Here is a 56,592-nt window from a genome sequence, read left to right as displayed (position 1 = left end):
AAGAGGCGCTGATTCAGCGCATATATTCGTTGCGTTGGCGATTTGCAGACGCGAAAAGAATACTATGCACGACATCGCTTTAGTTGTTTCCGAGACTACTTGGCTACGCCACTTCAAGCTTCAAGCATCCAGCGCAACGTCTCTTCCAACGGCGGGACTTCCCAATCACCAATCAGACCAAGCAGTTTGTCCGCACTCCCTCTTAGCGAGCGAACCTCGTTACCGCGGACAAATGCTGGATTGACCTGAACATCCAGGCTGTGGCTGGAAATGCGCCCCATCATGTGCAGGACTTCTCGCAGCGAATGCATGCGACCAGAGCACACATTGACTGTGGCCCCAGCAGGGCATATCTGCAACAACCGGCGATAGGCCTGTGCAACAGCGCGCACATCTGAAAAGTCTCGCCAAACATCCAGATTTCCCAATTGAATGGTATCCGCGCGCCTGCGGAAATGCGCCGCCATTTTAGGCAGCAGAAAGTCCTCAGACTGCCCCACACCGGTGTAATTGAAGGGCCTGGCAATCACAATGGGCAACTGGTCCATCCACAGCCGCGCCATGAATTCCATGGCAAGTTTGCTCACTGCATAGTCGTTTGCCGGATTGAGGGGCGCGGCCTCAGTCAACACACCTTCTATAGAGTTGCCATACACATTGGCGCTGCTGGCTAACAGCACACACTGTGGCTTGCGCCGAGCGTCTGCAAGCACCGCCAGCAAGTTGCGCGTGCCTAACAGATTCACACGATAAAACGCATCTGCATCTCCATGGCCCACAAACGCTATCGCCGCCAAATGAACCACCACATCGGGCTGCACGTCTTCCACCACCAGCTGCAATGCAGATGCGTCCAGTAAATTTGCACAACGATAGCGAGGGTCGGCCGCATCGGGTTGCGTTCCGACACCCCAGACGTCCCATCCATGCGCCTGCAACTCTGCAGCCACATAGCGGCCAGTAAATCCCTTCATGCCGGTGATCAGCGCTCTCGGTTGGGTCATGGCATCCAAGCCCTTGCCTTCAGAACGAGAAACCAGCCTGATTACGCCTCAAGTCAGCCTCTACCATCATCTGGCACAACTGCTCCAGCGTTGTCTGCGGCTCCCACCCCAGTTTGGCTCTCGCCTTGGCAGGATCGCCGATGAGCAACTCCACCTCTGCCGGACGATAGAACTTTGGATTTACGCGCATGACCGTTCTGCCTGTCCCAGCATCGACAGCCATTTCGTGATCAGCCGAGCCGATGAAGTCCACTTCAATACCGGCCCCCTTGAATGCCATGCGCACGAAATCACGCACAGTTTCCGTGCGGTTGGTAGCCAATACGAATGTATCGGGTTCATTCGCCTGCAGCATGCGCCACATACCCTCTACATACTCTTTGGCAAAACCCCAATCCCGCTTGGCGTCCAGATTGCCCAACTCCAGAACATCGAGTTTCCCTAGCTTGATTCTGGCCACGCCGTCGGTAATCTTTCGAGTTACAAACTCACGACCGCGCAATGGGCTCTCATGATTAAACAAGATACCGCTACTGCCAAATATGCTATAGCTCTCCCTGTAATTTACAGTCATCCAATGCGCATAAAGCTTTGCAACACCATATGGACTGCGCGGATAAAAGGGTGTGCTTTCCACTTGAGGCACGGCCTGGACTTTACCAAACATTTCAGACGTACTTGCTTGGTAAAAGCGTATATCCGGATTAACCAAACGAATAGCTTCCAATAAATTGAGAGCACCGAGGCCGGTAATTTGAGCCGTGGCAGTTGGCTGTTCAAACGACACCCCCACAAAACTCTGAGCAGCCAGATTGTAAATTTCGTCGGGCTGAACCTTTTGCAGCAATGAAATACTCGAACCCAAATCTGTAAGATCGTATTCAAGCAAGTGAAGATGAGGGTTACTTTCAATCCCCAATTCTTCGATTCGCCAAAAATTGACCGAGCTCGTGCGTCGATAAGTACCATAAACGGCATATCCTTTTAGCAACAAAAGCTCCGCCAGATATGCACCATCCTGCCCCGTAATCCCAGTAACAATTGCTTTTTTCATGATCGAAATTAATTAATCATTCCAATATAAATGAATAAAATCCTTTTGGACTGGCCTCCGACAGGAATTCAAACATGTCACGCCCAGAATAGAGCTCTTTTCCATTCAAATCGGCGGCTTGGAGCCGGTTTACCCACACATCAGTCCCAATGCCATGCCCCTGGAGATGCCCAAGATGGAGCTCCAAATGCGAATACCGAGCATGCTTCAAAATTCTGGCATAACAGGGGCATGCCAGTAGGTCGAGCTCATATCCCTCTATATCCGTCTTAATGAAGTCAAATTTCAAATCATCCATTCGATCAATACGATAGCCGCGCAAAGGCATATTCATAAAATCCACTAGCATCTTGGAATTTTCATCCCCTTCTGATGCGTTGGAGGCCAGAACCGCAAACGGAATAATATCAACCTTACCGATGACGCCATTTATGAAGCAATTAAATGTCCCAATAGCGACATTTAGAATGGATGGCTCATAAGAAATGACCTCAGTCGTATCAGATTGCAGCGCATAGTAGCATGCCCATATCATCTGATGTCCGCCCAGGTCCAAATAGCGCTTGGAGTTTGCAAATAGCCCACGTTTTGACTCCAAAAGGAAATCAAAAGCATGCTCTGCGCCATCCCTCCCATACCACTCCAAAGACTGCTCATTAATTATCGCAACAGATAGCCCGTCACCCCCATCAAATCTGAAGTCCCTTACATACGGTTTCTTCAAAAACCGGTGACTGGAGTTCAAATTTTTCCCAAGCACACGCTCTAGACTATTTTTCAAATCGCCAACCGCGCCCAACCAGTTGCCATTTCTTGCAGCAAGCAGGGCAGAATCAGAAAATTTGAAACACCCATCCTCTACATATATGTCGTGAGCACGAAATGCCGCGTTCATTTTTTTGACATAGATCTCATAATCACCATCAAAAGACATCTCAACTCCTTCGAATTATATTAATCAGCGTGCTACTTTTTCCACAAAACCGACAACAAGATCAGAGAAATACCTGCCCAACTGCTCAAAATCATTACACAGCCTCCACCGCTGAGACTGTTCCCTTATTTTGGCTATTTCCTCTACATCTTGCCCGACGGCATGGATGATTTTACCGATGCCCAGCGCCAAATCCTCTGAATTTGTTCCTGGCAATTCATACACAAAATTACGAACATCTTCAAAAATACTTAAAGGAGTAACCGCCACCAAAACTCCAGAGGCCAACCCCATTCTTACGGCAGCACTTGACGATTCAGAAGTATTTTGATAAGGAAAGACGACGAGATCAGCTGAGGACAAAAGACTTAAAGAATCCTCATTCTCCAAGTAATCAGTAATCATTCGAATTCTTGAAGACAGACCTCGGTCGCTGATAATTTTTTTGCACCGATTAATCAGCGCTTCCGACGCTGAATCGGAATATATGGCATTGACCATATCCAGCCTTATTTCAACACCCTGCCGGGACAACATGTCCACCGCAATAATAAGTTGCTCCAAGCCTTTGTGAGGCAACGCGAAACCATAAGAAGCGACTTTAAATATACCTCCCTCGGTTTTTCTCTCAGATGCTGATGCCTTAATCACGCCCTGTGGGAAAAATACCAAGTTTTTATGAATGCCCAATCGATTGAGATTCACCACATCATTAAGAGAATGTATCAAGACAGCATCACACACACCAAGAGCTGGGGCAAGTTCAGAGAGCCGACGATTGATCACTTCAGGCGGAGGATCCACTGTGGAATGGAGCGTCACTGTCACCACCCGGCCTTTGGTTTTTTGGCGAACTATAAAATCCGAAAGAACAGAAAAATCGTGAAAACCAAAGTTCAATTGTATGGATAATACGTCAACATCAGCACGGTCTACGGAGGCGTTGAGCATCGAGAGATTGCCGCCGCCATTTCTCCAACAGCGAATGATATTTTCCCCATCATTATCTATCAGGGCTTGTTCGAACGGAGCAAAAATGACAGATGGTTGATTGATAGCACCTACCAAGTTCTTAGAATACGACGCTATTCCACACTTCGTATTCCAAGTAGTAACCCATCCGATTTTCACCTCCCGCTTTAGCTTACCCAAAGCAAGAAGTGCGGAGATTTCATTATCCGCTACAGCCGAAGAGGACCTGAGCAAAAAATTATCGGGAACGTTCTTGATATCAGGGCATTCCGCCACTCTAGAAAGAAATTTTCGATAAATAATGCCGCCGCCCAGAGCAGACTCTTTGTCATCAATAAGACGCTCAGTGGTCTCCATGAATTCTATTGCTCTTTTTGCAGACATCTCCCAGGAAAAATTTTTCGAGTGCGCGAGAGAATGCTTTTTCAAAGACTCATAAAAAGACTGATCAAGCAATGCTTTCTCCAACTTAGCCGAAATCGCACTCGTGTCTTGTGGATCAAACATCGCATCGGATCGACCCAAAACCTCAGGAATACTTGTCGTGTTAGAGCCGATCGCGGGCACGCCACAAGACATCGCCTCTAGAACAGGCAATCCAAAGCCTTCCCTGAAAGATGGAAAAACAAATAAGGAAGAAAGATTATATAAATCAATCAAATCCTCATCAGCAATATGGCCCAAAAAAAGAACGGCATCATCCCTTAGACCCGAATCCTTGCCGATTTTTTTAAGGCGACGATAAATCTCATCCCAGCCTTTTCCGACAATAACCAGCTGATAGTTGTTCACAATATCAGGCGATGTCAGTGCAAAAGCTCTTATTAATCCCTCCTGATTTTTACGAGAATCAAAGCTCGCAACATAAATGAGAAATTTTTGCCGGATACTAAATCTATCTCGCAGATCCTGCTCTCGCTCTATCGATATTAGGCGTGGCTTGAATTTTGAGTCTACGGCAGACGAGATATTTACAATGCGGTCTGATGCGAATTCACCGACATCATGCCCCTCGATTTTTGAATAGTTAGAAATAGCCAGAAGAATTCCGGCATTGCGCATGTGATCGATTTTTTTGAAAAAATGCTTTTCGAGCACATGATTTGTAAGGTACTTCTCCCGCTCCACCAACGGAATCAAGTCATATAGTGTCACCGCAGTCCTGGATGCGGGAAAAAGCAGGCCAACCGAAGTAACGACATCATCGCCCAAACCTTCTATCAAACTGGTCACATGCACGATGTCAGGAGAAAGGTCTGCGATAAATTTTTCTCGAATAAGCTCCGCCATCCTTGTCAAACCAATTTGACCAGTTGCAGCGGTCTTATTTTCTGCAACATCTGAAGGAATATCGATCGCTAATATTTTATGCTGAGGAATCAAGTCAATGAATTCAGCCCGCACCTCATTCTCTGAGGGCAATGATTTATTCAGAAGGACATAAAAATCGTGGCAATGGCCTACTCGCATCATTGCTTTCGCCAAAGCCATGGAATAGCGGCCGATTCCACCAAATCTGCTACCAGACTGGCAGCTCTGAAGATCAATCAGAATTTTCATTAATAAATGTAAATGCTAGGAAATAAGCAGCTCTAAGCAAATCAGGACAATGCCTATTGTCAATTGAAATATTACTCAGTGACTACTCTTGCAGGCGCCTCGAAGATCTGTGTATATCTTATGACCTCTGGGCGTAAGATCTTCTCTGCTCAGCTCTTTTGATTGGCTAAATCCAGCCATCATAAAACTATGGATTCTTCCCGGCCGGGAGTGAATGTCCAGCAATTGCGCGTGCAATGCCGGATATTTTTGCAACAGCCATTGATTTATTCTGGCACTGGCTTTTGGCTTTTGCAAAACGAAGGAGATCAAATACGATAATGGCCGCCGACACGCATTGATTGCACCATGTATTGCCCGATTGAGACCATGACGGATCAGAGGGAAGAAATGAAGTGCCAGATCTGCAAGGAGACGCAATGGCAAAGTAATGCGCCATGACATGCTCTGACGCAATCTCGAGATCTCATGCTCTGCATTCACCGCCCTGCGTTCCAGAGCCACCAGCCTCGCTTCCATTTTTTCAACATTTTTGGCAAACGCCCGGTCTGCCTCGCTGGCCTCGCTTTTCAATATTGATGCCTTCGCCTTCAAAGCTTCAACCATTCCCTCAGACTGCAAGAGTTTTTGCTCGATTTCAAATTGAGCACGCAATTTAAAGCCATCGAATATATTGGGTGGAAATTTAAATGCCGGAATTAAATAGGCGTGCTCTTTCGCAACGTAGAATCTATTCAATCCATCCGTGTAAACAAAAAAATACTCCGAGGTCAGCAGCAGTTTTTCCCAACCCTCATATACCTCAATTTGAGAGTTTGGAATGGTGGCTTCGACAAGAACAATCCAGGGGCGATTCTTGGTCCAATCATTCCCCTCCAGCACCGCTTGCTCAAAACCCTCTACATCAATTTTCAAAAAATGAACTTCCTCTCCCCGTGGAAAATAACTATTCCAAATTGCATTAAGGGTCGTGACAGAAACCTGCTGACGAATATAAGGCCGCCCCGCAACCACCCCCTCCTCAGCAATTGAATCCACAAGAGTGGAGAGCCCGGAGCCTTCGAAAATAGTAATTGGAAGCGTCCCCGGTGCACGACCAAGCGCCATTCCGACATTATTATCGCGAGGACGCTTATTTTGTAGAAGCTTTAGAAAATCCGGGTTTGGCTCAATATTAATGCCATGCCAGCCCTTTTCATAGAATGCTCTGGTGACTGAATCCTGATCAGGCCAAGCCGCACCGACGTCGATATAGCGCCCCCGCTCTATGTTTGCGAGTGCGCGCATCAACATCACATCTTCAAAGTTCTGGGCATAAGAAATCATTGTATTTTCAGCTACCACTGGTAGGTGCCGTTTTTATCCAGATAGCGATTCAAATTGGACCTGATAAAACTTATCTGATCTTGGCTAAGCAACTCAGATGCATCTTTGGATCTCAACGATGAAACATGGCGTCGGTGATAAAAGTTGACTTTATTATAAAAACTAAAACCTATATCGACACTATCGCCCACATTCATATTACTAGTTTTTTTTAATACCGCCTTCTTTTTATTGTTCAGCCAGATTTTTTGAATCTCAAATGCACCCCATTTCCCGAAAAGATATTTGCTGATTTTTCTTATCACAAGCCAAGGATATCGATCAATATCCTCATATTTTATGTTCAACATATTTTTGTGCATTTTTTGGTGCCATGAAAGCCATTGCTCATAAGTAGCAACGGACTCTTCCAGAGAAAAACCAAAAACATTCATCCATGACGCAATAGCGTCTTCTGGCTTGCGCACAGTGCAAACACATGGAACACCTCTTTTATTTAGAAGTGCATTTATCAGCTCATCAGGCGAATGGCTTTTGACGATTGCATTGATTGGCCCGTCAGATTCAGAAAGAACGTCGTTTATCGAGTTTGAAGAGGATGTAGAAACACCGCCTCTTGCATCAAGAAGCTCTCGGACAACGTTGTAGGAAAATGTCGACCCACTTCTCTGCATCCCCGCCACGATGACTATCACTTTTTTTCCACCTCAACATTGCCAAATAGGTTCGCAAAGCCATAAGAGCTATAAGCGTGTGCACTTATTACACGGAATATCAAAACGTCGACTCTGCGATGCAACATCTCTTCCTTGTCGCGCCCTTCTCTCGTCACTCCCACATTAAGGTAATAAGTCCCAGGAACCAAATTTCCTTGTAGCCCGAACCGAATACGAGCAGATTCAGCAGATTGGAAAGATCTTTTCGGATTTCCAATATTGGCATTTGCATTGGTAGCATAAACGCATACTCCATCCACAGACTTCACCATCATTCCGAAATTCACGCGATCAGCCGGCTCTTTAAAATCAACCTCATAGCTAACAAATATGGGATGTCCTTCAGGGATAATATTCGTTACAGCCCCATCGCTATCTGAAATATTAACATTGACTATTTCTGCCCCCCTGCTTCCGTATTGAACCTCTACACTGCTAGAGGCCAAGGATGAGTCATACAGCGGGACTATCTCTTTTTTTTGCTCTCTCGTATCTTTTGCAGCCCCAAAAAGCAATCGCTCATATGCATCGCAAACGGTTCTAGCTTTTCCAATTTCAGATATTATCCCGTTATTAACAAGAATAGCCCGATCACATATTTTTTTTACCGTCTCTGTATCATGGCTAACAAAAAGCAGGGTAGTCCCCGCCTCCTTATACTCCTCGATGCGTCTAAAACACTTTCTTTGAAAAGCAGCGTCCCCGACCGAAAGGGCCTCATCGACAATCAGTATGTCCGGCCGAGTTGCGGTAGAAACTGCGAAAGCCAGCCTGACCTGCATTCCACTTGAATACGTCCTCAGAGGCTGATCAATATAATCACCAATATCAGCGAATGCCTCTATTTTCGGCATCAAGGCATGGATTTCATCAACGCTATACCCCAGCAACTGCCCGGTCATATACGCATTTTGACGCCCCGTGAAATCAGCGTGAAATCCCATCCCTAATTCAAGCAAGGCGGCTACTCTCCCTTTGACATGAACGCCGCCAGTAGTCGGCTGTGTAGTTCCCGTAATTATTTTCAGCAAGGTGCTCTTACCTGCACCATTGACCCCCACAATTCCCACTGCCTCCCCTGGCTCAATAGTGAAATTGATGTCTCGCAGCACCCATGTTTTTTTATGTTGATCGCGACCAGTTATCCATTCAAGCATCCTCGCCCATTTATTGGGGTAGCGTTTATATGCCTTACTAACATTCGAAACAACAATAGTTCCCATCAGAGTTCGTCCACCAGTTCACCGACGCGCGACAAAAAGAACCAAGCGCCCAAAATCAAAAAGAACATCGTCAGAAAAACGAGCGGAGCCAAGCTAGCAAAATCTGGAACACGCTGATTCAAAAATAGAGTCTGATAGGCCACCATCAAAGGCTGCATCGGGTTGTACTGCAGCACCGCCCGCGCAGCGGCTGGCAAGGAGTCGAATACATACACAATAGGCGTGAGCCAGAACCAGAACTGCACCACGATGCCCGTGAGCTGACCCACGTCTCTGAAGAACACATTGAGCGTGCCCAAAAATATGCCCAGTCCCAGGGTAAAGAGCACCTGCAAGGCCAATAACGGCACCATCGCCCACAAGGCCCAACCCGGCCAGTGGCCAATCAGTGCCAGAAAGGCGAGATACAGCCCAAACACAATGCCAAAGTTGACCAGCGCAGACACCGCCACAATGGCCGGAAGGCAAATGCGTGGAAAGCTGGATTTTTTGATCAGGTTTCCGTGCTCCAGGAATACGCCATTCAGTCGTCCGAGCATTTCTGCAAACAGGCTCCAGGTAAGGACCCCGGCGCACAGATAGATGCTGAATGCAAACGGTGTTTGCTCATGGCCTGCAAGACCAGGTCGCATGAGCTGACCGAACACGACGGTATAAATGACGATCATGGTCAGCGGGTTGGCAACTGACCAGAATGCGCCGAGCAAGGATTCGCGGTACTTGCCGTGGAACTCGCGCATGACGCTGCTCCACACGAAGCCACGGTAGCCCCACAGGGCTTTCAGCATGGGTAGGCCGGGCATAGCAAGGTCAACCTTCTTTGGCACTGCTGCCTTGCGGTGCCGGCACCGCCCGGCCGTAAGTGTCCTCAAACCGCACTATGTCGTCCTCATCCAGGTAGCTGCCAGATTGCACTTCAATGATTTCAAGAGGCACTTTGCCAGGGTTTGTCAACCGGTGCACATGCCCCAGGGGGATGAAGGTGGACTCGTTTTCGCCCAGCAAAAAAACCTTGTCCCCGTTGGTGACCTGGGCGGTGCCCTTGACCACGATCCAATGTTCGGCGCGGTGATGATGCATCTGCAGGCTCAATTGGGCGCCGGGTTTGACCACGATGCGTTTGACCTGAAAGCGTTCGCCGCCATCGATGCTGTCGTACCAGCCCCAGGGCCGGTGAACTTTGCGGTGGGTTGAAGCCAGGCTGCGCTTTTGGGCTTTGAGTTCAGCCACGATTTTTTTAACGTCTTGCGTACGGCTTTTTTCCACCACTAATATGGCGTCAGGAGTTTCCACCACCACCACGTTGTCCATCCCCACGGTGGCTACCAAGCAAGACTCGGAAAACAATAGGCTATTGCGAGTGTCGATGGCCAGCGTCTGGCCGGCATGCGCATTGCCGTCAGCGTCATGTGGCAAAACATCCCAGAGAGCGTCCCATGCCCCCAGATCAGACCATCCCGCATCCAGTGGTACCACGCGGGCGGCTATGCCCAGCGCATCGTTGCCGGGCAGGTGCTCCATCACGGCATAGTCGATGGAATTTGACGGACAAGCAGCAAAAGCTTCGTTGTCTGGGCGTACGAAGTCCATGTCGCGGACACTTCTTTCGATGGAAGCTTGGCAAGCCTGGAGCATTTGAGGCTGCAGGACTTCCATGGCGCGCAACCATTGGTCGGCGCGCACCATGAACAAACCGCTATTCCATAGATAGCTACCGCTGGCAACATAGTCCTGCGCCAGGGCCAAGTCGGGTTTTTCAGCAAAGCTCTGAATGGCAAATGCGTTACCGCCTTCGATGGCCTCACCTTTTTGTATGTAGCCATACCCGGTTTCTGGACGGCTGGCCACGATGCCAAAAGTCACCATGTCACCCCCCTGGGCGAGCTGCCAAGCGATTTCAACGGCTTGGTGGAGCCGCGCTACGTCGGACATGACATGGTCCGCGGGCATGGCCAGCAAGATGGCATGCGGATCTGCCACCAAGGCCGCAAGAGTCAATGCGGGTGCGGTGTTGCGGCCTACGGGTTCCAGCACCAGGGTGGCATCGTCGAAGCCAGCTTCCTGCAGTTGCTGCGCCGCCAGGAACCGATGCTCGCTATTGCACACCACTATGGGCGCAGCCCTGGGGATGTGGGGCACTACACCGTCCAGGCGCCTGGCCGTGTCTTGCAGCATGGAAATTCCGTTTCCCCGAACGGAGAGAAATTGCTTGGGATAGGTTTCGCGCGACAGCGGCCACAGACGGGTGCCTGAGCCGCCACACAAGATGACTGGCAGCAGTGGATGGATCATGGATGGGGGATATCAGACGAAGAGGCCTTGTCGCGTGAGCGGCGTATTTCGGCCTCCAGAATAGCCAGCCGTTGATTGAGACGGCGCATATCGCGTTCGATACGGGTGTTGACCATATCAACATGCAAGGCCTTCAACAGAAGAACAATGCAAACAAAAAGTAACAATAGCGCCGGGGGGTAGCTGATGCGGAGAAGCAGTGCCAAGCCGTCGATCAAGCCGGGCCACATCCCCAAAAGTGCTGCGGCGCCGGCCACGACCACCCAGAAAAGGCCATGCATGAGGTACAGATGATCGCGGCGAACCAGATAGAGGATCAGCGCAGCTAAGCCTATTCCCATCAATGCCGTAGTTGCTTGCAAGGATGCCATCAGGTGGTCTCCCCCTCTTAAGTTAATTAGGTTAGGAGCATCCCGTTGCGGGGGTCAAAACAGCCACAGTAGCTGTCGGGCGACCACATCGCAGGCTTCAGGCGCCCAGAAGATCAAACAAATGCACAGGGCCTTGCTTATGCGGGGCATTGTAGGTGCGGAACGCCATCGCGCCTTCGTCTCGAGCGTTACGTAAATCATTGATTTGTTTGAGCCCTTGGCAGCACACGACAGAAAGGTTTAGATACCTGTGCCACTCTGGATTGGTCCGCGAGGATTCCATGCCACTGGACTTTAGATTGTGTCCGGTTCCCTTCTGGTTTCCCGTAGACAATGTTTGGTTCGGGTTCAATCGCATTCGCTTGTTTCGCCTCCCAGACTGCCATCGCCCCATGTTGCGAGAGGACCAATTGAATCCCCTTTGTGCCTGGGCCATATTTGTACAGAGAAATTTCAGTCTACGAGGTGCCAGGGCGCTGCCCATGGCTGGAACGATCAACATCTAGGTTGCAGCGATCCCGACACAGGCGCAGCCCTGGGAAATATCGGCCAAGGCAGTTCAGTTCAGCGTTCGAGTTGAGCAGAGGTGTAGACATCGCCACATCGGACGATCTGTGTCCTATAGTAGATGACCGTCCCGAACCGATCGCCGTTTCAAGCAGCGCAGCTCTTGTACCAAGCGAAGAGCCCATCGCGCTCGGGGTAAAGCTCAGTTTGTCGGACCTCAAATACCTTTGCGCCAGCACGGTGCGCAGGCTCCAACGATCTCTCGATCATCGACGTGCTGACGCCACACGCATGGTTCTATGCGAGATTCGGCACCCAGCTTTGCCGCGTCCAGTAACTGACAGACTGACTGCATGGGGTAGAGGCGATGCTGAGCGTTGAGGTGAGCGGACGCTACGGACGGTCCGATTGAATGCCCATGTCATCCCTCAGTGCGGATATGTAGTAAGCGCCATCACAGCGAGGGCCAACATGAAGCGCCCAGGTTTTAGTAGGAGGCCATTCCTCGCGACAGGGCGCGTGGCGGCTCCCGGGCTCTCAAGGCGCCTTTGCTGAACGGTCACAACGACCTCTCACCTTCTGCCGCTTAAGCTTGTTCGAGAAGCGCGCGCGGAACGGCGCGTGCCCACGGACGGTCCAGCGTAACTCCAGGCGCATCCTCCAGTTGGAAGGTGCTCACGGCTTCGGTGAGTTGCTGGGCCTGCAGCTCCAGGCTCTTGGCGGCGGCGGCGCTTTGCTCCACCAGAGCCGCGTTCTGCTGCGTGGCGTGGTCCATCTGGTTGACGGCCTGGCCGATCTGGGAAATGCCCGTGCTCTGCTCGGAGCTGGCGGAGCTGATCTCGCCCACGATGTCCGTCACCCGCTTGATCGCGCCCACAACCTCGACCATGGTCTGCCCGGCTTGATCCACCAGGCCCGTGCCCACGGACACCTTCTCCACGCTTTCGTTGATCAGCGCCTTGATCTCCTTGGCGGCGCTGGCGCTGCGCTGCGCGAGATTGCGCACCTCGGTGGCCACCACAGCAAAGCCTCGGCCCTGCTCGCCGGCGCGGGCTGCCTCTACCGCGGCGTTCAGCGCCAGGATATTGGTCTGGAAGGCAATGCCATCGATCACACCGATGATGTCCGAGATCTTGCGCGAGCTGTCGTTGATGTCCCGCATCGTGGTGACGACCTTGGAGACCACCTCGCCGCCCCGTGTGGCCACGGCGGATGCGCTGATGGCCAGCTGATCGGCCATCTTGGCGTTCTCGGCGTTGTTGCGGATCGTGGAGGTGAACTCTTCCATGGTGGCGGCGGTCTGCTGCAAAGCGCTGGCCTGCTCTTCGGTGCGCAGGCTCAGGTCTGCGTTGCCCATGGCGATCTCGCTCGTGCCGGTGGAGATGGAGTCGGTGGCGCCCCGTACCTTGCTCACGATGCTGGCCAGGTTCTGCTGCATGGCACTCAGCGATGCCAGCACGCTGCCGCCGGGGGCTGCGCTCGCCCCCGCAATGCTGGACAGGTTGCCGCCCGCCACCTTGCTGGCGGCACTGCTCAGTGCATCGGGCTCGGCACCCAGGGCCCTCAGCACTCCGCGGGTGATGGCCACCCCGCATGCCACCGCCATCATGGTGGCCAGCAATGCCAGGCCGATCAAGAGCCGGCGCTGGAATTCGAAATCGGCCTCGGAGGAATCCACCAGCTGTTTGGAGCGCTCATCGGTTGTCTTTTGGTACTCGTCGGTCTTGGCAATCAGGGCGGCGAGAAGCGGCCGGCACTCGTCATTGATTTTCGCAATGGCTTCGTCCTTTTTGTCGGCCATCGCCAAATCGACGATGGACAGGGCCACCGGCCCATATGACTGCTCGATCTTTGCGAGTTCGGCCACCAGCGCCCTGACGTTGACTGGAATGCCTGGGCCTTCTACCGCCTGTTTGAGCAGGGCCAGGCGTTTTTGGACCTCTTCGTGGGCTTTGACGACAGCCGCCTTTTCCGCGTCGCGTTCTGCAGGCTTGGTCGCCAGCACCATGTTCCGGGCGGCCACGGCGCGCGCGTCGACGGCGCTCCGTATTCCTTGGGCCAGATGTGCCCGTGCGTCGATACCGGTCACGAAGTCATGAAATTGCGTCTTGGCGCTGCTCATGTCCTTGATGGCGAACGCGGACAGGACCACGATAAGCACCACCATCAAGCCAAACGACAGTGCCAACCTCGCCCGCATCGTCATGTTCTGAAAACCCATCGCAGTCCCCCAATGTTCATCTGCGTTATGGTCAGTAGATTTGTAATATTTTGTCAATAGACAACAGCTATTGTGATGAAGGATATGGATTCAGTGTTCATTGCTGCGCTGCCACGTGACCCATGTGCGGAGAAATAGATCACACCGGGACACGGCATTCCCCCCGGGGATCACCGCTTCGGCCCGCCCCACTGCTCGCAAGGGCTTGATCGTTCTTGGCACCACCAACATCATTCCATCGACTGTTCGGCAGCTGCAAGGCCTGGCCTCACCGCTGCAGACCAGGCCGTTGCTCAGACCCCTTTCAGGCCTCTTCGCGCAGCGACGCCCTGAGGATCTTTCCCACCGGCGACTTGGGCAATTGCTCGCGGAAAACGATCTGGCGTGGCAGCTTGTAGGCCGTGAGCTGGGTGCGGCAGTGGCGCTCCACGTCCTCTGCGTTGAGCGCCGGGTTGCGCGCGACCACGAAGGCGCGCACGGCCTCGCCGGTGCCGGCATCCGGCACACCGATGACGGCGGCCTCGGCGATGTCGGTGTGGGCCGCGAGCACGTCTTCCACCTCGTTCGGGTAAACGTTGAAGCCGGACACCAGAATCATGTCCTTCTTGCGGTCCACGATGCGGATGAAACCGCCCTCCTCCAACTGCGCAATGTCGCCCGTGTGCAGCCAGCCGTCCCGGATCGCGCTGGCACTATCTTCCTGCGCATGCAGGTAGCCGGCCACCACCTGCGGGCCCTGCACCAGCAACTCGCCGCGCTCGCCCTGAGGCAGATCGCGCCCCTGGTCATCGACGATGCGCACCCGGCAGCCCGGCATGGGCACGCCCACGGTGCCCAGGCGCGGCGTAGCCGAGGGCGGGTTGCACGAGACGATGCACGATGTCTCGGTCATGCCGTAGCCCTCCAGGATGGGGCAGACCACCGCCTGCCAGGCCTGCGCGGTCGACGTGCGCAGGGCCGTGCCACCCGAGAAGGCGTAGCGCAGCTTCGGTGGCCTGGCCTGGAACCAGGGCTCGGCCAGCAGGCCGGCGAACAGCGTGTCCACGCCGGCAGTCCACTGCACGTCGAACTGCTCGAAGGTCTTTTGCAGGTTGGACATGGGGCGCGGGTTGGGCACCAGCACGTTGCGTGCACCGACCTCGAAGAACACCAGGAAGTTCACCATGAAGGCGAACACGTGGTACATGGGCAGCACGGTGAGCATCGTCTCGCCCTGCTTCGGCCCGTCGTAGGCGTCGAGAAAATCGCGCGTGATGCGCAAGGTGGCCAGGATGTTGCTGTGCGTGATCACTGCGCCCTTGCTGCGCCCGGTGGTACCGCCCGTGTACTGGTACACCGCCACGGGGTGGCTGCGATGTTCGACGGGCTCCAGCGCCTGCCCGCGCACCAGCGCGTCGGCCATGCGCGGCAGCGGCGCCGCGGTGGAGTCCGCAGGACCGGCCATCTTGGCGCGGATGGCTGATGCCACCGGTTCCTCAAAGAAGTCCCACAGGCTGGCGGTGATCACGGGCACGCCCAGCGCCTCGGCCACAGGCTGTGCCACCGGCAGGAACAGGTCACACACCAGCAGCAGCTTGGCACCGCTGTCTTCGAGCTGCAGGCGCAGCTCGCGCCCGGTGTACAGCGGGTTCACGTTGGTCACGATGAGCCCGGCCTTCCACGCGCCGAACATCGCAATCGGGTAATGCAGGCAGTTGGGCATCTGCAGCGCGAGCACCTCTCCCGCCTGCAACCCCTGCTCGCGCACCAGCCAGACGGCAAAGGCGTCCGACAGCGCATCGATCTCCTTGAAGCTGCGCACCACATTCGCGCCCGTGGGCAGCACGAAGGTGAAGGCGGGCTGGTCCCCATGGTCGGTGGCGGCCTGCGTGGCCAGGTGCGCGGCATTGGCGGGCAGTGCCGCCAGGTCCAACTGGTAGTTGCGCAGGGCCTCGGGGTAGGACCCTTCCCAGGGCGAGGACGCTGGCGGTGCGGCGGTGGCGGTCATGGGCTTGTCTCCTGTCTCTTTTTTTATGAACGCATCAGGCCTTGGCTTTAAAAGCCGGCAGCTTGTCACCCAACCGCGCGCCCATCTCCGATCCCAGCGCCTGCAGGCCGCTCAGGGGGCGCACCATGACTTCGAACTCCGTGATCTGGCCCTGCTCGTTGAAGCGCACCAGGTCGATCCCCTTGAGCTGCTTGTCGCCCACGCGTGCGCTGAACTCCAGCACGATGTTCAGGCCGTCGTCGGTGGCCAGCTGGCGGTGGTAGGTGAAGTCCTCGAACACCTGGATCACGGTGGACAGGGCCAGCATCAGCGCCGGGGCCGAGGTGTAGGCCGTGTTCGCCATGGGCGAGCGGAATACCGCGTCGGGGTGCACGATGGAGAGCAGGTTCGACAGGTCGCGGCTGGCCACCATGTGGTGCCAGGTGTCGAGCGAGCGGGCGACGGCGGGGTGGATGTTCTTCAAGGCTTCGGTCATGGGATGTCTCCTGGGATGGTTTTCAAAGTAGTCAGATCGAGGCTGCGAGCGTCGTGCCCTGGAGGATGGCGCGCTTGGCATCGAGCTCGGCGGCCACGTCGGCACCGCCGATGAGATGCGCGCTCTGGCCCGCGGCCACGAGCGCGTCGTACAGTTCGCGCAGCGGCTCCTGACCGGCGCAGACGACGATGTGGTCGACATCGAGCAGGCGCGGCTGGCCGTCGATGGTGATGTGCAGGCCGGCGTCGTCCACGCGCTGGTAGGCCACGCCCGAGCTCATGCCCACGTTGCGCGCCTTGAGCGAGGTGCGGTGGATCCAGCCCGTGGTCTTGCCCAGCTGGTCGCCCACCTTGCTGGCCTTGCGCTGCAGCAGATGCACGTGGCGCGCGGGCGCCTCCACCTGCGCGGCGCGCAGGCCGCCAGCCTGGGCATAGCCGGTGTCGATGCCCCATTCGTCGTTGAACTTGGCGGGCGCCAGGGCCCCGCTCTCGCCTTCGTTCGTGAGGTACTCGCCCACGTCGAAGCCGATGCCGCCCGCGCCGATCACCGCCACGCGCTGGCCCACGGGCCGCTTGTCGCGCAACACGTCCAGGTAGCTCAGCACCTTGGGGTGGGTGATGCCGTCGATGTCGGGCGTGCGCGGGCAGATGCCCGTGGCCACCACCACCTCGTCATAGCCCTGGCCCGCCAAGTCGCTCGCCTCCACGCGGGCGTTCAGGCGCACCTCCACGCCGTGCAGTTCGATCTGGCGGCGGTAGTAGCGCAGGGTCTCGTAAAACTCTTCCTTGCCTGGCACCTGCTTGGCGATGTTGAGCTGGCCGCCGATCTCGCTGCCCGCATCGAACAGCACCACCGCATGGCCCCGCTGCGCGGCCGTGACGGCAAAGCTCAGGCCGGCAGGGCCGGCGCCGACCACAGCGATGCGCTTCTTGGCGGCGGTGGGCGCGATGACCAGTTCCGTCTCGTGGCAGGCGCGCGGGTTCACCAGGCAGCTCGTGATCTTGCCGCCGAAGGTGTGGTCCAGGCAGGCCTGGTTGCAGGCGATGCAGGTGTTGATCTCGTCGGCCCGGCCCTGGCGTGCCTTGCGCACGAAGTCGGCATCGGCCAGCAACGGCCGCGCCATCGAGACCATGTCGGCGCAGCCCTCGGCCAGCAGGCGCTCGGCCACCTCGGGCGTGTTGATGCGGTTGGAGGTGATGAGCGGTATGCGCACCTGCCCCATCACCTGCTTCGTCACCCAGGCATAGGCCGCGCGCGGCACCTTGGTGGCGATGGTGGGGATGCGCGCCTCGTGCCAGCCGATGCCGGTGTTGAGGATGGTGGCGCCCGCCGCCTCGATGGCCTGGGCGAGCTGTATCACCTCGGCCAGCGTGGAGCCGCCCTCCACCAGGTCGAGCATGGACAGGCGGTAGATGATGATGAAATTCGGCCCCACCCGCTCGCGCGTGCGCCGCACGATCTCCACCGGAAAGCGCATGCGATTGGCATAGCTGCCGCCCCATGCGTCGTCGCGGTGGTTGCTGCGCGCTGCGATGAACTCGTTGATCAGGTAGCCCTCGGAGCCCATGACCTCCACCCCGTCGTAGCCCGCGTGCTGGGCCAGAGCGGCGCAGCGCGCGAAGTCTTCGATGGTCTGCTCCACCTCTTCCGCCGTGAGCGCGTGCGGCACGTGGGGGTTGATGGGTGCGCGCAGCGCGCTCGGGGCCACCAGGTCGCGGTGGTAGGCATAGCGGCCGAAGTGCAGGATCTGCATGGCGATCTTGCCGCCCTCGGCGTGCACGGCCTGCGTCACCTTGCGGTGCTGCCCGGCCTCGTGTTCGTTGACCAGCATGGCCCCGCCCTGCATGGGCCGGCCGCGCTCGTTGGGCGCAATGCCGCCGGTCACGATAAGCCCCACCTCGCCACGCGCCCGCTCGGCATAGAAGGCCGCCATGCGCTCGAAGCCGTTAGCCACCTCCTCCAGCCCCACGTGCATGGAGCCCATGAGCACGCGGTTCCTGAGCGTGGTGAAGCCCAGGTCCAGCGGGGCATGCAGGTGGGGATAGGGACTGCCGCTACCAGCAGCCTGTGGAGCCGGGGCAGGTTTCGGGACGGCGTTCATCGGGGGTCTCCTTGTTTATGCAACCAGTTGCACAAATATAGCCAGCATCACGCATTTATGCAACTGGTTGCGTAAACAATGGAGAGCAGTCCCGATTCAGGCAAGATGGCGAACTACGCAGCTTTCTCCGGCGCCCTCTTCCGATGTCCCTGCCCCACGCCCTTCTCACCGCCCTGGTCGAGCACCCCTGCTCGGGCTCGGAACTCGCCGAGCGCTTCGACAAGTCCATCGGCTACTTCTGGCACGCCACGCACCAGCAGATCTACCGCGAGCTGGCGCGGCTCGAAGAAGCACTGTGGATCGAGGCCCTGCCGGCCGAGACGGGCCGCGGCCGCAAGCGCCAGTTCCGCCTGCTGCCCGCGGGCCGCAAGGAACTGCGCCGCTGGATCGCCGAGCAACAGGACCCCACGCCCCTGCGCGACGAACTCATGGTGCGCCTGCGCGCCGAGGCCGCCGTCGGCCCCACCGGTCTGGAAAAGGAAATCGCCCGCCTGCAGGCCATGCACGAGGACAAGCTGGCCGTCTACCAGCGCATCGAACAGCGCGACTTCATGGGCAAGGAAGCGAGCCGAGAGCGCCGCCTGCAGCACCTGGTGCTCAAGGCCGGCATCCTGCAGGAAGAGCTGTCGCTGGCGATCGCGAGAGAGGCGCTGGAGATACTTGGCACACCGCGCCCGCCTCCGACGCCCTCTGCCCGGTGACCACATGTCACTCGCAGCGCGACCAGCCTCCGGCGTACCTCAGTGCCAGCGCCAGCTAGTCACACCAAGCAGCACCACGCCATCGGAGCATTCAAGATGCCGAGTCCTCATGTCTCCGCCCAAGACCCATTTCAGCGCGCAGTGGACGGCCTAAATGATCTTCATGGCGCTGGCGGGGAGGGATCGGCACCATGGAAGGCCCCATTCTCGGCGCGCTGCTTTCCTTGCGGTAGAGACGACGTGGGGCGGACAGGGCGTGCTGTATCTCATCGGCCCTGGTGCCATTGCCATGCTATTCGCGCTGTTTTTGCCCAGGGGCGCTTGAGGGGCAGTGCAGCAGCGCTGGAACGTGCAACCGCTGTCCGCGGGCTATCGGATGCGTACGCGCGCCACACATGTTCCAGAAAGAGAGGAGCAATATTCAAAATCAATAGCAAACAACGCTTATGGGACAAGCGGTAGATGCGATTTTCAATCAAAAAATTTGATGGTACGCGGGTCTTTGCACCCGTCGAAATACTTTTGCAGCATGGCGTGAAACACGCTGCCCGGCGCAGAAACTTCGCCAAACAGCGTCATGCTGGAGCGCAGCTTGAGATCGTCCGGCGTGCCAAACACATCCAGCGCCGAGCACGTCCCCAGGTCCAGCAGGATCTGGCAGCACTCGCGCAGCCGGCCGGCAAGCACTGGATGCGCCAGGTAGGCCTGCGCCTCGGCCAGCGACTGGATGGCATAGCGCTGGGCCACGTCGCTATGCCCCAGTCCCTTGATCTGCGGGAACACAAACCACATCCAGTGCGTGCGCTTCTTGCCCGCCCGCAGCTCGGCGATCACGCGGGGCCAGACGGGATCCTGGGCTTGCAGGAAACGGTCGAGGACAGGGGAAAGGGGCATGTTCGGGCAGTGGATGCTCGTCTGGCGGAAGTGAATGGTGACCATGAATTCACCGGAAGACAACAGTTGAATGGTGACGGAAAGCCAGGGCTGGCTGCAGGTGATGTGCCCGAAACACCTGGATCAGATCACCATGCCAGAATGACCCGATGAGCACATCGACATCCGCCTCCTTTCTGTCTAGCGCAGACGGCATCCCGGTCATCACCTACACCTGGGCCGAGACCCCCGGCAAACCCGTGGGCGCCGTGCAGATATCTCACGGACTAGCCGAGCACGGCGAGCGCTACAACCGCTTTGCGAAGGCCTTGAACGCTGCCGGCTTCATCGTCCATGCCGTGGATCATCGCGGGCACGGGCGCACCGCTGGTGGCAGGTTGGGGGACTTTGGCGCCGCAGGTTTCAGCGGGCTCATTGCCGATGTGGCCCAGTACGGCGCACTGCTGCGCACGCAGCACGCCGGCCTGCCGCTGTTTCTGTTTGGGCATTCGATGGGTTCGTTTGCGGCGCAGGCGGCGATCCTGGATCACGCATCGACCTGGTCAGGTGTGTTGCTCTCAGGTTCAACCGCGCTGGATGCGCTCGCCGCAGCTATGGCCAATGCTCCCGCAGACGCGCCTGCCGGATTGGAGGCATTCAACGCAGGTTTTGAGCACCGTACGGGATACGAATGGCTTTCGCGGGACGGTGCGGAGGTCGATGCCTATGTAGCGGATCCGTGGTGTGGGTGGGATGTGCCGGACGATGTGATCCCGTCGCTGTTCGCTCCGGCTTCCCGACTGGCGGATCCAGCGCTGCTAGCAGGTATCCGCAGTGACCTGTCAATCTTCATTGCCTCTGGCGACGCAGATCCGCTCGCGGGGGGCGGTGCGCTGATTCAGCTGCTGGGTCAGCGCTACCGCGATGCAGGCATCACCGACGTGACAGTCAAGCTGTACACGGCTGCCCGCCACGAAATCCTCAATGAGACGAATCGTGATGAGGTGACTGCCGACATCGTGGCCTGGCTGCGTGCCCATGTGGGGTAGCCTGATGCGGTGTCGCCGCATTGCACGACTGGAGGCCTGACCTCGGAGGGCCTCGAGCCTGAGTCCTGCTATTTGAACGACCGATACTCCACATTCATGGACTGAACCAGTTCGGCGGCAGTCGGCAGGGACGTCACACCCGACACCGAATGCCCCGCACTCCACAGATCCGACCACCGTTGGATGACGGGTCCTTCAGATCCGCCTCCGAATTTCTTGCGGGCCTCCTGCACGGATACCGTCTCGTCCAGCCCATCGGGGTCGAGTCCGACACGAACGATGGACGGTTTCAAGAAGTTCGCGGGCAACCCCGTAAAGGCACGCGTCGCAAGCACATCGTCCATGGAGCTTTCCAGAAGCATCTGCTTGTAGTCTCCCCCAGCCAGGCTTTCCTTGGTGGCGATGAATCGCGTTCCCACGCACCCCAGGTCGCAACCCAGGACCGTCGCTGCGCGCAACGCCACACCGTCGGACAGGCCACCTGACAGCACGATGGGGCCATCGAACAGCTGGCGCACGGCGCGCACGAAAGCGAACGGGTTGGCCCAGCCGGTGTGCCCGCCCGCGCCGGACGAGAGCAGCACCAGGCCATCGACGCCCGCCTCCAGAGCACGCTCTGCGTGGTGCAGCGAGGCCACATCGGCAAACACGAGGCAGCCGCCGTCGTGCAAGATGGGAATCACCGACGCGGGCGACCCGACGCTGGTGATCACCAGCTCTGCGCCGTGGCGCACGATCAAGTCCGCTTCGGCCTTGAGGCGTGCGGGGTCGCGGCGCATGATGAGATTGGGGCAATAGGGCGCCCGGCTGGGCTGTTCTTCGGCCTCGCGCTGAAGCCGCTGAAGCCAGGTCTCGAACTCGTCCAGAGACGTGCAGTTGGCCGTGGGAAATGCGCCGATGACGCCAGCGGCGCAGGCAGCGGAGACCAGTTCGATTCCCGAGACACGCAGCATGGGGGCCGCAATGACGGGCACCACCAGCCGCTCCATGAAAGGCAGTCGGTTCATTCTTGCTCCATTGAATCCAGTGAATGCACTGTGCGCAGGGCCGTGATGGCCTGCACCGCTTCGTCCACCAGGCCGTTCACGATGGCCTGCAGCGGCTCGATACGCTTGGCGAATGCGATGGCTGGCCCCAGGGAGGCCATGCCATGACGCCAGTCGCCCTCGGCGTAGCAGCGGTCGCGCGCGACCGTTCCGCTGATGAGGTCGCCGAACGCGGCGTGTTCGGTGGCGCCTGCCCGTTCGATGGCCTGAACCTGGCGCGCAGTGTCGTTGAGCAGCACGCGCCAGGTGGTGCCCAGCGATTGCAGCAGCCGCACCGTGGAGTGCTCGTCGCAGGTCAGCAGATGCTCTTTGTAGCGAGGGTGCGCCTGGATTTCCTCGCACACCAGGAAGCGGCTGCCGACGAGTACGCCGTCAAGCCCCTGGGCCAGCACCGCAGCCAATTGCCTGCCGCGGCCGATGCCGCCGCCCAGCACCACCGGCACGCTGAACTGGCCGTATGCCAGCGCCCCCATGAGCATCGTGGGCAGCTCATTCATGCCCGGATGCCCGCCTTCCTCCATGCCGACCAGGGCAATGGCATCGGCGCCAGCGCGCTCCGCCGAAAGAGCGTGGCGGATGTTCGAGGCTTTGTGAACGACGATGGCATCTGCCTTGTGAAGAGCGGTGATGAGGTCCGCCGGTGCATGTCCGGCTGTCTCGAAGATCCTCACGCCGTGCGTCAGGGCTGCATCCATCCAGCGCGGAATCATGGTGTTGGCTTCGGGCCGGTGCGAGAGCGTGAGGTTGACGCCAAACCGTTTGCCATGGGTCAGTTCCGAGCACAGCGCAAGGGCTTCGCGGAAATCCGCTTCGTTGGCGTACGACCGGGGCGTGATGAAGCCCATGCAGCCCGCATTCACCAGCGCGGCAACGTACCGTGCGTCGGACAGCCACATGAGGCCGCCGCCCAGGATGGGATGGTCGATCCCCAGCAGCCGGGTGATCCTCGTGTGCAAGACGCTGCCCATGGCCTACCAGCCTGAACTGCCGAGCTGCGGTGCGCCTGCAAGGTCTGCACCGCCCATTCCCTCGAGTGGAACGGGGAACCTGACCAAGGGCAAGTCTTCGCCGGGAGCGAATTTGCCGCGTGAGGCAAAGTGCGGCTGGGCGGCCAACTCTGCGGGCGGCACCACTGGCGCGGCGGGCACATCGTGCCGGCACAGCAGTTCAAAGGCCTCGTGCGAATCCAGGTGCTGCATGGCCTGCTCGATGCGCAGGTTGATCGCATCCGCCACAGATTTTCTCGCCTTGTGGGTGGCGTACTTCGCGCCGTCGAAGGGAGCCAGGTCCAGCACCGCACACAGGCGCTTCCAGAAATGATCCTCCAGCGCAGCAATCGACACGTAGCGGCCATCCTTGCACCGGAAGGCGCCGTAAGCCGCCTTCACCAGCGTTGCCTCGCGCTGCGCTTGCAGCGTGCCTGCGCCTGCGGAGCGGTAGGCGCCCAGCCGCGGGTTCATCCAGTGCAAGGCGCAATCGGCCAGCGCCACGTCCAGATGCTGTCCCCGGCCGGTGGCCTGGCGCTGAAACAGCGCGGCGAGTGTGGCGGACAGCGCGTACATGGTTCCGCACAGATCGGCCACGGGCAGGCCGAAGCTCTGCGCGGGTGCGCCGTCCGGCGCACCCGAGACGGCCAGCACCCCCGCGGCAGCCAGGTAGTTGATGTCATGCCCCGGCAGGTCGGCCCAGGGACCGGTCTGGCCGTAGCCGCTGAGAGACACATAGATGAGTTGCGGATGCGCCTGGCAGAGCGAAGCGGCATCCAAGCCCAGGCGTGCCATCACGCCAGGGCGGTAGGATTCGACCACGACATCGGCCGACGCGATCAGCTCGCGGACCTTGTCGCGCTGGGCTTCGTCCTTGAGGTCCACCAACAGGCTCTGCTTGCCCCGGTTCACGGCCTCGAAAGCGCCCTGGCCCAGGTGACGGGCGTTGTCGCCATGCGGCGGGCGCTCGATCTTGATGATGCGTGCGCCCATCTCCGCCAGGTTCTGCGTCAGAAACGGCCCCGGCAGCAGCTCGCTGAAATCCACCACCGTGATGCCCTGCAACGGCGGCCGGGCGGCGGTGGCCGTCATGCGGACGCTCCTTCGGCGGTTCTTTCGATGATCACGGCGTCCAGCGGCAAAACGCCTTCTCCGCGTGCGCCAATCCACACCGGGTTGAGGTCCATTTCCTCGATGCGGCCAGCGTTGTGCATCACGAAGTCCGAGATGCGCAGCAGCAGCGTCTGCAGCGCCTCCAGGTCCGCCGCTGGGCGGCCGCGCGCACCTTCCAGCAGGGGAAAGCACCGCATCTCACGCACCATCGCCGCGGCCTCGCTGGCGCTGAGCGGCAACATGCGGCGTGTCACATCGCGCAGGATCTCCACGTAAATGCCCCCCAGGCCGAAGGTCATCACGTGGCCGAACACCGGGTCGCGCGTAACGCCGACCATCAGCTCCAGCCCGCCGCGGGGCGCCATCTTCTCGATCAGCAGGCCGTCGATGTGCGCGTCGGGCCGGTGGTGCTTCGCGGCGTCCATGATGTCCGCCCAGGCCTGGCGCAGTTCGTCGGCATTTTGCAGCCCCACCTTGACGCCGCCGATGTCCGACTTGTGGACGATCTGCTCGCTGGCGATCTTGGCCACGACGGGGTAGCCCATGGCGTTGGCGGTCACCAACGCTTCTTCCATAGTGGACGCGAGCATGTTGGGCAGCAGGCCGATCCCCGCAGCCTGCAGCTGGTCTTTGGCCTGCGCTTCAGACAGGCTGAGGGTGGCGGCGGCTGGCGGCAGAACGACCACAGGCTGCATGGGCGGCTGGGTGCCACGCGAGCGCTTCCAGCGGCCATATTCAACCCAGCGCTGAATGGCCTTGATGGCTTTGCCCACCGAACGCGGCGGCGCGAAACCGCCTTCGACCAGCATGCGATACCCCTCCCCCATGCGGTCACTCATCCAGATGGGAATGATGGGTGTTGCGCAGCCTTTCTGCGCCGCGATGATGGTGCGCGCCAGCTGGATCGTGGTGTCGCCATAGTCCAGTGCAATCGGAACGATCACGCAGCCGAGGTTCGGGTCCACGGCCACCGCGCTCAGCGATTTTTCGATCAGCGCCGCATCGCTCAGCACGGCGGCGGTGGTGTCCACCGGGTTGTCCAGGGCCGCGAAGTCGGGCAGCAGCGAGGCCAGCACCTCCCGCGTGTGCGGGGTGAACTGAGCGAGGGTCAGGCCTGCGGTGCCCACAGCATCCGCCGTCAACGCCGCCGTCCCGCCCGAAGAGGTGTAGATGGCCACCCCTTCGCTTGGGGGCGGCTCCGCGCGTGCGAACAGCCAGGCTGCATCGACAAGCTCGTCGATGTCATCGACCTCGATCACACCGCACTGCCTGAACACCGCGCTGTTCACCTCGGCCGACCCCGTGAGGGACGCTGTGTGCGATTGCGCCGCCTTTTGCCCGTACTCAGACTTGCCGACCTTGAGCGCAATGACTGGCTTGCCATTGGCGGCTGCGCGGTTCACGGCAGCCACGAACTTCGCGCCATCCTTGATGCCTTCCAGCAGGGTCACGATCACCTTGATGTCGGGTGCATCGGCCATGTAATGGATGAAGTCGGCCACCTGCAAGTCCACCTCGTTGCCGGTGGAGGCCCACAGGCCAATGCCAATGCCGCGGTCCATGGCCTGCATCACGTTGCGCCCCAGGCCGCCACCTTGCGTGGCCAGGCCAATGGGACCCTTGACGAGGTCGTGCGGGAAGGATGGCGAGAAAGTCAGTCCCAGGCGGTGGTTGACGTTGGTGAGGCCCGGGCAGTTCGGCCCGTACAGGCGCATGCCGCCCGCGTCGGCGATTTCCTTGAGGCGCACCTGAGCGCGTTCGCCTTCTTCGCCTGCCTCGCCAAAGCCCGATGTCAACACGATGGCAAAAAGGACGCCCCGGTTGGCACATTCCTCCGCCACGGCCAGCACGCCGGATGCGGGCACCACGATCACAGCAACGTCGGGCGTGGCTGGCAGTGACGCAACGCTGGGCCAGCAACGGTGCCCGCGGATCTCCGCCTTGGTCGGGTTGACGAGGTAGATGTCTCCGTCGAACTCGGAATGGTCCAGCAGATTGGTCAGCGTGCGCTCGCCGATGCTTTGCGGGCGGTCCGAGGCGCCCACGAGGGCAATCGAGCGAGGGCGGATCAGTCGTGAAAGGTCTGTCAATCTTGTCTCCTGGTCGTTATTGGGGTGGCGTGGAGGCTCAGGCAATCGCCGAGATGCCCAGGATTTCCCGACCTGCGATCAAGGTCTGCACTTCGGTGGTGCCTTCGGGAATCGTTCCGCCGCGCGTGTCGCGAAAGATGCGCTCAATGGGGTAGTCGGTGGCGTAACCCAGCCCGCCATGCACTTGCAGTGCCATGCTGGCCACTTCATGCGCAGCCTCGGTGGCGTAGAGCTTGGCAATGGAGCAGGCGGTGCGCGCATCGGCATTGGCATCCAGCGCGGCAGCGGCACGCAGGCTCAGTGCGCGTGCGGCTTCCACCCGGATCGTCATGTCCACGATGAGCTTTTGCACCAGCTGGAAGCTGCCGATGGGCTTGCCGAACTGTGTACGGGTGCGGGCATAGTCGATCGAGAGGTCGAGGGCCGCTTGCGCGGCGCCGACCGCACCCATGGCAATGTTGACACGGGCGCCGTCCAGGCCGATGAGCATCTTCTTGAGCGCCTTGCCTTCCTCGCCCAGCAGGTTCTCGCGGGGCACCTTGACATTGTCGAATGCCAGTTCCGCCGTGCCGGTGCTGCGCAGCACCATCGTGTCGACGTTGCGCACTTCATACGGAGACACCTCGCGCTCCACAAGGAAGGTGGAGAGCTGCCCCTGGCAGTCGGGGCTGAACGTACGCGCGACCACGATGCCGAAGTCGCCAAATGCCCCGTTCGTGATCCACAGTTTTCGGCCGTTGAGGACGTAGTGGTCCCCCTGCAGGTCTGCACGGGTCTGGACCTGGGCGATGTTGGAGCCCGTGCCTGGCTCGCTGATGGCATTGAACACGCGGCGGTCAGATGCCAGCAAGGGCTTCAGGAAGCGTTCGCGCTGCTCCTCGTTCGCCTCTGCGGCCAGCTTGTTGATGGCCGCATTGGTGATGTTCACCATCGTACGCAACGACAGCCACGTGTAGCCCGCCTCTTCCATGAGCATCGCCCAGGTCATCTGGTCCATGTCCATGCCGCCCAGGGCCTCGGGCAGCCTGCCGCCGATGTATCCGAACTGCGACAGCTCCTTGAGAAGCTCGAAGGGAAAGGTCTTGTCCCTGTCGTGCTGGGCGACGCGGGGAGCGACTTCGCTTTTCATGAAGCGGCGCACGCTGTCGCGCAGCATTTCTTGTTCGGAATTCATCGTTGCATACATGGCTATGTCTCCTGGGTTGAATGCATGGATCCGCCGCTAGGCGGCGGTGGTGTCTTTGGCGCCCGCGCCGCGCCGGCCGGATGCCGTGGCGCGCAGCGTGGGAGCCGCGTTCTGGGGGTGGAACACAAGTGCCTGCACCTCTTGCAAGGCTTGCAGGCAGGCGTCCTTGGTACGGCGAAGGCGTTCGGTGGGGCCGGCGATCGACAGCGCGAGGGGTTCATCGCCCAGGTAGCCAGCGACGGCGATGGCGGCCAGGCCGTCGAAGCCTTCGTTTTCCACCCAGATCCAGCCTTGCTGGCGTGCTTGTTCGATCTGTGCCTCCAGTGCTGCGAGGTCCGTGATGGACCCGGGGGCGATCTGCTTGAGCGGCTTGAGCCGCAGCTGGCGTGCGGCTTCTTCGGGTGTACCCAGCGACAGCGCCGCCTTGCCCAGCGCGGACACGTGCAACGCAATCTTGTTGCCCACGTTTTCCACATAGCGCAGCGGATGAGTTCCCTCGGCAAACGCCAGCACCTTGACCACGCCCGCCTCCACGCGGCCGCACATCCCTGTCTCTCCCGTCTTGTCACGCAGCAACTCGCACGCCTCGGACGCCACGGCGTAGAGCGAATCACCCGCAGCGATGCCTTTGGCAATCGTGAGCAGACGGGCCGTTGGATAGAAGCGTCGGGTTCGCGCCGTCCGCATCAGGTAGCCCAACTCATGCAGCGTGTGCAGCAGATCGGAGCAGCTGCTCTCGGGAAGGTCCATCAGGCGCGCAAGGTCTGAATTGGAGAGTTCGCGGCGCTCCCGGGCAAAGACCTCCAGCAGGGCCATGGTGCGAGAAGCGGCGGGGACAATGGTTGGCATAAGTTCTCCGGTATTTCGTAGATGTCAACGAATCATAACTTTGAGGTGAGCGCGATTGCAGCAGACCATTCCTTATGAGATTCAAATTTTCTTTTGAATGCAGCTCACAAGATTGCTTGCATTTCTACGAAATATTGAAGTATTCTACGACCAGCCGCAATGAAGTGGCAACAAAAATGGAGACAAGCATGCGTAGAACCTTCCGAGAACTGATTGTTTTTGTCATTGCCTCGTTGGCCTTTGGCGTCCTGCATGCAGCAGGAGATGCGTGGCCGAGCAAGCCCATCACCTTCGTGGTGCCGTTCCCACCCGGGGGCATCACGGACAACACGTCGCGGCTTTTGGCCAAGCTGCTCAGCGCACAGCTGGGACAGTCGGTGGTGGTGGACAACCGTCCCGGTGCCGGTGGCTCCATCGGTGTGGAGTCGGCTTCGCGCCAGCCGCCAGACGGCTACACCATCATTTACGGCACGCAGGGAACGCATGGCGCCAATCTGGCGCTGTACAAGAACGTGCGCTACGACCCCGTGACGGACTTCGTGCCCGTGCATGCCATGTCCGAAACACCGCTCATGCTGGTGATCAACCCCTCACGCCCGTTCAAGACGGTGCCCGAGCTGATTGCCTATGCCAAGGCCAATCCCGGCAAGCTCAACTACGGCTCCGCCGGTCCAGGCACGGGCACCCACCTGACGGCCGAGTTGTTCCAGACCGCCGCGGGCATCAAGATGACCCATGTGCCGTACCGCGGCAGCGCGCCGGCACTGAGCGACCTGATGGCCGGGAGCATCGACCTGATGTTCGACTACCCGGCGGTGGTGTTGCCCCAGGTGCAGGCGAACAAGCTCAAGGCGCTGGCGGTCACCTCCAAAAAGCGTTTGTCCAGCTCCCCCGACGTGCCCACCGTGGGCGAGCTGGGCGTTCCCGAAGCGGAATCCACGGCCTGGGGCGCGGTGTTCGTTCCGACCAAGACGCCGCCGGACATCGTGAAGCGCCTGGGCGACGAGATCGCCAAGGCCATCGTTCACCCCGAAATGCTGCAAGCCACCGAGAAATTCGGCAGTGTCCCGCTCGCCGGCCTGCGCGACGCCAAGCTGGGTGCCTTCGTGAAATCGGAGATGACCCGGTGGCGTGCGGTTGTTCAGCAGTCGGGCGCCAAGCTCGATTGACGGGGTCGCGGGCACTACATGCCCGCCCCCCCACCTTTCCCTTTCACCCCCTTCTTTCTATGACCGATTCAAAGACCTCCTTGAAGCCGTTGCAGCCGACTCTGTATGAGCTGGCTGATGACGGCCACTCGCTCAACTTCTTCTTTGCGCAGTGCGGCGCCTGCGGTGGGATGAGTTTTCCTGCCAACGCACCGGGATGCATGCACTGCGGAGACCCGCTGAGCGGAGCGCAACGCGTCACGCGCCCGGGGGGAGGAGAGTTGCTGGAGTTCGTGACCCTGCACGTGCCGCTGTTGCCTGGCATGGCGGCGCCCAGCATTGCTGGAGACATCCGCATCGCGCCCGGCATCGTCGAAGAAGGTGTGATGGCCGTTGGGGACGAGACGGCGCTGAAGCACGGCATGGCGGTTCGTGCCGTTGCCGAGGTGAAGCGGGAAGAAGGTGTTTACGCCTGCCGCTTTGTACCCGCGAATGAAGGAGCCGTGCAGTGAGCAATACCAATCAATCCACTTCAGGCAACTGGCTGGATGCCCATGGCGGTGTGTTCATCGCCGGTGTCGGTCTGCACCCCTATCAGTTCCCCACCGAGACACCTTACACCGAGCTGGGCCTCAGGGCTGTGCGTGCCGCACTCGAGGACTCGGGTGTTTCCTGGGCCCGTGTGCAGAGTGCCTACGTGGGCACAACCTCGATTGGCATGGCCGCCGGCCGCGTGATGCTGCGCCACCTGGGATCCACGGGTCTGGCGGTGACGCAGGTGGAAAACGCGTCGGCCTCTGGATCGTTCGCTTTCCGGCAGGCATGCATGGAGGTGGCTAGCGGCATGAGCGATGTGGTGCTGGCGGGGGGCGTGGACAAGCACGGTGACGGGCGCCGCGCTGCCAACAAGGACGGACTGGAAAGGCTCAGCGAGACCGCCACCATTCCGGCGGTGAAGTTCGCGATGATGGCGCGCACCTACCTGCGCGAGCGCGGCGCCTCCGTGGAGGAGATGGCCGGCGTGGCGGTGAAGAACCACGGCAACGCAGCGCGCAATCCGTTTGCTCAGTTTCGCAAGCCCCGGACGCTGGAGCAGGTGCTCGCATCGCCGCGCGTGGTGGGCGACCTCACGGTGCAGCAATGCTGTCCACGCGGCGAAGGGGCCGCGGCGGTGATGCTGGTTTCTGGCAACGCCATCCGAAAGCTGGGACTGGATGCGCGGCGCTGCGTGCGCGTGAAGGCTTCCGTCGCAGGCAGCGAGCGCCCCGAGATGCAATACGGCGACAGCGCCGTGGAGCTGGTCCGCACCAGCGCGCAGGCCGCGTTTGACCAAGCAGGCATTGCACCCAAGGAGCTCGACCTGCTGGAGCTGCACGACGCCTTCTCCGTGGAAGAGCTGCTGTACAGCGAAGCCATCGGTGTGTGCGACCCAGGCGAGGGCGCCCGCTATCTGGCGCGTGGCGATTCGCACATCGGTGGCCGCTGCGCCATCAATGCATCGGGCGGCCTGATCGGCATGGGCCACCCACTCGGGCCCACGGGCATCGGCCAGTTGGCAGAAATCACGCGTCAGCTGCGGGGCGAGGCGGAGGGTCGCCAGCACCCCAACGCGCGCTGGGGCATGGCCCACATGATCGGGCTCGGCTCGGTCTCCGTCGCCCACGTGCTGTCGGCATCGGCCTGACGGCGCCGCACACTTCTTTGTGGAAAGCAATCCAATGACTACCCCTGACATCCAGGACCTGGGCACATTGCTCTATGAGGTGCGCGACCGCGTGGCCGTGATCACCCTCAACCGGCCCGACCGCATGAACACGCTGGGCAGCACGATGAAGCCCGACCTCGCCCGCGCCTTCTTCGAACTGGCCCGCAACGACGACCAAGTGCGCGCGGTTCTGATCACCGGCAGCGGCGACAAGGCGTTCTGCGCGGGCGCCGACATCAAGGAGCGCGCCACCGATGTGGTGCGCGGCACGGAATACTTCGTGCGCCAGAAGGCGACCCACGAACTGTTTCGCAACATCGAAGAGTTCGAGAAGCCCGTCATCGCTGCCATCAACGGCGTGGCCCTGGGCGGCGGGCTGGAGATTGCGCTGTGCTGTGACCTGCGCATCGCGGCCTCCCACGCGCGCTTCGGCTTGCCAGAAATCAAGCTGGGAGTCATCCCGGCGGCCGGTGGCACGCAGCGGCTGCCACGGCTGGTGGGTGAAGCCCGGGCCAAGGAACTGATCCTGACGGCCGACCTGGTGGATGCAGAGACGGCGCTGCGCTACGGCCTGGTCAGCCGTGTGGTGCCGCAGGCCGAGCTGATGACGGCTGCGCTGGAACTGACCCAGCGCATAGCGCAACACCCCCCGCTGGCAGTCCGTTTCGCCAAGCGCGCCATCAACCGCGGCATGCAGACCGACCTGGACTCGGGCCTGGAGTACGAACGCTACGCGGCCGCAATGATCGTGGACAGCGAAGACCGCATCGAGGGCATGCGCGCCTTCGTCGAGAAACGCGAACCCCAATTCAAAGGACGCTAGTGCAATACCGGCTAGTGCAATACCGCACTGGTGACTTCATTCAGACAACACGCACGAAAGGAATCCCATGGAACTCGGATTGAACGGACAGGTCGCTCTCGTCACTGGCGGCGGACAAGGCGTGGGCAGGCAAATTTGCATCGAACTCGCAGCCGAAGGGGCGCGCGTGGTGGTGAACGACCTTTTTGCCGAGCGTGCCCAAGCGGTGGTTGATGAAATCAACGCCGCTGGCGGAAAGGCCTATGCAGCGCCTGCGGACATCACCCAACTGGAGGAGGTCGATGCCATGGTGGCAGGTGCTGCCCAGCACTTCGGCGCGCCCGTCACCGTGCTGGTGAACAACGCGGGGATCATTCCCGAGCGCCGCGAGAAAGGTGGCCGCACACCCGCCTTCGTGGATACACCCGTGGTGGACTGGGCCAAGATCGTGAACCTCAACGTCTACGGCACCATGCACTGCTGCCGCGCCGTGCTGCCCGGCATGGTCGGGCGCAAGACGGGCCGCATCATCAACATCATCTCGGAAGCAGGCCGCATCGGCGAGGCCAACATGGCCGTTTACTCGGGCGCCAAGGCGGCGATTGCCGGGTTCGCCAAGGCCCTCGCGCGGGAGCACGGCCGCCACGCCGTCACGGTCAACTCGGTGGCCCTTGGCGCCGTGTCCCACGAGGGCATCAAGGACGGCCCGCTGAACATCCACGCCACGGTGGAAAACAACGAGCTGCTGGGCAAGATGCTCAACGCATACCCCATCTCCAAGGGCGTGGGGCGCCTCTCCCGCCCAACGGATGTGTCCGGCATCGTCGCGTTCCTGGCGTCAGACCGCGCGCTGTTCATCACGGGGCAGACCATCGGTGCATCCGGCGGGTTCGCGATGGTTTGAAGCAGGGCGAAACGCTCCAGCAAGCCACTTCGGTTCCGATCATGTGGTGAGAGGTGCTGCATTCACACGCGGCACTGCCGAACACACAACAAGGAGACAAGACCATGATGAACCGCCGCCACTTCTCGGCATCCATGGGTGCTTTGGCACTCTCGCCCTCGGCATTTGCACAGAACGCTTACCCGCAGCGCCCCATCACACTGGTCGTGCCCTTCTCCGCGGGAAGCGTGGTCGATGTCCAGGCCCGTTTGATCGCACGGGCGCTGAGCGACAACCTGGGCCAGCCCATGGTCATCGACAACCGGGTCGGTGTGAGCGGGTCCATCGGCGCCGAATTCGTGGCCCGTGCGGCGCCCGACGGGTACACCCTCCTGGTCGGAACGCAGGGCACGCAGGGCACCAACACCGCCCTCTTCAAGAACATCCGCTACGACCCGGTCAAGGACTTCGTGGCCATCCACGGTCTGACGGGGAACGCCAACGTTCTGGTCTCCCATCCAGGCCTGAAGTTCAGCACCATGGCCGATGTGATCGCGTTCGGCAAGCAGAAACCAGGAAAACTCAACTTTGGGTCTGGTGGCAACGGTACGTCAGCGCACCTTTGCCTGGAACTATTGCAAACCCAGACCGGCGCGCGCTTCAACCATATCCCCTACAAGTCGAGCACGGCGGCCATGGTCGATCTGATCGCCGGCAACCTCGATGTGATGTTCGACTACGTGCAGACCTCCCGGGCGCAGATCCGGGACGGGAAAATTGCCGCGCTGGTCGTCACCAGCACCAGCCGCCTGGCCGTGCTCGCCAATGTGCCCACCATGGCCGAGGCCGGAATCCCCAGCGTGGTGGCCATGAACTGGGGCGGTGTCTTTGCACCGGCCAACACGCCTGCGCCCATCGTCAAGCGCTTGTCCGATGCGGTGGGCCAGGCACTGAACTCGCCCGAGGTCACGGCGTCGCTGGACGCGGTTTCGAGCGTCAAGATGGGCATGCCGCACGAGCAGTTTGCCCCCTTCGTGGCCGCCGAGGCCGCCAAGTGGGGCGAGGTGGTCCGCAAGTCCCGAGCGAGTCTCTGATGCCGACGCCACAGGTAGCCGTTGTCACCGGCGCGGGCAGCGGCATCGGACGCGCGCTCGCGCTGGCCTGTGCCCGCGAAGGCATGGCGGTGGTGCAGGCGCCGCCTGCCTGGCGCAGTGTTGCGACGTGTCCGACGCCACGGACGTGGAGGGGCTGGCCGAGGCCAGCTGGAACCGGTGGGGCGGTGTGGACTGGCTATTCAACAACGCCGGCGTGGCGGTGCTCGGGACAGCCTGGAATGCCACGGACGACGACTGGCGGTGCGTGCTGGCATGGCCGCTTCTGCCATCAGTGCCGAGGATGTAGCGCGCGCCGCGGTCGAGGCGATTCATGCGCGCCGCTTCTACGTCATTCCCATGCCCACACAGGTGCGTCCGTGAGGGACCGCAGCCAAAAGATCATGGGCGATTTCCACCACATTCACCAGGAGAGTCTTCAGTGACCGCAGTCCACCCACCAGCCGACCTTTCAGCCTCGCAGGACCTTGTCCGAGCGCTCACGGAACGCGTTGAACGCATGGAGAGCATTGAAGCCATCCGCGCGCTGCGCGCCCGATACCACGAAATGGTGAATGAGGATGCGGGGAACCGCCTCTACGAATTGTTTGCCCCCGATGCATACGTGGCCTACGGCGGGCGTCCCGAGGTGCGGGGCCGGGACAACATCCGCGCGTTCTTCGCTGCGTTTCCGGTCCAATCGGCCCGGCAGTTCATCCATAGCCATGTCGTGCAGGTGCAGGGCGACCGGGGCACGGGGTCCAGCTACCTGGACGGTCGGCCCGTGCGGGACGGCAAGAGCTACTACGTGGTGGGCCGCTTTGACGACGAGTACATCCATCTGGATGGGCAGTGGTTCTTTCAACGCGTCACCTTGAGCGTGCACTACATGATCGAGGCTGCCGAGCGCTGGGACCACCTCATTCCCCTGCAGGTGGAGCGTTGATGCACAGCAGAGCCGCCATGGCCTTGTTGCCTTCCTTGTTCGATCTGACCGGCCAACGTGCGCTCGTGACCGGTGCCGCCAGTGGCCTCGGGCTGGCCATCGCAGAAGCCCTGCTGGACGCGGGCGCGGAAGTCGTGCTGTCCGACAGCGACGCCCAGGCATTGGACGCCGAGGTGCACCGCCTGCGCAAGACGCACGCGAAGGTGCAGCAGCGGGTGATCGACGTGAGCGATGGCGCCGATGTGGACCGCAACATCGACGCGATGGCGGCAGAGGGGCCCATCGATTGCGTGTTCGCCAACGCGGGCATGAGCGCCGGGCGCGGATTCCTGGTGGAGCCTGGGCGCCTGGAGAACGTGGACCCGGCTTCTTGGGAGCGGGTGCTCCAGGTGAACCTGAGCGGCGTGCTGGCCACGTTGCGCGCGGCCACCCGCCACATGAAGCCCCGGGGCCAGGGGCGAATCATCGTGACCTCGTCCATCGCGGGGCTGCGGGCGGAGGCGCACTCCGGATATGCCTACGTGGCCTCCAAGGCTGCGGTGAACAACGTCGTGCGCCAGGCGGCCATCGAGCTGGCGCCCTTCAACATCCTGGTGAACGCCATCGCCCCCGGCCCATTTGCCACCGGCATCAACGGAGGACGCCTGCGCCTGCCGAAAAGCGCCGAACGCATGCGCACCTACATCCCGCTTGGCCGTATCGCCCAGCCGCACGAGATCCAGGGGCTTGCGTTGCTGCTGGCGTCACCCGCCTCGAGCTACATGACCGGTGCCATCATCCCTATCGACGGCGGCGCCAGCGCGCGCTAGCGCGGCATCATCATTTCAACCACCGACGACAGGAAGGCACACCATGATCATCGTTACCGGCCATGTGATCGCACGCAAGGACACGGAGGACACCGTTGAGCGGCTGGCCCTGGAGCATGTCCTGCGCTCCCGGATGGAGGCGGGATGCGTGTCCCACGAGGTGAGCCGCGACGTGCAGCAGCCGCTGCGCTTTGTGTTCATTGAGCGCTGGAGCGACCTGGCCGCGTTGCAGGCCCATTTCCGAGTAGAAGCCTCGCGCGATTTCGCACACTCGATGGCAAGCTTGTGTGAGGAGGCTCCGCAGATTGATGTATACGAAGCGGAAGTGATTTCCATACGCTGACGGCGTTGGTCCAAGACGAGGCAATCCAGCAAGCGGAGCAAGGTATTTGGATCAAATTTTCCGAGACGCGTTTGAGGCCCCGCGACGATTCAACACAGCCCACGGCGTTGTGGTCAGTACCTATTCGAGAAGTTCGCGCTGATGCGCTGGCGCAGGTACTCCGCGCCCGTGATGGGCGGGTACTTCTTCGCCGGGCCTTCAATGAGCGCGTCCTCATTGGCTTGGCAGAAGAAAGCCAGGCTGTAGCGCGCGCCCTGGTACTCGTGCGGCAGAGGGTTGCGCACCCGGTGGAAGTTGCTGGGCAGTTGGTCGTCGCTCCAGCGCGTGAGCATGTCGCCGATATTGCAGGTGATCACGCCCTCGGCTGGCTCCACGCTGGTCCACTGGCGGCCCTCGGCCTCCTTGCCGGGCAGCACCTGCAGGCCGCCCTGGCCGGGGCGCTGGAACAGCAGGGTGAGGCAGTCAAAATCGGTGTGGGCGCCGGCGCGCCACAGGCCCAGTTCGTCCTTGAGCGCCGGATCCACCGCAAAGTAGTGCAGCATGCGCAGCGTGCTCTGGTAGGTGGGCAGGTCGGGGTCGTGGGCGCGGGTGAAGAAGTCCGCATCGAAGCCCAGCTTGTAGGCAAAGCACGAGAGCAGGCGCATGCCCACTTCCCAGCACTGGCGCTCGAATGCCAGCGTGGCGGCCTGGAAGCCGGGCAGTTCGGCCTCGGTGGGCCAGAGGCCCGCCATGCGTGGGCGCGTGACCTGGTAGGACTCCTTCTGGTCCGGCGTGCGCGTGGAGGGGCGGATCTGCGCCTTGTGCTCCCAGCCGGCGTTGCGCGACAGGGGCCACTGGGCCTTGGTGGCCTGGGGCTGGTCGAAGAAGGCTTCGGCACGCGCGAAGGCGGCGCGGATGTCCTCGACGGGGATGCCGTGGTTCGTTACCTGGAAGAAACCGATGTCGACCGACGCGCTCCACAGCTGCTCGGCGATTTCCTCTTTGCGGTTGTCGAAGTCGGAGATGTCGATGCAGCGCACTTCGCGCGTGGAGGTCTCGCCGTCCATCGCGCCGCCCATGCGCGATTCTTTTTCGAGCTCGCCCAGCACGTCGGGGGCGACGGTCGGTTCGTAGACGGGGGATGTAGTTGGGTTTGCGGCAGTGCTGTGCATGGCGTGATTTCCTCGTTGAGTCGTCAATGGCAACAAGGCACACGGCAGGCCGCAGCAAGGAGTGAAGTTGCGGCACGGCGCCATGTGGCTCTTGAAGGGGACAATGGCAACGGCCCGCAGGCTGCGCGGGCCTTCAACAGGCACCACGCACCGCACGCAAGCCGCCACCGGCTTCAAGAGCAATGACCCGCCAGCCGGTCCACGCAATGCGGATGGGCTGGACTGAACGCTTCTACTCTTACCCCGGATGCTAGCAAACGGCAGGCCAGCAATGCCGTCGCGCACTCCATAGGAAAGCCGCACCGCGCCATGCGGCCCAAGGCCCGGGCACTCACCAAACCAGGGCAGCGGCGCACCAAGCCTGCGCACCGCAAATGCGTGCCCAGCGCTTGCCAGCTCCATCGCACAGGGGGCCCCGCAGCGGCTTGCGCCAAGGCAAGATCTGGGCAAAACGTGCCTGGCGCTCAGCACGGCGCAGCGCTTTCGCGACACCGGGCACGCTTTCTGCATCAGCTCCTGCCGAGTAGAAGCGTTCAGCGCTGCCATCCCTTGCGGGTGGTAGCGCCCGGAAATTGCTCAGTTCGACCCGGTCCCGCGGCGGCACACGCCTGTGGGTGCAGGGCATTCCACCGAACCTGGGCCACCACCATGTTGATGCAACGCCGCCGCTTTCTCTCGACCACCCTCGCCTCCTCCATCGCCACCACGCTGGGCGCAGCCAGCCTGGCCGCGCCTGCCGTGGTGCATGCGCAGGGCGCGCTCACTCCGCTCAAATTCACGCTGGACTTTCGCGTGACCAGCCAGACCTCGCCCTTCTTCCTGGCGCAGGCCAAGGGCTATTTCAAGGAAGAAGGCCTGGACGTGACCATCGACGTGGGCTCGGGCTCCGTCGCGTCGATCACGCGCGTGGCCAGGGGTGCCTACGACATCGGCCTGGGCGACATCAGTTCGCTGGCCGAGTTCCACGCGCAGAACGCCGACACGCCCGTGCAGGCCATCTACCAGTACTACAACCGCGCGCCCTTCGTCATCATCGGCCGCAAGGACCGCGGCATCACCACCGATTTCCAGTCGCTCAAGGGCAAGAAGGTGGCGGCGGCCGCCGTGGAAGCCACGCGCCGCAGCTGGCCCATGGTGGCCCGCGCGCTCAAGACCAAGCCCGAGCTGTTCGACTGGGTGACCACCGACTTCAGCGCGCGCGACAACGTGGTGGTGCGCGGCGATGTCGATGCCGCCACCTACTTCCACGACTCGGCCGTGTCGCTGTTCGCGCGTGTGCCGCCCAAGGACCTGTCGGTGCTCGAATACAACAAGGCGGGCCTGAACCTGTATGGCAACGCCGTGCTGGCCGGCAAGCTGCTGCAGGAGAAGCCCGAGGTGGCCAAGGCATTCCTGCGCGCGAGCAACCGCGCCCTGCGCGAGACGCTGGCCAACCCCGAGGCCGCGTTTGCCGCCATCAAGGCGCGCGAGGCCATTCTGAACATGGACGTGGAGCGCGAGCGCTGGGCCATCACGCGCCAGTACCTGCAGACGGCCGAATCGCAGGCCGTGGGCCTGGGCGGCGTGCAGGGCGCGGTGCTGGCGCACCAGATCGAGGAGGTGGCGGCCGTGTTCAACCTGGCGCGCAAGCCCGCGCCCGAGCGCGTGTTCGACCCGGCCTTTTTGCCAGCCCTGACCGACCGCAAGGTGGTGGCATGAACGGCAGCGCAGCACCCGCCGCACTGCTGCCGCAGGAGGCCACCATCGACGAGCACGAAGGCAGGTACCTGCGCCAGGCCATCGTCCTGGCCGACAAGGCCCGTGCACGCGGCAACCGGCCCTTTGGCGCGGTGGCGATCGGCGCCGATGGCAGGCTGCTGGCCGAGGCCTACTGCAATACCACTGAAACCGGCGACTGCACCGGCCATGCCGAGACCAATGCTGTGCGCCAGCTCAGCCCGCGCGTGGGGCGCGATGCGCTGGCCCAGGCCACGCTGTACTCGTCGGCCGAGCCCTGCGTGATGTGCGCGGGCGCCATCTTCTGGTCGGGCATCGGCCGCGTGGTGTTCGGCATCGACGCGGTGCGGCTGCGCGGGTTCCGTGGGGAACGCGCCGAGCAGCGCGATGCCGAACTGTCGTGCCGCGACGTGTTCGCCGCATCGCCGCACGCCATCGAATGCATCGGGCCGGCCCTCATCGCGGAAGCGAGTGCCTCGCACGTGGGCTTCTGGAAGCTCTGAGCAACCAGCGACAATCGCCCACCATGCCGCCCAAAGCCCCGTCCATGACCGAACCCGAAGCCGATGGCAGCAGCAATGTCTCCGGCGCACTGCTCAGCCGCTCCAAGCAGGGGCGCGAGCGCATCCTGGGTGCGATCCGCGAGGCGGCGATTGCCGAGTTCAGCCGCCATGGCTTCAAGGGCGCATCCACCAAGGCCATCGCCGAGCGCGCGGGCCTGACCAAGCCGCAGCTGCACTACTACATCGCCAGCAAGGAAGAGCTGTACGAGGAGCTGCTGTACTCGGTGCTCAACGGCTGGTCAGGTGCCTTCCAGTTCGACAGCGAGAGCGACGACCCCAAGAAGGTGCTGAGCACCTATGTGCGCAAGAAGCTCGACTACGCACTGGACAATCCGGGGCTGTCGCGCATCTTCACCACCGAGGTGCTGGGCGGCGGGCGCAACCTGGGCCGGTACTGGCCCGTGGCCGTGAAGTCCACCCAGCAGAAGGTGGACCTGATCGACCGCTGGATCGCCGAGGGCCGCATGCGCCCGCTGGACGCGCGCCTCTTGCTCATGCAGATCTGGGGCATGACGCAGCACTACGCCGACTACGGCGTGCAGGTGCACATCATGCTGGGCCTGGCGCCCGAAGAGACCATCGACCGCGAACCCATCGTGCGCGAGCTCACCAATTTCGTGCTGCTGGGCTGCGGCCTGGCACCCGATTTCGCACCAGAGTGAACAGGCCTGCACGCTTGCGGGCGTGGCAGAGCCCCTGTACGGCGCCTTGACCCAGGGCAAAGCAAGCAACGGCCCGAAAGCCTGCTGGCACAGCATTTGCAATAGTTTGACCAATCGATCAAATCAAGTGGTCAAACATGCAAACCCCAGCCACGGCAGCGCCGCTGCCCGCCACGGAACAGACTTTTGAACTGGTGCTTGCGCGCAGCCAGATGCGGCTGCCCGTGCAGCCTGGCGAAAGCATGGCCGATGTGCTGCAGCTCGCCGGCATCGCCATCGACACGCTGCGCGAACAGGGCGTATGCGGCACCTGCGCCACGCGCTGGCTGGCCGGCGCGCCCGACCACCGCGACAGCTGCCTGAGCCCTGAAGAGCAGGCCACCCATGTGGCCGTGTGCTGCGCGCGCAGCCACGGGCCCACGCTCACGCTCGACCTTTGAAGAAGGAGCCCCCGCCATGCGCATCCTCGTGATCTATTGCCACCCGGTGGAGACCAGCTACAACGCGGCTCTGCACGACGAGGTGGTGCGCAACCTGCGTGCGGCCGGCCACGAGGTGGACGACTGCGACCTGTATGCCGAGGACTTCAACCCCGTGCTCAGCCGCGAGGAGCGCCTGGGCTACCACGAGGTGCCGAGCAACCGCCTGCCGGTGCAGGGCTATGTGGACCGGCTGCTGTGGGCCGAGGCGGTGGTGTTCTGCTTTCCCACCTGGTGCTTCGGCATGCCGGCCATGCTCAAGGGCTTCTTCGACCGGGTGCTGATGCCCGGCGTGGCCTTCGACATCAGCGACCCGCACAACGTCAAGCCTTCGCTCACGCACATCAAGCGCATCTCGGCCGTGGTGACCTATGGCCGCCCGCGCTGGACGGCGCTGCTCATGGGCGATCCGCCGCGCAAGTCCGTCACGCGCTACATGCGCCTGCTGACCGGCGGCAAGGCACGAGTGGACTACCACGCCTACTACCACATGAACGTGGCCACGCCGCCGCGGCTGGCCGCCTTCAAGGCGCGCGTGGGCCAGGCCATGGCGCGCTTTGCCTGAGGGGATCTTGTCCATGCACGCATCCAACGCCCCCGACCACCTGCTGCGCGCGCGGCTGCCGCGCTGGCTGCTGCCGCGCCAGTGGCCCACCCAGGGCAGCCAGCCCGCGCTGGCCGACGTGCACCTGGTGCAGGGCCGCATCGAGTCGATCGCCCCCCACAGCCCCGTGCAGCCCACGCCGGCCGGCGCCATCTGGGATCTGGCCGGCGCCCTAGTGTTGCCCGGCCTGGTGGATGCGCACACCCACCTGGACAAGGCCTTCACCCTGCCGCGCATGGGCACCGTGACGCCCGGCCTGCTGGGCGCCATCGAGGCCATGATGGTGGACCGCCAGGGCTGGACCGAGGCCGACATCCGCACCCGCGCCAGCCGCGCCCTGCAGTGGGCGTACGAGGCCGGCACCGTGCACCTGCGCACCCACTGCGACTGGTGGGAGCCCGATGCCCAGCCGCTCGCCTGGAACGTGCTGCGCACGCTGGCGCACGAATGGGCCGGCCGCCTGCTGCTGGAGCGCGTGGCCCTGATCCCCCTGCACCTGTACACCGAGCGCGCCACCGCCATGCGGCTGGCCGCCACCGTGGCCGACAGCGGCCCGGGCGCGCTGCTGGGCGGCTTCGTGCACTCCACCAACTGGGACCCGCAGGCCCTGCGCCACCTGTTCGAGGCCGCGCAGCACCACGGCCTGAACGTGGACCTGCACGTGGACGAGGAACTGCACCCCGGCGCCCAGGGCCTGGCCACCACGGCCAGGCTGCTGCAGGAACTGCGCTTCGAAGGCCACGTGGTCTGCGGCCACACCTGCGCGCTGGCCGCGCAGGACGAGGCCACCGCCCTGGCCACGCTGGACGCCGTGGCCTTGAGCCCCATCACCCTGGTCACCCTGCCCATCACCAACCTGCTGCTGCAGGACGCCGTGACCGGCCGCACGCCGCGCCAGCGCGGCATCACCCTCATCAAGGAAGCGCATGCCCGCGGCATCCCGGTGCTGGTGGCCAGCGACAACATCCAGGACCCTTTCTGCCCCGTGGGCAGCCTGGACCCGCTGGAGGCCCTGGCCACCGGCGTGCTGGCCGCGCAGCTCGACGCGCCCTTCGACCGCTGGTCCGAAGCCCTGTGCCGCAGCGACTGGCTGCGCCGCGGGCCCGACGCGCTGCCCCTGCAGCCCGGCACATCGGCCGACCTGATCGTCTTCCACCAGGCCGATGGCTGGGGCTTTCCCTCACGCACGCAGCAGCGCGTGGTGCTGCGCAACGGCCGCGTGGCCGGCGGCCATGCCAGCGCTGCGTGGCATGTAGCGAACGCCACCCCGGCCCCCTCCCCCCTTCCAGCACGGAGCCTTGCATGACGACCGCTTCCACCGCCACCACCCCGGGCATCGCCCAGCCCCTGGCCCGCTACGCCGCGTGGCGCCGCGCGGGCGACATGGTGTTCCTGTCCGGCATCATCGCCGTGGACCCCGCCGCCAGCCGCATCGTGCGCGGCTATGCCGACATACCGGACGAGGCGGCCACGCTCATCGGCCGCACGGGCGAGTTCAGCAGCGACATCAAGGAGGGGCCCATCCTCGCACAGAGCTGGTACGTGCTGGACCGCATCCGCCAGACCATCGAGGCCGCGGGCGGCCAGATGTCCGACGTGTTCAAGCTGGTGCAGTACTTCAAGCACCTGGACCACTTCCCCCAGTACAGCCGCGTGCGCAAGCTGTTCTTCCCCGGCGAGCCGCCGGCCTCCACCGTGGTGGAGGTCACCGGCATGCTGCCCACGGCCGACATCCTGATCGAGGTCGAAGCGACTGCCTACCTGCCGCTGCGCTGACCTCCCGCACATCCCTCCATCCACGAAAGACCCGCCCCATGCTGCACGGCTACACCCCGCCCCACCGCTACCTGCCCTACCTGAGCTGGACCGAGATCGTCAACCTGCCGGACAAGGAGAACACCGTCATCGTGCTGCCCACGGGCGCCACCGAACAGCACGGCCCGCACCTGCCCTGCGCGGTGGACACGGTGATCAGCGCGGGCGTGGTCGGCCATGCCATGGCTCGCCTGCCGGCCGAGGTGCCGGCCTTTGCCATGGCGCCAATCACCTATGGCAAGTCGGAGGAGCACCTGCACTTTCCGGGCACCGTCACGCTCAGCGGCGAAACGCTGCTGGCCACGATGAACGAGGTGGGCGAGTCGGTCTACCGTGCGGGCTTTCGCAAGCTGCTGTTCGTCAACGGCCACGGCGGCCAGCCGCAGGTGATGGAGATGTGCGCGCGCGAGCTGCGCCTGCGCCATGGCGACTTCATCGTGGTCCCGAGCTTCACCTGGCGCGTGCCGCACGTGGCGGGCAAGTTCCTGTCCGACCAGGAAAAGAAGCTGGCCATGCACGCCGGCCATGCCGAGACGGCGCTGATGCTGGCCCTGGCCCCGGACACGGTGCACATGGAGCGCGCGGTGGTGAACTACCCACCCGCCTTCCCATCGCCCCTGCTCTCGCCCGACGGCCGCCCCGCCTGCGCCTGGACGGCGCGCGACTTCGGGCCCAGCGGCATCATCGGCGACCCGCTGCCCGCCACGGCCGAGCAGGGCCACGCCATCCTCGATTCGCTGGCCGTGAGCTGGGCCGCCGCCATCACCGAACTGCACCAGCTGCGCTGGGCCCCGCGCGCCGAAGCCACCTGGGGCCGCGCCCACCACACGGGGCATGTGGAGCACTCCTCCGCCCTGGCCTGAAACCTGCGAACACGCAGCAGCTTCCCCCTTTTTGTTGCCCCTTGTCCTCTCTCCACCACCCTACCGGAGCCCTGCCATGATGAAGAAGACCGCCTCCCGCCTGTCCCAATTGGGTGCAGCCGCCCTGCTCGCTGCAGGTGCCGCCGGCACCATGCAGGCCCACGCCCAGGAAAAGTTCACCTACATGACCAACTGGTACGCGCAGGCCGAGCACGGCGGCTTCTACCAGGCCGTGGCCACGGGCCTGTACAAGAAGCACGGCCTGGACGTGACCATCAAGATGGGCGGCCCGCAGGTCAACATCGTGCAGATGATGGCCGCCGGCCAGGCCGAGTGCGTGATGGGATCGAGCGACCTGCAGATGATCCAGATGCGCGAGGGCGGCGTGCCGGTGACCACGGTGGCGGCCGTCTTCCAGAAGGACCCGCAGGTGCTCATCGCGCACGACGACGTGAAGAAGTTCGAGGACCTGAAGGGCAAGACCATCCTCATCGCATCGTCGGCCCAGCGCGGCTACTGGCCCTGGCTGAAGGCCAAGTACGGCTTCAACGATGCGCAGACGCGGCCCTATACCTTCAACATCCAGCCCTTCGTGGCCGACAAGAACACCGCCCAGCAGGGCTACCTGACGTCCGAGCCCTTCGCCATCGCCAAGGCCGGTGTGAAGGCCAACACCTTGATGTTCAGCGACCAGGGCTACCCCGCCTATGCCACCACGGTGAGCTGCATGGACAAGACCGTCAAGGAGCGCGGCACCGCCGTCGCCTCGTTCGTGAAGGCCACCATGGAAGGCTGGAAGAGCTACCTGACCGACCCGGCACCGGCCAATGCCCTCATCAAGAAGGACAACCCGAACATGACCGACGAACAGCTGGCCTACAGCGTGGCCAAGCTCAAGGAGATGGGCATGGTGACGGGCGGCGACGCGGCCAGCATGGGCATCGGCGTGATGACCGATGCGCGCGCCAAGGCGAGCTACGACTTCCTGGTGGAGGCCAAGCTGATCGACCCGGCCAAGGTGAAGCTGGCCGACACCTACAGCACGGCCTTTGTCAAAGACCTCAAGGTCATGCCCTGAGCTTCGGACAACCTCCCCTGCCCTGAAACAGCCCCCGCCGCCTGCGGCGGGGCGCATCCATCGAAAGGCGCGCACGATGACAACCAACGCTCCCGCTGAATCCCCCACCCTGGCACCTGCACCGCGCAGCATCCCCGCCGTGCAGGTGCTGTCGGCCGAGAAGACCTACCCCAACGGCACGCAGGCCCTGCTGCCGGTGGACCTGACCATCGAGGAAGGCGAGTTCGTCACCCTGCTCGGCCCCTCGGGCTGCGGCAAGAGTACGCTGCTGAAGATGGTGGCCGGCCTGCTGGAGCCCACCGATGGCCGGCTGCAGCTGTGGCACAAGCCGGTGGCCCAGCTGGAGGAAAGCGGCAAGAAGATGGCCTTCGTCTTCCAGTCGCCCACGCTCATGCCCTGGGCCAGCGTGCAGACCAATGTGCGCCTGCCACTGGACCTGGCCGGCGTGCCGCGCCAGGAGGCCGATGGCCGGGTGGCCGAGGCCCTGGCCCTGGTGGGCCTGTCGAAGTTTGCCAACGCGCTGCCGCGCGCCCTGTCGGGCGGCATGCAGATGCGCGTGTCCATAGCGCGCGGCCTGGTGACCCAGCCTGATTTGCTGCTGATGGACGAGCCCTTCGGCGCGCTCGACGAAATCACGCGCCACAAGCTCGATGCGGACCTGCTGGACCTGTGGCGCAAGAAGAAGCTCACGGTGATCTTCGTGACGCACTCGATCCACGAGGCGGTGTTCCTCTCCAGCCGCGTGGTGATGATGGCCGCGCGCCCCGGCCGCGTGGTGGAGGAGTTCCGCATCGACGCGCCCTACCCGCGCACGGCGGACTTCATGGTCTCGCCCGAATTCAGCCGCTACGCCAAGCAGCTGCAGGACAGCCTGCTGCGCGCCAGTGCCGACACCGAGGAGCATGCCGCATGAGCACCCCTTACCCGACTGCTACGGCAGCGCCCACCTCGGCCGAACGCAGTGCACCTGCGCGCGCCCCCAAGCCCGCAGCGCCCCGCGTGCCGCTGATGGCCCAGCCCCGCGTGCAGCGCGTGGTCTACCCCGTGCTCGTGGGCCTGGTGCTCATCGCGCTGTGGCAGGGCCTGGTCACCGCCATGGAGCTGCCGGCCTACCTCGTGCCCTCGCCCCTGCTCATGCTCAAGACGCTGTTCACCGACTGGGCAGCCCTGGGCGCATCGCTGTGGGTCACCGTCAAGATCACCGTGCTGGCCTTTGCCGTGGCCACGGTGGCGGGGGTACTGATCTCCTTCGTCTTCGTGCAGAGCAAGCGCATCGAGACGGCGTTGTTCCCCTATGCCGTGCTGCTGCAGGTCACGCCCATCGTGGCGGTGGCGCCGCTCATCATCATCTGGGTGAAGGACCCGACGGCGTCCATGGTGATCTGCGCCGCGCTGGTGGCGCTGTTCCCCATCATCAGCAACACCACGCTGGGCCTGCGCAGCGTGGAGCCGGACCTGCAGAGCTACTTCAAGCTCAACCGCGCCACGCGCATGCAGACGCTGGTGCGCCTGCGCATACCGAGCGCGCTGCCCTATTTCTTCGGCGGGCTGCGCATATCGAGCGGTCTGGCGCTGATCGGCGCCGTGGTGGCTGAGTTCGTGGCCGGCACGGGCGGCCAGGGCGCGGGCCTGGCCTACCAGATCCTGCAGGCGGGCTTTCAGCTCAACATTCCACGCATGTTCGCCGCGCTGCTGCTGATCTCGCTGACCGGGGTTGCGCTGTTCGTGCTGATGGCATGGCTGACCCGCGCCGCCCTGGGCAGTTGGCACGCCAGCGAAAACTCCCAGGACTGAGCCACCCACTTCATAGCCGCCACACCGCGCATTGGTGCGCGGTGCAGGCCCTCTTTTGCCCAACGCGGCCCCTCTTGGCCGCAGGAGATACCGATATGACGACCTCTGCCACCGCAACGACCGCCGCCCAGCAACTGCCCGATCTGCTGCCCGGCCTGGACTGGATTGCCGACCCGCTGCGCGTGGGCCGCCTGTCGCAGGACTTTGCCTGGTTCAGCCCCGTGCTCAAGCGCGACCTGGCCGGCAAGCGCGGCGACGTGGCCGTGCGCCCCCGTACCGAGGACGAGGTGCGCCAAGTGGTGGCGGCCTGCGCCCGCGCGCAGATCCCCCTCACCGTGCGCGGCAGCGGCACCGGCAACTACGGGCAGAGCACGCCGCTGCACGGCGGGGTGATCCTGGACCTGTCGGGCTACAACGGCTTTGGCTGGGTGCGCGGCGGCGTGGGCCGGGCGCAGGCGGGCATCCGCCTGTCGGACTTCGACGCGCAGGCCAAGCCCCAGGGGCAGGAGCTGCGCTGGCTACCCTCCACCTACCGCAGCGCCACGCTGGGCGGGCTGTTCGGCGGCGGCTTCGGCGGGGCCGGCTCCATCAACCACGGCCCGCTGGCCGCACCCGGCAACGTGCTGGCCGTGCGCGCCATGACGGTGGAGCCCGAGCCCCAGGTGATCGAGCTGCGCGGCCCCGAGGCCATGCTGCTGCACCACACCTATGGCACCAACGGCATCGTGCTGGAGCTGGAGGTGGCGCTGACCCCTGCCGTGGCCTGGACGGAGTGCATCGTCACCTTCACCGCATTCGACGCCGCGCTGGAGTTTGCCGACCGCTTTGGCGCCGCCCCGGGGCTGGAGAAGAAGGAGGTGTGCTTTCTGGCCGCCCCCATCCCGGCCTACTTCACCAGCCTGGCCGAGCACCTGCCCGCGGGCTGCCATGCCGTGATGCTGCTGGTGGCCCCGCACTCCGAAGACGGCATGCGCGACATGGCCGCCAAACATGGCGGCACCGTCAGCTACCGCAAGACCGCCGACGAAGTGGAAAAGAGCCACAAGACCCTGCTCGAATACACCTGGAACCACACCACGCTGCACGCGCTGAAGGTGGACAAGACGCTCACCTACATCCAGAGCGGCTTCAACCCCGCCACCCGGCTGGAGCAGGTGAAGGCGCTGGAAAAGGCCCTCGGCGGCGAGGTGATGATGCACCTGGAGTTCCTGCGCACCAAGGAAGGCGCGTTCAACTGCAGCGGGCTGCAGCTCATCCGCTACAGCACCGAAGAGCGCCTGAACCAGATCATGCAGATCTACCGCGACCACGGCGTGCAGATCAACAACCCGCATGTGTACATCGTGGAGGACGGCAAGCAGAACAACCTGGATCCTGCCGTGGTGGGCACGAAGCGCCGCTTCGATCCGCAGGGCTTGCTCAACCCCGGCAAGCTGCGCAGTTGGACCTCCCTGTAGTGACGGGGGTTTTCTGCCATCGCCAATCCATCTGGTGGCGCCTTCCGATGGCCAGGGCGAAGCAAACGTAGGAACCGGCGCATGGGCGTGATGCCGGCCCCCGTGTCGGTGGGCGCGCACCTGCAAAAGACCCATGGACTGGTGCAGGTGGGCACCAGCCCCGACGCGCAGGAGCAGTTCCACCTGATCTACGGCGCGCGCAAGGTGATGCACCCGCTGCTCACGCGCCTGCTGGAGGCCGGAAAAAGCGGAATGCTATTGAATCAATAGCTGTTTGCGCTTATTGGAAAAGCGCTGGAGGCCAGTTTCATTCAAACCCCCAGGCGCCGCCGCCCACGCCAGCCCAGGGCGCCCAGCAGCGCCGACAGCAGCAGCACGCCCCACTCCGACAGCGTGGGGATGGCCTGCGCACCCACTACGGGTGGCGCGGCAAACAGCAGCATCGCGTGCGGGTCGGTGATCGCGCCCGGCGTGGTGGTGTCGCCGTCGCCCACGCCGTTGTCCGTCACGGTGAAGGTCAGCCGGTTACCCGCCACGCTACCGTGAGGGAACCACGTGGACGCCGGGGCGCCCACGCTGGCGGGGCCGAACTTGTGGGGCTGCAGGCCCGCCAGGCTGCCTGCGGGGTAGTCCATCTGCACCGCCAGCGTGGCGCCCGCGCAGCCCGTGGCGGCAAAGCGCAGCACGCCCAGCGGGGCCGTGGCGTTGGCGGGCAGGTTGTCGCCTCCGGTGGCGGCGCTCAACGTGAGGCTGCCCACCACGCAGCCCGCCGGGCCGCCGCTGATGCCCACCACCACCTGCTGCCCCATGCCGCCGCCGGGCAGCGGCAGGCTGACCGGGCTCACGGTGTGCGTGATGCCCGCCAGGGCGCCCGTGTTGTTGGCGTCGCCGCCGTAGCTGGCGGTGATGGCCTGCGTGCCCATGGGCAGGGTGTTCACGGCGCAGACGGCCGCGCCGCCGACGAGGGGCGCGGCCGCGCACAGCGGCACGCCGCCTGCGCTGAACGCCACCGTGCCCGTGGGGCTGTCCGCCCCGGACAGCGTGGCGGTGAAGGTGACACTGGCACCTCCGGGGCTGGGGTTGGCGCTGGCGGCCAGGGCCAGCGCGGGCGTGGCATGGGTGCTTGTCGGCAGCGCGTCGGACACCATGCCGTTGACGAACACGCGCAGCGCGTAGCGGCCACGCGGCAACACGCCCGGCGCGGCCACGTCCACCGTGGTGGCCGACGATGCCGTGGGCGTGAGCCAGCGCGTGGCGCCGTTGTCCAGCCGCCGCAGCTGCACCAGCGGCAGCGGCGTGGGCGATGCGCCCGTGCCACCGCCGCTGGCCTCGCTGTCGCCGTGCAGGCGCAAGCCGCCCAGGGTGAAGGCGGTACCGTCCACGAGGCGGGCCGGGCCGCTGGCAAGCTGGGGCACGCGGGCCGCTGGCACGGTGCCTCCAGCGGGGTCATAGCGTTCGGCACTGGCCAAATTGCCACCGGAACCAATGCCGCCCGCGGCCAGCACGTGGCCCGAAGGCAACAGCACGCTGGCGTGCTGCGCACGGCCCGTGATCAGCGGTGGCGTGCTGGCCCAGGTGTTGGCAGCGGGGTCGTACAGCTGGCTGCCGCTCCGTGCCCCGCTGAGGTAGCCCCCAACCAACAGCACCTGGCCGCCGGGTAGGAGCATGGCCGTTGGATCGCTGCCGCCGGTACCTGAGGCCAGCGTACCCGCGGGCGACCAGGTGCCGGTCGCCGGGTCGTACAGCTCGGCGGTCAGCTCGGCGGTGGGGCTGTTGAAGGGGCCGGTGGCGCCGCCCGCCACCAGCACCTTGCCCGAGGGCAGCAGGGTCGTGGTGTGGTCGCTGCGCGGGATGGCCAGCGCGCCCGTGGCGGTCCAGGTGTCTGATTGGGGGTCGTAGATCTCCGCGAGGGCGGTGCGGCCACCGTTGGTGAACCCGCCCGCCACCAGCACGCGCCCATCGGGCAGCATCACGCTGCTGCCAAAGTAGTGCCGGACCGAGAGCATCGGCGCGCGCAATGCCCAGGTGTCGGTCGCGGGGTCGTAGAGCTCCACGGTGTTGCTGGATGGGCCTGTCCCGTTGGCCCCGCCGACCACCAGTACCTTGCCCGACGCCAGCAGCGCGGCGCCCCCGCCTCTGTGTGCGGCGTTCATGGGGCCGGTGGCCGTCCAGGTGTTGGTGTTCTCGTCGTAGCGCTCGGCGCTGGCACCTGTGCCGCTGGCCACCAGCAACTGGCCGGACGCCAGCAAGGTCAGGGTGGGCATTTCGCGGCTGGTGAGGTGGTTGGCGGCAGGGCTCCAGCTGTTGCCCACGGGGTCATACAGCCGTGCGGAGGTCGACAAACTGGTAATCGCCAACACCTTGCCTGACGGCAGCAGCGAGGCCCGCGTGACGCTGCCCCCCATGCCCATGCTGCCCGCCGCGCTCCACGCGCCGCTGGCGGGGGTGTAGACCTCCGTGCTGGCCAGAAGCGGGCCGGCGCCGGCGCCAGCCACGGCGAGCACCGTGCCATCGGGCAGCACCGTGGCCGTGTGGTAGAGGCGCGGGCTGGCCAGCGCGGGGGCCGCAGTCCAGCTGTTGGTGCCGGGGTTGAACAACTCGGCGCTGCCGAGCAGCCCATGGATCAAGTTGGAGCCTGCCGCGACCAGCACCGTGCCGTCGGGCAGCAGGCTGGCCGTGTGGCTGAAGCGCCCCGTGGTCAGCGGGCTGACGGCGGTCCAGGTGCCGGCACCGGGGTCGTACAGCTCGGCCTGGGCCAGGGCCAGGGCCAGGCTGTCGGCTCCGCCCACCACAAGGACCTGGCCGCTGGGCAGCAGGGTGGCCGTGTGGTCATAGCGCGCGGTGGCCAGCGTATTGCCGACGGTGGTCCAGGTGCCCAGGGCGGGGTCGTAGAGTTCGGCGCTATTCAAAGCGGCGCTGCCATTGGCCGTGCCCCCTGCGACGAGCACCTTGCCATCGGGCAGCAAGGTGGCCGTATGTTCAAAACGCGGCTGGGCCAGGGCGCCGGTGTCGGACCAGGCGCCCAAGCCGCCGTTCGCGGCGGGGTCGAAGAGCTCCGCCGGGCTGGTGGCTGGGCCGGGGGGCCATCCCCCCGCCACGAGTACCTTGCCATTGGCCAACAGCGTGGCGGTGGCTTCGCGGCGGGCATGGCCCAGGGCGCCAGCGGCGGCCCAGGTGCCAGTGGCGGGGTCATACAGCTCGGCACTGGCCAGGACAGCGCCATCCATGCCCCCCGCCACCAGCACCTTGCCGCTGGGCAGCAACGTGGCGGTGTGGCCTTGGCGCGCCGCAGCCATGGCGCCCGTGGCCGCCCAGGCGCCGGTGGCAGGGTCGTACAGTTCGGCGCTGGCGGTGCGCGCGTTGCCTGCCACTTGCCCACCGGCCACCAGCACCTTGCCATTGGGCAGCACGGTGGTGCTGTGGTCGCTGCGCGCGGCAGCCAGGCTGGCACCGCTGGCCCAGCCCACAGCCTGCGCCTGCGCGGCGCCCGCCTGGAGCAGCAGCCAGCCCCCCAGCAGCCAGGCCAGACACAAGGCGGCACGGTGGCGCGCGGACAGCAGGTTTCTTGGCATGTTTTGACCTCCGGCGCTTATCCATTCAGCGCAAGCAGCTATTGTTTTGATAGTTCTTCAGCCATGCGCCTGCGCACAGGCGAGTGGTGCGCGCGATGCTGCCATCGCGCCGGGCCGTTGTCTGTCCTCAGAACTGATGACATCACACAGCTCACCATAATATGGGCGCGGCGCCCCGTCATGTGCACGATCGCAGTCGTCACGAACCCGGGGGGGCAGTCAACGAGGTGGAAGCCACGGGAAGGCAACCAAGGAAAAGACAGAGGACAACCTTCGGTTCACGACGGCGCATGGTTCCTCTGGGTCGACACGCGCCGGTCACACACCAAACCGGTCACTCGCACCGGTATCCCCGTCGGCAACGATCGAACGCCCGGTCTCGGCGGAGCAGTGGCCGTCGGTGCGGCTGCCCGTCGATTGACCGCTCAATACGAAGCCGTCGCTCAGGTTGTCGACGCGAATGACTTGGTACAGCCTCATGCCGTCGGCAATTGCTCTTGCCGAGAACGATTGGCGCACTGGTCTACCTAACCAATACAGCAGAGCTCTTTTGGGGACTCTCGTGTAAGGCCATGACAACCACTTGGTCCAACGCACCAAAAGGCCCCTCCGCCCCCTCGGGGTGAAGCGCTGTGATGCGTACCCGCTCCCTAAAGCGGAGGAAAGAGGTGTGCGGCGTCCCTTCAGCTAGGACCTCAACCATGCGGCGTTCGGCAATGCAGGACGAACCAACGTTGACATCTGTGTTGGACACAGTGCCCGAGCCGATGATGGTGCCGGCCGATAACTTGCGCGTGCGCGCCGCATGAGCAATCAACTGGCCAAAGTGAAAATGCATTTCACCGCCATGTGGGTGACCAAACCATTCGCCGTTGCGCTGCGTCTGCAGCCGCAGGTGCACGCGGCCGCCCTGCCACGCGGGGCCCAGTGCATCGGGCGTGACGGCGATAGGGGCAAACGCGGTGGAGGGCTTGGCCTGCAGAAAGCCGAAGCCGCTTTTGGCCTCGCGCGGGCCGAAGGCACGCAGGCTCCAGTCGTTGATGAGCACGATGAGGCGCACATGCTGCAGCGCCTCTTCAGCGGTGACGCCCATGGGGGTTTCGCTGAGCACCACGCCAAACTCGCCCTCGAAGTCGATCTGGTCGGCTTCGGACGGCAGGGCCACATCGTCGTGCGGGCCCAGAAAGTCGTCGGCTGCGCCCTGGTACATGAGCGGAATGGTCTCGAAGTCCGCCACCGGCGGCACCTTGAAGGCGCGCTCCATGAGATGGCCGTGGTTCAAGAACGCTGAGCCATCGAGCCACTGCCAGGTGCGCGGCAGCGGCGCCAAACACTGGCGTGCATCGAAAGGCATGGTTCCCAGGGCGGCAGGCGCGTTCACGGTGCGGGCCAGGTCGTGCAACGCGGGTTCCACCCCACTCCAGCGTTCCAGCGCATCAAGCAGCGTGGGGGCCACGGGGCAGGCGCCGATGCAGCGGCGCGCGTCGTCCGAAACGACCACCAGGCGACCATCGCGCTGGCCGTTTCGCAGGGTGGCGAGTTTCATGGCGTCACCCCGGCCGCAGGCTGCAGCGGCAGCACCGGGTCGAAGATGGCCACAGCCCGCGTCCATCCTGCCGAGGCGCCGCGCACCTTGACAGGAAAGCACGAGATGTAGAAGCCGCTAGCAGGCAGCGCCTCCAGGTTGTGCAGTTTTTCGAGGTGGCAGTAGCCAATGTCGCGCCCGGCCTTGTGGCCCTCCCAGATCAGCGATGCGTCGCCGCTTTCTGCATAGCGCTGCGCGGTGTAGGCAAAGGGGGCGTCCCAGCTCCAGGCGTCGGTGCCAGTCAGGCGCACGCCGCGCTCCAGCAGGTACATGGTGGCCTCGTAGCCCATGCCGCAGCCCGCCCGCGTGTAGCCGGGCGTGCCGTAGGCGCTGCCCGCGCGGGTGTTGACCACCACGATCTGCAACGGCTGCACCGTGTGGCCGATGCGGGCGAGTTCGGCCTCTACATCGGCGGCCTGCACCACGTAGCCGTCAGGCAGGTGGCGAAAGTCCAGTTTCACGCCGGGCTGAAAGCACCAGTTCAGATCCACCTCGTCGATGGACAGCGCGCGCTGGCCGCCGTCCATGGTGGACGCGAAGTGGTACGGCGCGTCCAGGTGGGTGCCGTTGTGGGTGTTGAGCTGCACATCCTCCACCGCCCACGACTCGCCGTCAGGCAGGTCTTCCTTCTGAAGACCCGGGAAGAACTGCGCCAGGTCCGCAAAGCTCATCTGGTGATCGATGTAATTGATGCGCGGGCCCAGGCCTGGGGGGTCGGAGACAACATCGTTTTCAAGGTGCATCGAGATATCGACGATGCGGCGCGCAGGTGTGGCGAGCGTGGTGGTCATGGCGGGGTCGGGTGGAAAGGTCGAAACAAGGCGATCAGGATTCGGCTGTGAAGCCGGTCTGCTTGATGAGGCCGCGCCACTGGTCGGCATCGGCCTTGAGCATCTGCGCCAGTTGGGCTGCGGTCGAAGACCGGACCTCCAGGCCGTACTGCTTGCCATAGTCCACGACCTCTGGGTGAACCAGCGCGCTTTGTAGCGCTTGCGACGCGCGCTTGACGGTATCGGCAGACGCCTTGCCGGGCAGGAAGAAGCCATACCACTCGCTGACCTTGAGGGGGTAACCCAGCTCCGTCAGCGTAGGCACCTGCGGCAGAAACGGCGAGCGCTTGGCACCTGCAATGGCCAGCACGCGCAATTTGCCGCCCTTGCTGTGCTGCAGGTAGTCGCCAATGGGCCCCCAGAACGCGGGGATCTGCCCGCCCAGCAGGTCTTGCATGCCGGGCACCGTGCCCCGGTAGGCGATGTGGCGCATGTCGATCTTGCTGAACTGGCCCAGCAGCACGCCCACCATGTGCGGCATGGAGCCTGCGCCGGGGCTGCCGTAGTTGGCGTTGTTGGGGTTGGCCTGCAGCCACGCAAGAAAGTCGGCCAGCGTTCGCACACTGTCAGGCACGCCGGGGCCCACCGCCAGGCCGTGGTCGAACATGGCGCCCAACGACACGGGCGCCACGTCATCGAGCGTGTAGCGCAGCTTGGGGTAGGTGTAGGGGTAGATGGACAGCATGGACGACGGGGTGATGAGCAGGCTGGTGCCGTCGGCCGGGCTGTCGCGCAGGTTGAGGATGCCGATCTGCCCGCCTGCGCCGGGCTTGTTGTCCACCATCACGGCACCGGCGTACTGTCCTCGCATGCGGTCACCCACCCGGCGGGCCAGCGCGTCGGCCGTGCCCCCGGCGGGAAATCCCGAGATGATGCGCGCCATGTCGGGCATGGCGTCCTTGCCGGCCTGCGCCCAGGCAGCGGGAGCAACGCCCAGGGTGGGCAACAGGGCGGCAGAGAGCTGGGTGAAGCGGCGGCGGGTGATCATGTTGTCTGTCTCCGGTAGGTATGGGTGGGTATGCAGCACAAGCCCCGCAAGCCCTGTGCGACAGGGCCTGCAGCGGGCGGCATGAAAAAATTATACGAACGTACAAACGCAGAATCACCAGGGTTTGTACGAGTGTTCAATGAATTTATACAAACGTATAAACCAGCCTATGCCCAAATCCACCCCCTCCAAAAAAGCAGCGGCTGCAGCGCACACAGCCTTGGCGGCCAAAGCACCACTACCGGCGCGCAAGCGCGCTGCCGCCCTCAGCGCCACTAGCGAAGAAGCGCTGGCCCCCAACCGCCAGGCCAACATCCTGCAGGCGGCCGAGCGGCTGTTTGCCACGCGCGGCTTTCACGGCGTCTCGATCCGCGACATTGCCGACGAGGCTGGCGTGCCGCTGGCACTGGTGGGCTATTACTACGGCCCCAAACTGTCGCTGTACCACGCCATCTTCCGCGCGCATGCGGGCTACATCGACGTGCGGCTCAAGTCGCTGGCCGATGCCCAGCAGAAGGCACCGCCCGGCCAGTTGCTGGAAGAGATCGTGAAAGCCTTTGTGCTGCCCGTGCTGGAAGTGGCCAGCCAGCCCGCAGGCCACCACTTTCTGCGCCTTTTGTCACGCGGCATGAACGACCACCTGGAAGAAGACGAGCCCATCATCCGCGAGCTGTTCGACCCGCTGGCCCATGCGTTCATCGACGCCATTGCAGCCGCCCTGCCCCAGGCCACGCGCAGCCAGGCCGCGTGGTGCTACCAGTTTGCGCTGGGCGCGCTGCTGCACCACGTGAACGACCAGCGCATCGAGCGCCTTTCGTACGGCCAGAACCAGCCCGGCGACGAGGCCACGGCTGGGCCGCTGCTGGTGCGTTTTATTGCGCAAGGCATGCGCGGCGCCTGTGAAGGCGCAGTGCACTGACGCCGAACCGCTGACACCCCGCCCCGATCACCAGCACTGCCGCGCGAGCGCCGCATGCCAGGCACAGCCACGCCCATTTTTATGGCCTCTGCCCACCGCTACCCCAGGTGGCTGGGGCCCTGCGCTGCCGCCCCACCCACGGCGTCGGCACGC

General features: G+C 62.9%; 52 protein-coding genes and 1 pseudogene. 26 read left to right on the top strand and 27 right to left on the bottom strand.

Annotation, left to right across the window (positions count from 1 at the left end; all coding sequences use genetic code 11):
* Window positions 1-113 precede the first annotated feature (113 nt).
* From AC07OD_RS20715 to AC07OD_RS20650, 14 genes are all read right to left on the bottom strand, one after another.
* On the bottom strand, window positions 114-1,004 hold the full coding sequence (locus AC07OD_RS20715) for an NAD-dependent epimerase/dehydratase family protein (protein WP_494597981.1): 891 nt from the start codon (window positions 1,002-1,004) through the stop codon (window positions 114-116).
* Between the two features lie 19 nt (window positions 1,005-1,023).
* On the bottom strand, window positions 1,024-2,058 hold the full coding sequence (gene gmd, locus AC07OD_RS20710) for a GDP-mannose 4,6-dehydratase (RefSeq protein ID WP_218293384.1): 1,035 nt from the start codon (window positions 2,056-2,058) through the stop codon (window positions 1,024-1,026).
* A gap of 16 nt (window positions 2,059-2,074) precedes the next feature.
* Window positions 2,075-2,992 carry an FkbM family methyltransferase gene (locus AC07OD_RS20705; RefSeq protein ID WP_218293383.1) on the bottom strand — a complete coding sequence of 306 codons (918 nt, stop codon included), beginning with the start codon at window positions 2,990-2,992 and terminating at the stop codon, window positions 2,075-2,077.
* 24 nt (window positions 2,993-3,016) lie between these two features.
* A complete protein-coding gene (locus AC07OD_RS20700) occupies window positions 3,017-5,524 on the bottom strand; it encodes a glycosyltransferase (RefSeq protein ID WP_218293382.1) in 2,508 nt (835 codons plus the stop codon).
* A gap of 75 nt (window positions 5,525-5,599) precedes the next feature.
* On the bottom strand, window positions 5,600-6,850 hold the full coding sequence (locus tag AC07OD_RS20695; RefSeq protein WP_218293381.1) for an FkbM family methyltransferase: 1,251 nt from the start codon (window positions 6,848-6,850) through the stop codon (window positions 5,600-5,602).
* Between the two features lie 11 nt (window positions 6,851-6,861).
* Entirely contained in the window at window positions 6,862-7,545 is a 684-nt protein-coding gene (locus AC07OD_RS20690) for a sulfotransferase family protein (RefSeq protein ID WP_494597928.1), read from the bottom strand.
* Window positions 7,542-8,789 carry an ABC transporter ATP-binding protein gene (locus AC07OD_RS20685; protein WP_218293379.1) on the bottom strand — a complete coding sequence of 416 codons (1,248 nt, stop codon included), beginning with the start codon at window positions 8,787-8,789 and terminating at the stop codon, window positions 7,542-7,544. Before AC07OD_RS20685 ends, AC07OD_RS20690 begins: the two co-directional genes overlap by 4 nt.
* A complete protein-coding gene (locus AC07OD_RS20680; protein ID WP_218293378.1) occupies window positions 8,789-9,577 on the bottom strand; it encodes an ABC transporter permease in 789 nt (262 codons plus the stop codon). Before AC07OD_RS20680 ends, AC07OD_RS20685 begins: the two co-directional genes overlap by 1 nt.
* A gap of 22 nt (window positions 9,578-9,599) precedes the next feature.
* The gene (locus tag AC07OD_RS20675) at window positions 9,600-11,081 is read right to left on the bottom strand and encodes a mannose-1-phosphate guanylyltransferase/mannose-6-phosphate isomerase (RefSeq protein ID WP_218340376.1); all 1,482 of its coding nucleotides are present in this window, start codon (window positions 11,079-11,081) and stop codon (window positions 9,600-9,602) included.
* Complete coding sequence (locus tag AC07OD_RS20670; RefSeq protein WP_218293376.1) at window positions 11,078-11,452, bottom strand: DUF2304 domain-containing protein; 375 nt, start codon at window positions 11,450-11,452, stop codon at window positions 11,078-11,080. The genes AC07OD_RS20675 and AC07OD_RS20670 overlap by 4 nt, the downstream gene beginning before the upstream one ends.
* Before the next feature lie 1,093 nt (window positions 11,453-12,545).
* A complete protein-coding gene (locus AC07OD_RS20665) occupies window positions 12,546-14,180 on the bottom strand; it encodes a methyl-accepting chemotaxis protein (protein WP_494597927.1) in 1,635 nt (544 codons plus the stop codon).
* A gap of 304 nt (window positions 14,181-14,484) precedes the next feature.
* Complete coding sequence (locus AC07OD_RS20660; RefSeq protein WP_494597926.1) at window positions 14,485-16,167, bottom strand: AMP-binding protein; 1,683 nt, start codon at window positions 16,165-16,167, stop codon at window positions 14,485-14,487.
* Between the two features lie 34 nt (window positions 16,168-16,201).
* The gene (locus tag AC07OD_RS20655) at window positions 16,202-16,642 is read right to left on the bottom strand and encodes a nuclear transport factor 2 family protein (RefSeq protein ID WP_218340379.1); all 441 of its coding nucleotides are present in this window, start codon (window positions 16,640-16,642) and stop codon (window positions 16,202-16,204) included.
* A gap of 31 nt (window positions 16,643-16,673) precedes the next feature.
* Window positions 16,674-18,743 (bottom strand): 2,4-dienoyl-CoA reductase FMN-binding domain-containing protein, encoded by a 2,070-nt coding sequence (locus AC07OD_RS20650; RefSeq protein WP_494597925.1) that lies wholly within the window; start codon window positions 18,741-18,743, stop codon window positions 16,674-16,676.
* Window positions 18,744-18,886: 143 nt separating this feature from the next.
* Between AC07OD_RS20650 and AC07OD_RS20645 the strand changes: the two genes are divergently transcribed.
* Window positions 18,887-19,444 (top strand): PadR family transcriptional regulator, encoded by a 558-nt coding sequence (locus AC07OD_RS20645; protein ID WP_218293372.1) that lies wholly within the window; start codon window positions 18,887-18,889, stop codon window positions 19,442-19,444.
* Window positions 19,445-19,915: 471 nt separating this feature from the next.
* On the opposite strand, the gene AC07OD_RS20640 is transcribed toward AC07OD_RS20645, so the two are convergent.
* The gene (locus AC07OD_RS20640) at window positions 19,916-20,338 is read right to left on the bottom strand and encodes a DUF1810 domain-containing protein (protein ID WP_494597924.1); all 423 of its coding nucleotides are present in this window, start codon (window positions 20,336-20,338) and stop codon (window positions 19,916-19,918) included.
* Window positions 20,339-20,487: 149 nt separating this feature from the next.
* Between AC07OD_RS20640 and AC07OD_RS20635 the strand changes: the two genes are divergently transcribed.
* Window positions 20,488-21,366 (top strand): alpha/beta fold hydrolase, encoded by an 879-nt coding sequence (locus AC07OD_RS20635; protein ID WP_494597923.1) that lies wholly within the window; start codon window positions 20,488-20,490, stop codon window positions 21,364-21,366.
* Between the two features lie 68 nt (window positions 21,367-21,434).
* Here AC07OD_RS20635 and AC07OD_RS20630 read toward each other — a convergent pair whose 3' ends face one another.
* From AC07OD_RS20630 to AC07OD_RS20605, 6 genes are read right to left on the bottom strand one after another with little or no spacing between them, the layout of a single operon-like run.
* On the bottom strand, window positions 21,435-22,373 hold the full coding sequence (locus AC07OD_RS20630; protein WP_218293370.1) for an NAD(P)H-dependent flavin oxidoreductase: 939 nt from the start codon (window positions 22,371-22,373) through the stop codon (window positions 21,435-21,437).
* The gene (locus tag AC07OD_RS20625; protein WP_494597922.1) at window positions 22,370-23,380 is read right to left on the bottom strand and encodes an NAD(P)H-dependent flavin oxidoreductase; all 1,011 of its coding nucleotides are present in this window, start codon (window positions 23,378-23,380) and stop codon (window positions 22,370-22,372) included. The genes AC07OD_RS20630 and AC07OD_RS20625 overlap by 4 nt, the downstream gene beginning before the upstream one ends.
* Before the next feature lie 3 nt (window positions 23,381-23,383).
* A complete protein-coding gene (locus tag AC07OD_RS20620; RefSeq protein ID WP_218340386.1) occupies window positions 23,384-24,490 on the bottom strand; it encodes a CaiB/BaiF CoA transferase family protein in 1,107 nt (368 codons plus the stop codon).
* Entirely contained in the window at window positions 24,487-26,601 is a 2,115-nt protein-coding gene (locus AC07OD_RS20615) for an acetate--CoA ligase family protein (protein WP_494597921.1), read from the bottom strand. Before AC07OD_RS20615 ends, AC07OD_RS20620 begins: the two co-directional genes overlap by 4 nt.
* A 37-nt stretch (window positions 26,602-26,638) precedes the next feature.
* Complete coding sequence (locus AC07OD_RS20610; protein WP_255591221.1) at window positions 26,639-27,787, bottom strand: acyl-CoA dehydrogenase family protein; 1,149 nt, start codon at window positions 27,785-27,787, stop codon at window positions 26,639-26,641.
* A 36-nt stretch (window positions 27,788-27,823) separates the two neighbouring features.
* The gene (locus AC07OD_RS20605; protein WP_218293366.1) at window positions 27,824-28,636 is read right to left on the bottom strand and encodes an IclR family transcriptional regulator; all 813 of its coding nucleotides are present in this window, start codon (window positions 28,634-28,636) and stop codon (window positions 27,824-27,826) included.
* 188 nt (window positions 28,637-28,824) lie between these two features.
* Here AC07OD_RS20605 and AC07OD_RS20600 point away from each other — a divergent pair, with 188 nt between their 5' ends.
* The 10 genes from AC07OD_RS20600 (at window position 28,825) to AC07OD_RS20555 (ending at window position 36,363) form a co-directional block, all read left to right on the top strand.
* Window positions 28,825-29,805, top strand: a complete 981-nt coding sequence (locus AC07OD_RS20600) for a Bug family tripartite tricarboxylate transporter substrate binding protein (RefSeq protein ID WP_492254660.1) — start codon at window positions 28,825-28,827, stop codon at window positions 29,803-29,805.
* A gap of 59 nt (window positions 29,806-29,864) precedes the next feature.
* Window positions 29,865-30,296: a PhlB family protein gene (locus tag AC07OD_RS20595; protein WP_255591222.1), complete on the top strand. Its 432-nt coding sequence runs from the start codon at window positions 29,865-29,867 to the stop codon at window positions 30,294-30,296.
* Window positions 30,293-31,468: a thiolase family protein gene (locus AC07OD_RS20590; protein WP_494597920.1), complete on the top strand. Its 1,176-nt coding sequence runs from the start codon at window positions 30,293-30,295 to the stop codon at window positions 31,466-31,468. The genes AC07OD_RS20595 and AC07OD_RS20590 overlap by 4 nt, the downstream gene beginning before the upstream one ends.
* 34 nt (window positions 31,469-31,502) lie before the next feature.
* On the top strand, window positions 31,503-32,312 hold the full coding sequence (locus AC07OD_RS20585) for an enoyl-CoA hydratase/isomerase family protein (RefSeq protein ID WP_218293363.1): 810 nt from the start codon (window positions 31,503-31,505) through the stop codon (window positions 32,310-32,312).
* A 67-nt stretch (window positions 32,313-32,379) separates the two neighbouring features.
* The gene (locus AC07OD_RS20580; RefSeq protein WP_492254657.1) at window positions 32,380-33,195 is read left to right on the top strand and encodes an SDR family NAD(P)-dependent oxidoreductase; all 816 of its coding nucleotides are present in this window, start codon (window positions 32,380-32,382) and stop codon (window positions 33,193-33,195) included.
* 104 nt (window positions 33,196-33,299) lie between these two features.
* The gene (locus AC07OD_RS20575) at window positions 33,300-34,268 is read left to right on the top strand and encodes a Bug family tripartite tricarboxylate transporter substrate binding protein (RefSeq protein ID WP_494597919.1); all 969 of its coding nucleotides are present in this window, start codon (window positions 33,300-33,302) and stop codon (window positions 34,266-34,268) included.
* Between the two features lie 127 nt (window positions 34,269-34,395).
* The gene (locus AC07OD_RS20570; protein WP_494597918.1) at window positions 34,396-34,575 is read left to right on the top strand and encodes a hypothetical protein; all 180 of its coding nucleotides are present in this window, start codon (window positions 34,396-34,398) and stop codon (window positions 34,573-34,575) included.
* Between the two features lie 132 nt (window positions 34,576-34,707).
* Complete coding sequence (locus tag AC07OD_RS20565) at window positions 34,708-35,211, top strand: nuclear transport factor 2 family protein (protein WP_369641589.1); 504 nt, start codon at window positions 34,708-34,710, stop codon at window positions 35,209-35,211.
* A 17-nt stretch (window positions 35,212-35,228) separates the two neighbouring features.
* A complete protein-coding gene (locus AC07OD_RS20560; protein ID WP_494597917.1) occupies window positions 35,229-36,020 on the top strand; it encodes an SDR family NAD(P)-dependent oxidoreductase in 792 nt (263 codons plus the stop codon).
* A gap of 43 nt (window positions 36,021-36,063) precedes the next feature.
* Window positions 36,064-36,363 carry a putative quinol monooxygenase gene (locus AC07OD_RS20555; protein ID WP_218340392.1) on the top strand — a complete coding sequence of 100 codons (300 nt, stop codon included), beginning with the start codon at window positions 36,064-36,066 and terminating at the stop codon, window positions 36,361-36,363.
* A 113-nt stretch (window positions 36,364-36,476) separates the two neighbouring features.
* Here AC07OD_RS20555 and AC07OD_RS20550 read toward each other — a convergent pair whose 3' ends face one another.
* Window positions 36,477-37,421 (bottom strand): isopenicillin N synthase family dioxygenase, encoded by a 945-nt coding sequence (locus AC07OD_RS20550; RefSeq protein ID WP_494597980.1) that lies wholly within the window; start codon window positions 37,419-37,421, stop codon window positions 36,477-36,479.
* A 747-nt stretch (window positions 37,422-38,168) separates the two neighbouring features.
* On the opposite strand from AC07OD_RS20550, the gene AC07OD_RS20545 reads away from it, so the two are divergent.
* The 13 genes and pseudogenes from AC07OD_RS20545 to AC07OD_RS20485 form a co-directional block, all read left to right on the top strand.
* Window positions 38,169-39,212 (top strand): ABC transporter substrate-binding protein, encoded by a 1,044-nt coding sequence (locus AC07OD_RS20545; RefSeq protein WP_494597979.1) that lies wholly within the window; start codon window positions 38,169-38,171, stop codon window positions 39,210-39,212.
* Entirely contained in the window at window positions 39,209-39,733 is a 525-nt protein-coding gene (locus AC07OD_RS20540; protein ID WP_494597916.1) for a nucleoside deaminase, read from the top strand. The genes AC07OD_RS20545 and AC07OD_RS20540 overlap by 4 nt, the downstream gene beginning before the upstream one ends.
* A gap of 44 nt (window positions 39,734-39,777) precedes the next feature.
* Entirely contained in the window at window positions 39,778-40,455 is a 678-nt protein-coding gene (locus AC07OD_RS20535) for a TetR family transcriptional regulator C-terminal domain-containing protein (RefSeq protein WP_218340394.1), read from the top strand.
* Window positions 40,456-40,592: 137 nt separating this feature from the next.
* Window positions 40,593-40,895, top strand: a complete 303-nt coding sequence (locus tag AC07OD_RS20530; RefSeq protein WP_218340395.1) for a 2Fe-2S iron-sulfur cluster-binding protein — start codon at window positions 40,593-40,595, stop codon at window positions 40,893-40,895.
* A gap of 16 nt (window positions 40,896-40,911) precedes the next feature.
* Complete coding sequence (locus AC07OD_RS20525) at window positions 40,912-41,499, top strand: NAD(P)H-dependent oxidoreductase (protein WP_218340396.1); 588 nt, start codon at window positions 40,912-40,914, stop codon at window positions 41,497-41,499.
* Window positions 41,500-41,512: 13 nt separating this feature from the next.
* Window positions 41,513-42,844, top strand: a complete 1,332-nt coding sequence (locus tag AC07OD_RS20520; protein ID WP_494597915.1) for an amidohydrolase family protein — start codon at window positions 41,513-41,515, stop codon at window positions 42,842-42,844.
* Window positions 42,841-43,314, top strand: coding sequence for a RidA family protein (locus tag AC07OD_RS20515; RefSeq protein ID WP_494597914.1), 474 nt, complete (start codon window positions 42,841-42,843; stop codon window positions 43,312-43,314). The genes AC07OD_RS20520 and AC07OD_RS20515 overlap by 4 nt, the downstream gene beginning before the upstream one ends.
* 38 nt (window positions 43,315-43,352) lie before the next feature.
* Window positions 43,353-44,216 (top strand): creatininase family protein, encoded by an 864-nt coding sequence (locus AC07OD_RS20510; protein WP_494597913.1) that lies wholly within the window; start codon window positions 43,353-43,355, stop codon window positions 44,214-44,216.
* A 79-nt stretch (window positions 44,217-44,295) separates the two neighbouring features.
* Window positions 44,296-45,294 carry an ABC transporter substrate-binding protein gene (locus AC07OD_RS20505; RefSeq protein WP_494597978.1) on the top strand — a complete coding sequence of 333 codons (999 nt, stop codon included), beginning with the start codon at window positions 44,296-44,298 and terminating at the stop codon, window positions 45,292-45,294.
* 76 nt (window positions 45,295-45,370) lie between these two features.
* Window positions 45,371-46,207, top strand: a complete 837-nt coding sequence (locus tag AC07OD_RS20500) for an ABC transporter ATP-binding protein (protein ID WP_494597912.1) — start codon at window positions 45,371-45,373, stop codon at window positions 46,205-46,207.
* A complete protein-coding gene (locus AC07OD_RS20495; protein WP_494597911.1) occupies window positions 46,204-47,088 on the top strand; it encodes an ABC transporter permease in 885 nt (294 codons plus the stop codon). The genes AC07OD_RS20500 and AC07OD_RS20495 overlap by 4 nt, the downstream gene beginning before the upstream one ends.
* A 95-nt stretch (window positions 47,089-47,183) precedes the next feature.
* The gene (locus AC07OD_RS20490; protein WP_494597910.1) at window positions 47,184-48,545 is read left to right on the top strand and encodes an FAD-binding oxidoreductase; all 1,362 of its coding nucleotides are present in this window, start codon (window positions 47,184-47,186) and stop codon (window positions 48,543-48,545) included.
* 81 nt (window positions 48,546-48,626) lie between these two features.
* Window positions 48,627-48,815 (top strand): annotated as a pseudogene (locus tag AC07OD_RS20485) (LysR family transcriptional regulator); the annotation flags it as partial.
* A 41-nt stretch (window positions 48,816-48,856) separates the two neighbouring features.
* On the opposite strand, the gene AC07OD_RS20480 reads toward AC07OD_RS20485, so the two are convergent.
* The 5 genes from AC07OD_RS20480 to AC07OD_RS20460 all read right to left on the bottom strand — a co-directional run bounded on the left by AC07OD_RS20480 (window position 48,857) and on the right by AC07OD_RS20460 (window position 55,520).
* Window positions 48,857-52,117 (bottom strand): IPTL-CTERM sorting domain-containing protein, encoded by a 3,261-nt coding sequence (locus tag AC07OD_RS20480; protein WP_494597909.1) that lies wholly within the window; start codon window positions 52,115-52,117, stop codon window positions 48,857-48,859.
* Window positions 52,118-52,435: 318 nt separating this feature from the next.
* Window positions 52,436-52,636: a hypothetical protein gene (locus tag AC07OD_RS20475; RefSeq protein WP_218366904.1), complete on the bottom strand. Its 201-nt coding sequence runs from the start codon at window positions 52,634-52,636 to the stop codon at window positions 52,436-52,438.
* Between the two features lie 4 nt (window positions 52,637-52,640).
* The gene (locus AC07OD_RS20470; protein WP_369641577.1) at window positions 52,641-53,663 is read right to left on the bottom strand and encodes a fumarylacetoacetate hydrolase family protein; all 1,023 of its coding nucleotides are present in this window, start codon (window positions 53,661-53,663) and stop codon (window positions 52,641-52,643) included.
* Window positions 53,660-54,493, bottom strand: a complete 834-nt coding sequence (locus tag AC07OD_RS20465; RefSeq protein ID WP_255591224.1) for a cyclase family protein — start codon at window positions 54,491-54,493, stop codon at window positions 53,660-53,662. The genes AC07OD_RS20470 and AC07OD_RS20465 overlap by 4 nt, the downstream gene beginning before the upstream one ends.
* Before the next feature lie 34 nt (window positions 54,494-54,527).
* Window positions 54,528-55,520 (bottom strand): tripartite tricarboxylate transporter substrate-binding protein, encoded by a 993-nt coding sequence (locus AC07OD_RS20460; protein ID WP_218340406.1) that lies wholly within the window; start codon window positions 55,518-55,520, stop codon window positions 54,528-54,530.
* Window positions 55,521-55,689: 169 nt separating this feature from the next.
* Between AC07OD_RS20460 and AC07OD_RS20455 the strand changes: the two genes are divergently transcribed.
* On the top strand, window positions 55,690-56,439 hold the full coding sequence (locus tag AC07OD_RS20455) for a TetR/AcrR family transcriptional regulator (RefSeq protein ID WP_494597908.1): 750 nt from the start codon (window positions 55,690-55,692) through the stop codon (window positions 56,437-56,439).
* Window positions 56,440-56,592 lie beyond the last annotated feature (153 nt).

The organism is Acidovorax sp. GW821-FHT10E03 (genome assembly GCF_059415205.1).
This window is presented reverse-complemented; position numbering and strand designations above follow the sequence as displayed.

Excerpts from the sequence above, each read along its gene's own strand:
- AC07OD_RS20530 (WP_218340395.1), top strand. The coding sequence starts at position 40,593 with ATGCAAACCCCAGCCACGGCAGCGCCGCTGCCCGCCACGGAACAGACT.
- AC07OD_RS20500 (WP_494597912.1), top strand. The coding sequence starts at position 45,371 with ATGACAACCAACGCTCCCGCTGAATCCCCCACCCTGGCACCTGCACCG.
- AC07OD_RS20540 (WP_494597916.1), top strand. The coding sequence starts at position 39,209 with ATGAACGGCAGCGCAGCACCCGCCGCACTGCTGCCGCAGGAGGCCACC.
- AC07OD_RS20490 (WP_494597910.1), top strand. The coding sequence starts at position 47,184 with ATGACGACCTCTGCCACCGCAACGACCGCCGCCCAGCAACTGCCCGAT.
- AC07OD_RS20665 (WP_494597927.1), bottom strand. The coding sequence starts at position 14,180 with ATGGGTTTTCAGAACATGACGATGCGGGCGAGGTTGGCACTGTCGTTT.
- AC07OD_RS20680 (WP_218293378.1), bottom strand. The coding sequence starts at position 9,577 with ATGCTGAAAGCCCTGTGGGGCTACCGTGGCTTCGTGTGGAGCAGCGTC.
- AC07OD_RS20705 (WP_218293383.1), bottom strand. The coding sequence starts at position 2,992 with ATGTCTTTTGATGGTGATTATGAGATCTATGTCAAAAAAATGAACGCG.
- AC07OD_RS20645 (WP_218293372.1), top strand. The coding sequence starts at position 18,887 with ATGTCCCTGCCCCACGCCCTTCTCACCGCCCTGGTCGAGCACCCCTGC.
- AC07OD_RS20610 (WP_255591221.1), bottom strand. The coding sequence starts at position 27,787 with ATGTATGCAACGATGAATTCCGAACAAGAAATGCTGCGCGACAGCGTG.
- AC07OD_RS20660 (WP_494597926.1), bottom strand. The coding sequence starts at position 16,167 with ATGACCGCCACCGCCGCACCGCCAGCGTCCTCGCCCTGGGAAGGGTCC.
- AC07OD_RS20480 (WP_494597909.1), bottom strand. The coding sequence starts at position 52,117 with ATGCCAAGAAACCTGCTGTCCGCGCGCCACCGTGCCGCCTTGTGTCTG.
- AC07OD_RS20635 (WP_494597923.1), top strand. The coding sequence starts at position 20,488 with ATGAGCACATCGACATCCGCCTCCTTTCTGTCTAGCGCAGACGGCATC.
- AC07OD_RS20655 (WP_218340379.1), bottom strand. The coding sequence starts at position 16,642 with ATGACCGAAGCCTTGAAGAACATCCACCCCGCCGTCGCCCGCTCGCTC.
- AC07OD_RS20685 (WP_218293379.1), bottom strand. The coding sequence starts at position 8,789 with ATGGGAACTATTGTTGTTTCGAATGTTAGTAAGGCATATAAACGCTAC.
- AC07OD_RS20715 (WP_494597981.1), bottom strand. The coding sequence starts at position 1,004 with ATGACCCAACCGAGAGCGCTGATCACCGGCATGAAGGGATTTACTGGC.
- AC07OD_RS20580 (WP_492254657.1), top strand. The coding sequence starts at position 32,380 with ATGGAACTCGGATTGAACGGACAGGTCGCTCTCGTCACTGGCGGCGGA.
- AC07OD_RS20560 (WP_494597917.1), top strand. The coding sequence starts at position 35,229 with ATGGCCTTGTTGCCTTCCTTGTTCGATCTGACCGGCCAACGTGCGCTC.
- AC07OD_RS20675 (WP_218340376.1), bottom strand. The coding sequence starts at position 11,081 with ATGATCCATCCACTGCTGCCAGTCATCTTGTGTGGCGGCTCAGGCACC.
- AC07OD_RS20510 (WP_494597913.1), top strand. The coding sequence starts at position 43,353 with ATGCTGCACGGCTACACCCCGCCCCACCGCTACCTGCCCTACCTGAGC.
- AC07OD_RS20505 (WP_494597978.1), top strand. The coding sequence starts at position 44,296 with ATGAAGAAGACCGCCTCCCGCCTGTCCCAATTGGGTGCAGCCGCCCTG.
- AC07OD_RS20555 (WP_218340392.1), top strand. The coding sequence starts at position 36,064 with ATGATCATCGTTACCGGCCATGTGATCGCACGCAAGGACACGGAGGAC.
- AC07OD_RS20585 (WP_218293363.1), top strand. The coding sequence starts at position 31,503 with ATGACTACCCCTGACATCCAGGACCTGGGCACATTGCTCTATGAGGTG.
- AC07OD_RS20525 (WP_218340396.1), top strand. The coding sequence starts at position 40,912 with ATGCGCATCCTCGTGATCTATTGCCACCCGGTGGAGACCAGCTACAAC.
- AC07OD_RS20520 (WP_494597915.1), top strand. The coding sequence starts at position 41,513 with ATGCACGCATCCAACGCCCCCGACCACCTGCTGCGCGCGCGGCTGCCG.
- AC07OD_RS20700 (WP_218293382.1), bottom strand. The coding sequence starts at position 5,524 with ATGAAAATTCTGATTGATCTTCAGAGCTGCCAGTCTGGTAGCAGATTT.
- AC07OD_RS20605 (WP_218293366.1), bottom strand. The coding sequence starts at position 28,636 with ATGCCAACCATTGTCCCCGCCGCTTCTCGCACCATGGCCCTGCTGGAG.
- AC07OD_RS20455 (WP_494597908.1), top strand. The coding sequence starts at position 55,690 with ATGCCCAAATCCACCCCCTCCAAAAAAGCAGCGGCTGCAGCGCACACA.
- AC07OD_RS20495 (WP_494597911.1), top strand. The coding sequence starts at position 46,204 with ATGAGCACCCCTTACCCGACTGCTACGGCAGCGCCCACCTCGGCCGAA.
- AC07OD_RS20465 (WP_255591224.1), bottom strand. The coding sequence starts at position 54,493 with ATGACCACCACGCTCGCCACACCTGCGCGCCGCATCGTCGATATCTCG.
- AC07OD_RS20545 (WP_494597979.1), top strand. The coding sequence starts at position 38,169 with ATGCAACGCCGCCGCTTTCTCTCGACCACCCTCGCCTCCTCCATCGCC.
- AC07OD_RS20670 (WP_218293376.1), bottom strand. The coding sequence starts at position 11,452 with ATGGCATCCTTGCAAGCAACTACGGCATTGATGGGAATAGGCTTAGCT.
- AC07OD_RS20515 (WP_494597914.1), top strand. The coding sequence starts at position 42,841 with ATGACGACCGCTTCCACCGCCACCACCCCGGGCATCGCCCAGCCCCTG.
- AC07OD_RS20460 (WP_218340406.1), bottom strand. The coding sequence starts at position 55,520 with ATGATCACCCGCCGCCGCTTCACCCAGCTCTCTGCCGCCCTGTTGCCC.
- AC07OD_RS20600 (WP_492254660.1), top strand. The coding sequence starts at position 28,825 with ATGCGTAGAACCTTCCGAGAACTGATTGTTTTTGTCATTGCCTCGTTG.
- AC07OD_RS20650 (WP_494597925.1), bottom strand. The coding sequence starts at position 18,743 with ATGAACGCCGTCCCGAAACCTGCCCCGGCTCCACAGGCTGCTGGTAGC.
- AC07OD_RS20575 (WP_494597919.1), top strand. The coding sequence starts at position 33,300 with ATGATGAACCGCCGCCACTTCTCGGCATCCATGGGTGCTTTGGCACTC.
- AC07OD_RS20550 (WP_494597980.1), bottom strand. The coding sequence starts at position 37,421 with ATGGGCGGCGCGATGGACGGCGAGACCTCCACGCGCGAAGTGCGCTGC.
- AC07OD_RS20470 (WP_369641577.1), bottom strand. The coding sequence starts at position 53,663 with ATGAAACTCGCCACCCTGCGAAACGGCCAGCGCGATGGTCGCCTGGTG.
- AC07OD_RS20695 (WP_218293381.1), bottom strand. The coding sequence starts at position 6,850 with ATGATTTCTTATGCCCAGAACTTTGAAGATGTGATGTTGATGCGCGCA.
- AC07OD_RS20625 (WP_494597922.1), bottom strand. The coding sequence starts at position 23,380 with ATGGGCAGCGTCTTGCACACGAGGATCACCCGGCTGCTGGGGATCGAC.
- AC07OD_RS20630 (WP_218293370.1), bottom strand. The coding sequence starts at position 22,373 with ATGAACCGACTGCCTTTCATGGAGCGGCTGGTGGTGCCCGTCATTGCG.
- AC07OD_RS20640 (WP_494597924.1), bottom strand. The coding sequence starts at position 20,338 with ATGCCCCTTTCCCCTGTCCTCGACCGTTTCCTGCAAGCCCAGGATCCC.
- AC07OD_RS20595 (WP_255591222.1), top strand. The coding sequence starts at position 29,865 with ATGACCGATTCAAAGACCTCCTTGAAGCCGTTGCAGCCGACTCTGTAT.
- AC07OD_RS20535 (WP_218340394.1), top strand. The coding sequence starts at position 39,778 with ATGACCGAACCCGAAGCCGATGGCAGCAGCAATGTCTCCGGCGCACTG.
- gmd (WP_218293384.1), bottom strand. The coding sequence starts at position 2,058 with ATGAAAAAAGCAATTGTTACTGGGATTACGGGGCAGGATGGTGCATAT.
- AC07OD_RS20620 (WP_218340386.1), bottom strand. The coding sequence starts at position 24,490 with ATGACGGCCACCGCCGCCCGGCCGCCGTTGCAGGGCATCACGGTGGTG.